This window comes from Sandaracinobacteroides hominis (assembly GCF_016464365.1).
GTDB classification, from domain to species: domain Bacteria; phylum Pseudomonadota; class Alphaproteobacteria; order Sphingomonadales; family Sphingomonadaceae; genus Sandaracinobacteroides; species Sandaracinobacteroides hominis.
This window is the reverse complement of sequence record NZ_JADCUC010000002.1, coordinates 462,391-516,904: the sequence shown is the minus strand read 5'-3', so window position 1 is coordinate 516,904 and position 54,514 is coordinate 462,391. Positions and strand designations below refer to the sequence as shown.

The window sequence follows — 54,514 nt, the reverse complement described above, 5'->3', positions numbered from 1 at the left end:
AGGCGAGGGTGGTAACCAGCGCCCCGGGCCAGCCCGCCGCCCGGCGATAGTCGCCGGGGGCCAGCAGCTTGTAGAGAGCCCAGAGCGACAGGAAAATGGCGACAGGCGTAAGCGCGCGGGAAAGATCGATCCAGCCCGGAAGATAGATTTCCTCGCGAAACAAATGCGTTACCGTTTTCACGATCACCGCGAACACCACCTGCGAGACGAAGGCGACGACCACCAGGATCATCGCGACAAGGGTGCCGACCAGCGACTGCAGCCGATGCTCCAGAAACTTGCGGGTATAGCGCACCTCATAGGCGCGGTGGATGATGTCGCGCAGCGTCTCGATGAAGGTCGTCACCGTCCACAGCGCCACGATCGCCCCCATCCACAGCAGGTTGCCGGTGCGGGCTTCCAGCACTTCGTCGATCACCGGCTGGAAAAGCAGGGCGACATCGGCCGGCAGCGCGCGCAGCACGCCGTGGATCGCCGCCTGCCCGGCATCCGTCTCCCCAAAGGCCACGGTGACGGCCGTGATGAGGATGATCAGCGGCAACAGCGTGACAAGGCTGAGATAGGCGATGTTGCCCGCGTGGATATAGCCATCCCGCAGCGTGCGGGTGATGACGGTGAGGCCGATGCGATAGGTGCCGCGCAGCCGAAGGCCCAGGCGGTAGCCGATACGTTCAGCTTTTTCAGGGGCGGCCTTCTCCGGGCCGGCGGAGGGGGCCGGCACCTCCATCGTCAGGCTGCGGTCTGCTTCGCCGCCTGCCGGGCGCGCAGGAATTCCGCCAGTCCCGGATCGGCGGGCACCTCCACCAGCACCCGCGCCAGCAGGTCGCCGCGGCTGCCGTCGCGCCGGGTCCAGCCCTTGCCCTTCAGGCGCATCACCTTGCCCGAGCTGGTGCCGGCGGCGATGTTCAGGTTCACTTCGCCCTCCGGCGTCGGCACCCGTTGCTGCCCGCCCAGCACGGCGGTTTCCAGCGGCACGCTCACATCGGCGCGCACATCGGTGCCCTCCAGCGTAAAGCGGGCGTCGGGCTGGATGTGGACGGTGACGATGGCGTCGCCCGGCCCGGCCGGCCCGGCGTCGCCCTGCCCGCCCAGCCGCACCTGCCGCCCCTCTTCCACGCCCTTGGGGATGTTGAGCTCGATGGTCTTGCCGTTGCGCAGCGACAGGCGGACGCTGCGCGCCAGCGCCGCGTCGGCAAAGGGAACGGTCAGCCGATAGGCGACATCGGAACCGCGCTGCGGTGGCGGGCTGAAGCCGCCGCCCATCCCGCTGTGGCGGCCGGAAGCGCGGCCGAACAGCTCGGAGAACAGGTCGCTCGGATCGCCGCCGCCGAAATCAAAGTCGAAATCGCGCGTGCTGTGCCGGGCGCCGGCGCCGGGGCGCGCACCCGCCCCGGGGCGGAAGCCGGCAAATTTGGGGTTGCCCTGCTCGTCGATCTCGCCGGCGTCATACTGCGCCTTCTTCTTCGCGTCGGAAAGGATGTCGTAGGCGCCCGTCACCAGCTTGAAGCGCTCGGCGGATTTCGGATCGTCCTTGTTCTGGTCGGGGTGCAGCTGCTTGGCTAGCTTGCGGTAGGCACGCTTAATCGCCGCAGCATCCGCCGTGCGCTCCACGCCCAGAACCGAATAGAGATCTGCCATCAGTGTCTTGTCATCCGTCTGGTTAACTGTTGCATAAAAGTCACACCCAGATATAGGCGGCAAGCGCCCCGCCCACAAGTCCGACATTGCAACAGCCGCCGCCTCAGCCTAGCGGTGCCGCATGACCGACCCTTTCCAGCAGTTTGCGGTGTGGTTTGCCCAGGCGCAAGCCGCTGAATTGAACGATCCGGGCGCCTGCGCGCTGGCGACGGTGGAGGAAGGCGCCGATGGCATCCCCCAGCCCGACGTGCGGATCGTGCTGATGCGCTCGTTCGACGCGCGCGGTTTCGTCTTTCACACCAACTACCTCAGCGAAAAGGGCCAGCAGATCGGCGGGATCCCGCGCGCGGCGATGGCCTTCCACTGGAAGTCCCTGCGCAAGCAGGTGCGGCTGGGCGGCCCTGTGGAGCGGATTTCCGCCGCCGAAAGCGACGCCTATTTCGCCAGGCGCCCGCGCGCCAACCAGATTTCCGCCTGGGCCTCGCTGCAGTCGCAGCCGCTGCCGGCCCGCGCCGACTATGAAGCGCGCCTTGGGGAAATGGAGGCGCGATTCCCCGGCGAGGTGCCGCGCCCGGAAAACTGGGGCGGGTTCAGGCTGGTGCCGCACTGGATCGAATATTGGGAAGACCGCGAGGGGCGGCAGCACCACCGCATGCGCTGGGATTTCACCGGCAACGATTGGGTTTCCGGCCTGCTCTACCCGTAAGACCGGCTCAGCCGCCGAAAAAGCGGGCGACCCGCGCCCTGCCCTTCTCGTCCATATGCAGCCCCATCTTCGTCCGGCGCCACAGCACATCCTCGGCCGTCCGCGCCCATTCCCGGTCGCGCATATGCTGCAGCTCCGCCTCGAACAGGCCGCCCATATTCTCGCCAAGCCCTGCATCCAGCATCGGCTCGGCCCCGGTGCCATACAGCCGCGCCATCCGCTCCAGGATGCGCGGGTCATAGTCCGGGTGGCGGCCCTCGGCATGGGCAAGCCAGCGGGCGAAATCGGCCTGCGCGGTACCGCCCAGCCGGGGCACGTCGCCGCCGGGCAGCGGCACATCCTTCGTCCAGCGCTTGGTGTCCGGAAACAGCTGCTTCAGCACCGCCTCGGCGAGCAGCCGATAGGTGGTGATCTTGCCGCCCACCACGGTCATCGCCGCCATCCCGCCCGAGTTCGGATCGACGTGCGGCACCAGCTTCCAGTCGCGCGTCGTCTCGCGGGCGCTCTTGCCCTCCTCCAGCACCAGCGGGCGGACGCCGGCAAAGCGGTGGACGATGTCGGCAGCCCCGATCGGCCGCGCCAGGCTGCGGTTCACCGCCGCCAGCAGATAGGCCTCCTCGTCGCCGGTCAGCGCCTTGGCCGCCGGATCGGTCACCGGTGTCTCCGTCGTGCCGATCAGGCTGAATTCGCCCTCCCACGGGATCACGAAGACGATGCGCCCGTCCGGCTGCTGCAGCATCCAGGCATCCTTGCCGCGGTTGATCCGGCGGGTGACGATATGGCCGCCCTGCACCAGGCTCAGGCGCGGCGCGTCGGGGGCAGCGATCAGCTCGCGCGCCACGGTTTCCGCCCACGGCCCGGCGCAGTTCAGCAGGTGGCGCGTGCCGAAACGCCTGCCGGAAGCGCTTTCCACTTCCCAGCCGAACTCGGTCCGCTGCGCCCGCACGGCCCCGTCGCGCGTCCGGATCTCGGCGCCGCGTGCGGCGGCATCCTGCGCGTTCAGCACCACCAGCCGGCTGTCGTCCACCCAGCCGTCCCAGAACCGAAACGCCCGGGTGAGATCGGCGTTGAAGGCCGGGCCGGCCGCGTCCTGCCGCAGCTTCACCGACGAGGAGCCGGGAATCTCCCGCCGGCGGGCCAGATGATCGTAAAGAAACAGGCCCGCGCCGATCACCCATCCGGGCCTCAGGTGCGGCTCCAGCGGCAGCAGGAAGGATTGCGGCCGGCTGATATGCGGCGCCGCACGCAGGATCACCTCGCGCTCGGCCAGTGCCTTGCGGACAAGGGCGAATTCATGGAATTCCAGATAGCGCAGGCCGCCATGCACCAGCTTGGTCGACGCCGACGAGGTGCCGCCGGCCAGATCGCCCGCCTCCAGCAGCGCCACCTTCAATCCGCGCCCGGCGGCATCGCGGGCGACCCCGGCGCCGTTCACGCCACCACCGATGATGAGAAGGTCGAGGATATCGTCTGCAGCCATGGAGGCGTCGCCCTAGCCGGATTCCGCCGCACAAGGAAAGCGCAGATCCACGGCCGAATCGGAATGGACTCGGTGCAAAAGCTGCCGCAGCATGGTTAATGCCGGCGGAAGCAAGGGAGGCGGGCAATGGCGATCCAGCGGAACAACCCCTACGCAGCGTTCAACTTCCTGGTGGAACTGGATGGCATGGCGATCGGCGGCTTCTCGGAAGTCTCCGGCCTGTCGCACGAAATCGGGGTGATCGAATATCGGGAAGGCGGCGACCGGCGCAACGCCGTGCGCAAGCTGCCGGGGCTGCACAAGGTGGGCAACATCACGCTGAAGCGTGGCATCACCGGCACGCTGGAACTGTATCAGTGGCTGAAGGACGTGCGCGACGGCAATGTCTCGCGCCGCAACCTGTCCATCCAGCTGCTGCCCGAGGACAAGTCCGGCGCAGCGATGCGCTGGCTGCTGCGCGACTGTTTCCCGGTGAAGCTGGTGCACGGGCCGCTGAACGCGAAATCCAATGAAGTGGCGGTGGAGGAGCTGGTTCTTGCTGTCGAAGCGTTTGAAATCGAATAGCGCCGGCAAGGTTGCGGCCGCAGGGGCGACAGCAGCACGAAGCGGCGCCGAAAAGCTCGCCTCTGCCGCGCATTTCCGCGTGCAATGGGGCGGGCCGGATGGCTCGGAAGGCTTTGCCCGCGCCGAATTCTCCGGGATCGGCGTGGATGGGCGCGGCGAGCTGCTGCTCAGCCGTGCCTTCACCGGCGATCCGGCGCTGCGCGACTGGCTGGGCAGCGTGCGCGCCGGCAAGGGGAAGTCGCGGACGCTTTCCCTGCACCTCCTCGATGCACTGGGCGAAACCGTGGGCCGGGTGGTGCTGAACGAGGCGCTCCCGGTTCGCTGGAGCTTCTCGCCGCTGGATGCGATGGGCGAAGGGGTGGTGCTGGAAAGCATCGCCGTCGGCTTCGGCTCGGTATCGGTGTGGAAAGGCGGCTGACATGGCGATCCTGCGGTCCGAGGCGGAACAGGCCGTGCTGGAACGGCTGGCAAAGAATCACGACGAGATCGTGCGGGCGATGCTGGCGGCCAAGGAGGGCAACCCCTTCGCCGCAGAGACTGACCCGGCGCGGCGGCAACGGCGGCTGCAGGCCAAGGCCGGGCTGACCCCGAACGAGGCTGCGGGTGTCGACAACGCCATCCAGGTGACCGCCGCGCAACAGGGCGTCGCAGCCGGACAGCATGTGGATATCGCCGCCGCCATTCGCACGGTGAAGGGGCTGGCGCCCGAGCTGGAGGCGCGCAAGGAAGTCGTCTGGGGCGACAGCGCCGATTTCGTCAACGTCAGCTTCCTCACCATCGGCGCAACGGCCGCCCGCGCCGTCGGTCGCGTCGCCTATCGTAACGGCCGGGCGCAGGGTTCCGGCTTCCTGATCGGCGACGGCCTGTTCCTGACCAACCATCATGTGATCGGCGAGGCGGACGCGGCAAAACAGTTCGTGCTGGAATTCGACTATGAGCGCGACCTCGCCGGCAACATCCGCACCGCCTCGCGCTTTGCCATCGACGCCACGCTGTTCCTGACCGACGGCGACGGGCGCGACGGGCTGGACTATTCCATCTTCGCCGTCGGCAAGCGTCTTTCCGGGCCGCACACGATCGCGGATTTCGGCTTCACCGGCATCTCCGACGCCGGCGACAAGCATATGCTGGGCGAATATGTGAACATCGTGCAGCACCCCAGCGGCCGCTTCAAGGAAGTGGTGCTGCGCGAAAACCGGCTGGTCGGCCGCTATGACAATGCGCTGCACTATGTGGCCGATACCGAGCCCGGCAGTTCGGGAAGCCCGGTGTTCAATTCCGAATGGCAGGTGGTGGCGCTGCACCATTGGGGCAGCCCCTGGCGCGAAGCCTTCGGGCCAGACTCCGCGCCGCTGCCGGTGGACGTGAACGAAGGCATCCGCATCAGCTCCATCGTGAAGCAGCTGCGCGAGCGGCTGCCGACGATGGACGCGGCGGCCCGCAAGCGCGTGGAAAAGGTGCTGGCGCTGGGTGCCGAAAGCGCCGCCTTCACCGAGGCGAGCGCGTCGGAAGACACCGGCTCGCCCGCCCTCCCCGCCCCGCGCATGGAGCCGGATGGGCGGATCACCCTGACCATCCCGGTGGAAATCTCGATCCGCGTACCGGGGGTGGGTGCGCCTGCTCCGGCCCCCGCCCCCGATCCGCCGCCTCCCCCGCCGCCGCCCGCCGGCCCGGCGCTGGACCGGATGCGCGGGCGGGTGGGCTACAAGCCCGGCTTCATCGAGGGGTTCCAGGTGCCGTTGCCAAAGCTCACCGCCGCGATGGAGGCGGATGCGGCGCGCAACAGCCTGGCAGAGGCCGGTGACTATCCGTTTGAACTCAAATACCATCATTTCAGCGTGGTGATGAATGCCAGGCGGCGGATGGCCTACTTCACCGCCTGCAATATCGATGGTGCAACGGCGAAAAGCGCCGACCACAGCACCGGCAAGGTGACGCCGCTGACGGAAGACAGCCCCGGGCTGGAATCCGCCGAAGCCGACGACTGGCAGGACGATCCCCGCATCGGCGCCGACCAGCAGACGGGGGAAAAAATCTACTCCGGACAAAAGGTTCCCGGCTTTCCCACCGGCGGCGGGCGTACCGCGCGCATGTTCCAGAAGGGGCATCTGGTGCGCCGCCTCGATCCGGCCTGGGGCGACGACGCCACGGCGCTGGCCGCCGAGGAAGACACCTTCACCTACACGAATGCCGCGCTGCAGGTGGGCTTCTTCAACATGGGATCCGCCAGCGCCGACCTGCCCAATTCCGGCGGCGGCAAGCTGTGGCGGACGGTGGAGAATTATGTGCTGCGCAACGCCGTTGCGACCGATGCGCGCATCAGCAGCTTCACCGGCTGCATCTTCGAGCCCGGCGACCGCCAGTTTCGCGGCGTCGGCGTGCCCGGGCGCTTCTTCAAGATCGCCGTCTGGGCAGAGGCCGGAAAGCTGAAGTCGCTGGCCATGATCGCCGACCAGCGACCGGTGATAGAGGTGTGGCCCGAAGCCCTGTTCGCCGGCGAAAGCCTTGCCGAAGCAGAGAAATTCGGCGACGCCGACGAGCTGGGGAAAGTCGGTGACTTCCTCACCACCATCGTCGAGGTGGAGCGGCTGACCGGCCTCGATTTCGGCAGGACGGTACGAAACGGCGACATCAACGCCGGCGAATCCATCCGCCGGCTGGAGCGGGCCGAGGACATCCCCCTGCATCGCTGATAGCGGTACCATCTGCTCAAACCGACAGGATTTTGCTGCGGCTATGCTGCGCTAAGACAGTGTATCATGCTTCAGGAGACTCCCACGATGACGCGCAGCTTCGGTTCCTTTGCCGGTGAGGAGTCCTGAGACGATGGGAACGCCGCTGATCATCCCGCAAGACCTCTGGGACGAGGACGATGCCACCGGATCGACGCTGATCTGGCTGGTCGAGGACGGCTCGCAGGTCGCAAAGGGCGACCTCATCGCCGAAGTGCTGGTGGAAAAGCTGACGATGGAACTGGAAGCCCCGGCCTCCGGTACCATCCGCATCCACGTCGAGCCAGAGGGCGTGGTCAACCGCGGCGACCTTGTGGCGAGTATCGAGTAGCCCCCCGGGGTGGACAGCAGCGACGGGAACCATGCTAGGAGTTTGCCGTTAACGCTTGAACCCTGAGGAGACGCATGTGCCCAAGCCTGCCCTGCTGCTGAAATCCGTCCTGTTGCTGGCCGCTGCCACCGTGCCGCAGATGGCGATGGCGCAAGCCGCAGCCGCCCCCGCTGCAACGCCTGTCGCCGGACCGTTCAAGCTGGCACCGCTTCCCTATGCCTTCGATGCGCTGGCGCCGGTGATCGATAAGGAAACCATGGAAATCCACTGGGGCAAGCATCACCAGGCCTATGTCGACAATCTGAACAAGGCCGTTTCCGCCGATCCGGCGCTGCAGGGCAAGTCGCTGGAAGCGCTGCTGGCGCAGGTCTCCACCGCTCCCAAGGCCGTCCGCGACAATGCCGGCGGCCACTGGAACCACAGCTTCTTCTGGACGCTGATGGCCCCCGAAGGCCAGCGCGGCGCGCCGTCTGCCCGGCTGACCAGGGCGATCGAGGCACAGTGGGGCAGCGTCGACAAGTTCAAGGCCGCCTTCCAGCAGGCCGGCACCTCGCAGTTCGGTTCCGGCTGGGCCTGGCTGGTGGTGACCCCCGACGGCAAGCTAGCCGTCACCTCGACCCCCAATCAGGACAATCCGCTGATGGATCTGGCCCCGGTGAAGGGCAGGCCGGTGCTGGCGAACGACGTGTGGGAGCACGCCTACTATCTCAGCTATCGCAATCGCCGCGGCGAATATCTCGCCAAATGGTGGGACGTCGTGAACTGGGGCCGCGTCAACGAGCTCTATGATGAAGCGGTGGCGCTGAAGCGCTAGACTTCGCCCCGACAGTTGCGCATCCTGCCGTCCGCATCGGGGGGCAGGATGGCAACAATGCAAGCGCCGACCAACCGGGGCCGCATCGCGGTCCGCGCCATACAGGAAGCCGGCTGGACCTGGCGGCCGGCCATCACCTTCGTGCGGGCCTTCGGCGGATGAAGCGTGCCCTCGTGCCCCTCGTGCCCCTCTTGGCGCTCGCCATCGCCCCCATCGGCGACTTCGAATATTTCTACGGCAATTTCGCGCGAGCCGTCGTGCTGGGCGAGGCCGCAAGAATCGCCGACCTCACCCGCACGCCCTTCCTGTTCGAAGGCAGATCGCTGGACCGCCCGTCGTTCGAGGGCGCAGTCCCCCGCCTGTTCGACGCCCCCACGCGCGCCTGTTTCCGCACTGCAAAGGTGGTGACGCAAGGCACGCAGAAGATGGTCTTCTGCAACGGCAGCATCTACGTGTTCGCCGAGATATCGAAGGGCGAATGGCGCTTCACCGAAATCGGAGTGGACGATTGAAGCCGATACGTATCCTGAACTTCATCAGCCTGGCGCTGATGCTTCTGCCCATAATCTGGTTCACCAAATATGCGCTCGATTTCGTCCCCGGCGCCGGGCCGCAGGGCTTCGAGGCACTGGCCCTGCTGGCGCTGTTCTACTGGCTGATGTGGCAACTGGTCGCCATCGGCCACGCCATCGCCCTTGGAATCTATCGCCTTGGCGAAACATGGCAGCGCTGGGCCGTGGGGCTGGCCCCCACTGCGGCGCTGATGCTCATCTTCGTCTGGAACAACGCAGAGCTGAACCCGATCCCCTGCGGGCTGGCGGTGGCGCTCATCCTCGGCATCAGCCAGCTATGGCCGCAGTGGCAGTTCCACCTGCGGGAGCAGAACCGCTAAACCCCGATCTTCGCCCGGCTTTCCGCCGTCGACCAGTCCCGATCGCCGGCATAGCGCCACACCTCCTTGCCGTCCGCGTCATAGAGGATCGTCAGCGGCAGCCCCTTCGCCTTCAGCTCGAAACCAAACTGCATGCCGCTTTCCACCCGCGTGGCAAGGTTGGGGTATTTCGCCGCCGTGAATTCGCCGGAAACCTTGCGCCACCCCTCCATGTCCTGGCTCAGCGGCACCACCACCAGCTTGCCCTTCGTATCCGCGGCCAGCCTGTCCAGCGTCGGCAGCTCCTTCAGGCAGGGCGCGCACCAGGTCGCCCACAGGTTCACCAGCACCGGCTTTCCCGGATTGGCGGCACGGATATCGGCCAGTGTCTCGGTCTTGCCCTCCGCCGACGTCTCCAGCGCAATCGCCGGCGCCGGCGTTCCGGCGAACTGCGTATCGAAGTGGCCATGCTCCGCCTTTGCTGCCGGCGCTTCTTGCGATGCAGGCGTTTCCTGCTTAGGGGCTTGCGCCTGCCCTCCGCCATTCTGACCGCAGGCGGCGAGCGGTATTGCAAGAGCAAGGGGAATAAGGCGCTTCATGGACGGCTCCGGCAACGGCTCTGACTCCGATTCTGGCGCAGGCGACGGCAACTCCGGCGCAAACGCCCTGTGGGGTGGGCGCTTCGAAGGCGGCCCGGCGGCAGTGATGGCTGAGATAAATGCCTCGATCCCGTTCGACAAGCGGATGTGGCGGCAGGACATCCGCGGCAGCCGCGCCCATGTGGCGATGCTCGGCGCCCGGAAGATCATCGACGCAGACGCCGCGAACCGCATCGGCGACGGCCTCGCCACCATAGAGGCCGACTTTGCCGCCAACGGCGTTCCCGTCGATGTCGCCCTCGAAGACATCCACATGACGGTCGAAACCCGGCTCGCCGCCCTGCTGGGGCCGGATGCCGGGCGCCTGCATACCGCCCGCAGCCGCAACGACCAGGTGGCGACCGATTTCAGGCTGTGGGTGCGCGATGCGATAGACGGCCACCTGAACGCCATCCGCGCGCTCGCCGCCGTGCTGGCGATGCGCGCCCTGCAGCACAACGAAACCGTGCTGCCCGGCTTCACCCACCTGCAGGTGGCGCAGCCGGTCACGCTCGGCCATCATCTCCTCGCCTATGTGGAGATGCTGAAGCGCGATTTCGGCCGCTTTGCCGATGCCCGCGCCCGGCTGAACGAATGCCCGCTGGGCGCCGCAGCGCTGGCGGGAACCGGCTTCCCGATCGACCGCGCGGCGACTGCGCAGGCACTCGGCTTCGACCGCCCCACCGCCAATTCGCTGGACAGCGTCTCCGACCGCGATTTCGCGCTGGAATATCTGACCAGCGCCACCCAGACCGCGCTGCACCTGTCGCGGCTGGCCGAGGAAATCATCCTCTGGGCCAGCCAGCCCTTCGGCTGGGTGAAACTGCCGGATCAGTGGTCGACCGGCTCCTCCATCATGCCGCAAAAGCGCAACCCCGATGCCGCCGAGCTTGTGCGCGGCCACAGCGGGCGTATCCTCGGCCTCATGACCGGGCTGATGGTAACGATGAAGGGCCTGCCGCTGGCCTATTCGAAGGACATGCAGGACGACAAGGAGCCCGTGTTCGAGGCGCACGACCTGCTGGAGCTCAGCCTGGCGGCGATGGCCGGCATGCTGGAAACGCTGACCTTCGTGCCGGCGCGGATGCGCGCCGCCGCCGCCAGCGGCTATTCCACCGCCACCGATCTTGCCGACTGGCTGGTGCGCGAGGCAGGCGTTCCCTTCCGCGAGGCGCACCACATCACCGGCCGCGCCGTCAAGGCGGCCGAAGAGGCCGGCACCCAGCTGGACGAACTGTCGCTGGAAACCCTGCAAGCCATAGACAGCCGCATAAACGCCGGCATCTTCGACGTGCTCAGCGTCGAGGCGAGCGTCTCCAGCCGCACAAGCCCCGGCGGCACCGCCCCCGTGCGCGTCAGGGCGGCTGCCGAAGCGGCGCTGAAGGAAATCCAGACATGGGGCTGAGGCTTGCACTTCTCGCCGGAACACTGCTTCTGGCTGGCTGCGGCTACAAGGGCCCGGTCACCCGGCTGGAGCCACCGGATCCGGCGCTGACCAAAGAGCAGCAGAAGGGCGCCCGTGCCGTCGAAAAGGAAAGGGTCGCCGCCGGCCTGACGGTGCCGGCCGAAGCCCGGCCGATCCGCGTGGACGACCTCACCGTGCGGCTGGAAGTGCGCCGCGACGATCCCTTCAGCCTGCCGCCCGAAGGCACCGAAACCGTGCGGCCGGTTCCCTTCCCCGGAGACAAGGCCCCGCCGGCGGAAAAATGGACGCAGCAGCGCGACGAAGAGCAGCCGAACTGATGGATCATTTCGCGCTGAAAGGCGGCGAGATGCACGCCGAGGAGGTGGCGCTGTCCGCCATCGCCGCCAGGGTGGGCACGCCCTTCTACTGCTATTCCGAAGCAACGCTGCGCCGCCATGCGCGGGTGGTGCTGGATTCGCTCGCCTCGGTCGGCGATCCGCTGGTCGCCTTCGCGGTAAAGGCCAATCCGAACGTCGCCGTGCTGCGAATCCTCGCACAGGAGGGGATGGGCGCCGACGTCGTTTCCGAAGGCGAAATGGTGCGCGCGCTGTCGGCAGGCGTGCCGGCAAACCGCATCGTCTTTTCCGGAGTCGGCAAGACCGACGCGGAAATGAAGGCCGCGCTGGAGGCCGCTATCCTGCAGCTCAATGTCGAAAGCGAAAGCGAGCTGAGGCGGCTTTCCCGCGTCGCCAGCGACATGGGCGTCACCGCGCATGTCGCCATTCGCGTGAACCCCGATGTCGATGCCGGCACGCTGGCGAAGATCTCCACCGGCAAGGCGGAAAACAAGTTCGGCGTCCCGCTCGACCGCGTCGAGGCGCTCTATGCCGAGGCCGCGAGCCTGCCCGGCATCCGCCCGGTGGGTATCGCCGCGCACATCGGCAGCCAGCTGTTCGATCTCGCGCCGCTGGAGGCGGCCTATACCAAGCTCGGCGCGCTGGCGCAGCGCCTGCGGCAGGCGGGCTATCCGGTGGAGCGGGTCGATCTCGGCGGCGGCCTTGGCATCCCCTATGATCCGAAACTTCCGCTGCCGCCCTCTCCGGCCGACTATGCGGCGATGGTCGGGCGGGTGACGGCCGGCTGGGGGTTGCAGCTGATGTTCGAACCCGGCCGGCTGATCGCCGGCAATGCGGGGGTGCTGGTGGCAAAGGTCATCACGCTGAAATCCGGCGCGGCCAGGCGCTTCGCCGTGCTGGATGCTGCGATGAATGACCTCATCCGCCCGACGCTGTACGGCGTCTATCACGATATCCGGGCAGTCAGGCCGGAAGCAGGCGAGATGGTGGCGACAATCGTGGGGCCGGTGTGCGAGACGGGCGACATGTTCGCCGAGGACCGCAGCATCACCCCGCTGGCAGAAGGCGACCTTGTCGCGCTGATGACGGCGGGCGCCTATGGGGCGACGATGGCCGGAACTTACAACTCGCGGCCGCTGGTGCCCGAGGTGCTGGTTTCGGGCGATCGCTTTGCTGTCATACGAAAGCGGCAGACGCTGGAGGAACTTGTGGGACTCGACCGGGTTCCTGACTGGCTCGGCTGATCAGTTTGTTAGGATGGGGGTTTTTGCATGAAGCCTGTTCGTAAAGCGGTGTTTCCTGTGGGCGGCATGGGCACGCGCTTCCTGCCGGCCACCAAGGCAGTCCCGAAAGAGATGCTTCCAGTCGTCGACAAGCCGCTGCTGCAATATGCCGTGGACGAGGCGCTGGCCGCCGGCATCGAGCAGATGATCTTCGTGACGGCGCGGGGCAAGAATGCGCTGGAGGATTATTTCGATATCGCCGGCGAGCTGGTCGCCACGCTGAAGGAGCGCGGAAAGCAGGCCGAACTGGCGGTTCTGGACGATACCCAGCTGGCGCCCGGGCAGATCGCCTATGTCCGCCAGCAGGAGCCCGCGGGCCTCGGCCATGCCGTCTGGTGCGCGCGCCATATCACCGGGGACGAACCCTTCGCCGTGCTGCTCGCCGACGAGCTGCTGTGGAACCCGGCAGACCCCTGCCTCGCGCAGATGGTGCGGGCGCGCGAAACCGTCGGCGGCACGGTGATCGCGGTGATGGAAGTGCCCGAGAATGAAACCCATCGCTACGGCATCGTCGATCCCGGCGTCACCGGCGGTGCACTGACCGAGGTAAAGGGTTTCGTCGAGAAGCCGAAGCCCGGAACCGCGCCTTCCCGGCTGGCGGCGGTCGGCCGCTACCTGATCGAGCCGGAGTGCATGGACATCCTGTCCGAAGGCAAGCGCGGCGCCGGCGGCGAGATCCAGCTGACCGACGCACTGGCGCAGCTGATCGGCAAGCAGCCGTTCCACGCCTATACCTACGCCGGCGCCCGCTTCGATTGCGGCGACAAGGCCGGGCACATCACCGCCAACATCGCGCTGGCACTGGAGCGGCCCGACATCGGCCCGGCCGTCAGTGCATGGCTGAAGGCGCATGTGAAGTAGGATGGACATGCTTCCCCTGTTCCACCGGCTGGACGGCCAACCCGTGCTGGTGGTGGGCGTGGGGGAAGCAGCAGATGCCAAGGCGCGGCTGGTGACCGAGGCCGGCGGCACCGTCGTGCTGGACCCGTCGCCGGGCGTGCGGCTGGCCTTCGTGGCGATGGACGCGCCCGAGGAAAAGGCAGCAGAGCTGAAGGCAGCCGGGTTGCTGGTGAACGTGGTCGACCGGCCGGAACTGTCCGATTTCTTCGTGCCTGCCATCGTCGATCGCTCGCCGGTGGTGGCAGCGATCGGCACCGGCGGCGCTTCGGCCAGCCTCTCCAAGGCGCTGAAGGAACGGCTGGAGGTCTGGCTTCCGGCGACACTGGGACCGCTGGCGACGGCGATCCGGCAGGCGCGGCAGGCGGTGGGGGCGGTACACAGGGATGTCCCGGCCCGGCGCGAATTCTGGGCACGGGTTCTGGCCCCCGGCGCCGCGCTGGATCCACTTGTCCCGCAATCCGATCCGGCCGCCGCCATCGTCGAGGCGCTGGCCGGAGGCGGAGCCCCGGCAGACAGTCTCGACGAAATCGTCATCGGCCCGGATGGCGCAGATGCCCTCACCCTGCGCCAACTGCGGCTGCTGGCGCAGGCCGATCTGGTGGTGCATTCGGGCGGCGTTCCGGCCGAAGTGCTGGCGCTGGTCCGGCGCGACGCGGCGCGGCAGGTGGGCACCGAAGTGCCCGAAGGCTCAACCGGCCGGGTCGTGCTGCTCCGCACCTGACGCCACCTTCAGGATCGGCCCTTCCGAGCCGGTCACCCTGACCGCCGTGCCGACCGGCGCATCCGGACCTTCGGCGATCCACTCGCTGTCGCCCAGCCGCACCTTGCCGCGCCCGCCGCTGATCGCCTGCGTCACCACCGCCCCCTTTCCCAGCAAGCGCAGGGAAAGCCTGTTCAGACCCGGATCGTCGCTGCCGATCGGCCGCAGCCGCTTCAGCTGCCGCGACGCCAGCAGCGAAATCGCGATCCAGCCGGCAAACGCGGCAAGCTGCCCCTCCATCGTCACGTTCAGCACGCTGACGGTCAGCCCGGTCGCGGCAGCGGCCGCCGCCAGCCAGATCATGTAGGCGCCGGGCAAAAGCATCTCGAGCCCGGCCAGCACCGCCGCCGCCGACAGCCAGCCCCAGGGCGAAAACAGGAAGCCCAGTATCGCGTCCGTCATTCCGGCTGCTTCAGCGCGCTGCGCGGCCGCGCCGGCGCCTGCTCGGCCTTCACCGATTTCATCAGCTCGGCAATCCCGCCCACCGAACCGATGATGTTGGAGGCCTCCAGCGGCATGAAGATGGTCTTGGCATTCGGCGAGCTGGCGAACTGGCTCAGCGCATCGACATATTTCTGCGCGATGAAATAGTTCACCGCCTGCAGATCGCCCTTGGAGATCGCTTCCGAAACCATGCGGGTGGCGGCAGCTTCCGCTTCGGCGGCGCGCTCGCGCGCCTCGGCATCGCGGAACGCCGCCTCGCGCCGGCCTTCGGATTCCAGGATCTGCGCCTGCTTCTCGCCCTCGGCCCGCAGGATGGCGGCGGCGCGCTGGCCCTCAGCCTCCAGCGTCACGGCGCGCTTCTCCCGCTCGGCCTTCATCTGCCGGCCCATGGATTCCTGGATGTCGCGCGGCGGCTGGATATCCTTCACCTCCACCCGCGTCACCTTGATGCCCCAGGGGGCGGTCGCATGATCGATCACCGTCAGCAGCCGGGCATTGATCTCGTCGCGCTTCGAAAGGCTCTCGTCCAGGTCCAGGCTGCCCATCACCGTGCGCAGGTTGGTCTGCGTAAGGGCGGTGACCGCGGCGGTGAGGTTGGAGACCTCATAGGCCGCCTTGGCCGCCTCCAGCACCTGATAGAATACGACGCCGTCCACCGAGACCACGGCATTGTCCCGCGTGATGATCTCCTGCGTCGGGATCGGCAGCACCTGCTCCATCATGTTCATCTTCTGGCCGACGCGGTCGACAAACGGGATGATCAGCGAAAAGCCCGGCTGCAGCGTGGTCGTGTACTTGCCCAGCCGCTCCAGCGTATATTCATAGCCCTGGCGGACGATGGTGACGGAGGCGAACAGCGCCAGCACCGCCAGCACCACCAGAATCAGGGCGAAAATGAGAGTTCCCAACGCGACAGCCTTTCGGGTGTTGATTATCCGGGGATAGTGTTCGGAAATCGCCCGAAAGGGCAAGCAAAGAAGGATTCGGCATGGAATTTCGGCCAAGGCGGACGGTTCTGTATCTCCCCGCCGCCAATGCGCGCGCCATCGAAAAGGCACGCACCCTGCCTGCCGACACCGTGATTCTCGATCTGGAAGACGCAGTTGCCCCCGATGCGAAAGACGATGCCCGCACCGCCGCCGTCGCCGCCGTCGCCGGCGGCTGGGACGGGCGCGAAGTCGCCATCCGCGTCAACGGGCTGGGCACCGAATGGGCGGCCGCCGATTTCGCCGCGGCAGCTGCGTCGTCCGCAAACCTGCTGGTGGTGCCCAAGGTGAACAGCGCCGCCGAAGCGCTGGAAGCGGTGAAGCTGGCCGGCGGCAAGCCGGTCTGGGCGATGATCGAAACCCCGCGCGGCATCCAGCAGGTCGACGCCATCGCCGACGTGCCGGGCGTCGAGGCACTGGTGGCGGGCTTCGCAGACCTTACGAAAGAACTACGCGCCAAGCCCGGCCCCGATCGCCTGCCGCTGCTCTATGCCGCCAGCCGCATCCTCAACGCCGCCCGCGCCGCAGGCAAGATGGCCTTCGACGGCGTCTATACCGACATCCGCGACGTCGCAGGGCTGGAGCGCGAAGCGAAACAGGCGGTCGAATTGGGCTATGACGGCAAGACCTGCGTCCACCCCGACCAGCTGGAAATCGTCAACCGCCTGTTTTCGCCGTCAGCCGCCGAAATCGAAACCGCTGAGGGCATGATCGCCGCCTATGAAGCAGCGCTGGCCGACGGCAAGGGCATCGCCACCTACAAGGGCAGGATGGTGGAAGTGCTGCACGTCGCCGAAGCCCGGCGGCTGCTGGCGATCGCCGAGGCTACAGCCAGGGCGGGCTGACAAGCTCCGCCGGCCGGCCGGCCACCGTCAGCACCTGCTCGGCATAGTCCATCCGGAAGATCGCCATCTGCACATCGCCGTGGCGCTCTCCGCGCAACTCGCCCGCCACCTTGTCGCCCGCCATCACCGGGCCGTCACCCGTCACCCGCAGCGGCAGCAGCCGCTTCCGCAATTTATCGCGGTGATGCATCCGCGCGGTGTTTTCCTGCCCGGTATAACAACCCTTGGTAAAGCTCACCCCGTTCAGCTCACGCGCGTTCGTCTCCAGCCACAGCAGCTCATCGGAGCCGATCTCGTCCGCCTCGGGCAGCCCCAGCGGCAGCCGATGCGCGTGCCAATCCTCCAGCGTCGAATCCACGGCCGCGTCCGCCGCAACAAACCGGCTCCCCGCCAGCGCCGTCCTCGGATCGTTCCCCGGCTCGCCCCATTGCTGAAACAGCTTCAGCCCCGGCTCCGGCACAATGCCCACTTGCCTGCGCAGGCGGAACATCGTCAGCCGCTTCACCAGCGCTTCCAGCTGGCTCGCCTCCACGTCGATCAGCACGTCCGCGCCATCCGCAAACAGGAACAGCTGGAACAGCGCCTTCCCCTGCGGACTCAGCAGCCCGGCATAGAGCGGAGCGTCCGGAGCGAGCGCCAAGACATCCTGCGTCAGCAGCCCCTGCAGGAAAGGCCGTGCATCCGCACCCGAAAGCCGCAGCACGGCGCGATTGTTCATGTGACAGAGAGGCATCACCGTCCTAGATAGCGGGGATGGCAAGCGCTTCAACCTTCGATAGCATCTGGCGCAACGGAACGGTCTGGCTCCCCGCCGGCCCCACCGAATGCGACATCGGCGTTTCGGGCGGCAAGATCGCCGCCATTCTCAACCGCGGCGAAGGCGCGGCGGCCATGGTGCAGGATTGCACCGGCCTCACCATCCTCCCCGGCCTGATCGACACGCAGGTGCATTTCCGCGAGCCGGGGCTGGAGCATAAGGAAGACCTGGAATCGGGCAGCCGCGCCGCCGTGCTGGGCGGCGTCACCGCGCTGTTCGAAATGCCCAACACCAAGCCGCTCACCGACACCGTCGAGGCGATGGCCGACAAGGTCGCCCGCGCCAAAGGCCGCATGTGGACCGACCACGCCTTCTATATCGGCGCCACCGCCCACAACGCCGACCATATGGCGGAACTCGAGAAACTGCCCGGCTGCTGCGGCGTGAAGATCTTCATGGGCGCCTCCACCGGCGACCTGCTGGTCGCAGACGATGCCAACCTGCTGCGCGTTCTGAAATCCGGCACCCGCCGCGTCGCCATCCACGCCGAGGATGAGTTCCGCATGCAGGAACGCATGGGCGAGCGCATCGCCGGCGACCCGTCCAGCCACCCGGTCTGGCGCGACGATCGAAGCGCGATGGAGGCGACCGTGCGCGCAGTGAAGGCCGCCCGCGCCGCCCGCCGCCGCATTCATGTGCTGCACGTGACGACACCGCAGGAACTGGAATTTCTGAAAGACCACAAGGACATCGCCTCGGTAGAAGTGACGCCCCAGCACCTGACGCTGGCCGCCGAAGAAGCCTATCCCCGCCTCGGCACGCTGGCGCAGATGAACCCGCCGATCCGCTCCGGCTGGCATCGCGATGGCCTCTGGCACTGGCTGGGCCAGGGCGTGCCCGACGTGCTCGGTTCCGATCACGCCCCGCATACGCTGGCGGAAAAGGGCGGCGACTATCCCGACACGCCCTCGGGCATGCCCGGTGTGCAGACCATCGTGCCGCTGATGCTGAACCATGTCGCCGAAGGCCGGCTGTCGCTGGCGCGGCTGGTGGACCTGATGGCCAGCGGCCCGCAGCGGCTGTTCGGGCTGGTGGGCAAGGGGCGGATCGTCGCCGGCTATGACGCGGACTTCACCATCGTCGACCTGAAGGCGCGCTGGACCATCGAGGACAGCTGGCTCGCCAGCCGCTGCGGCTGGTCGCCCTTCACCGGCATGCAGCTCACGGGGAAGCCGGTCGGCACCGTGCTGCGCGGCATGGCTGCGATGTGGGAAAATCAACTGGCAGCGGCCCCCTTCGGCGTGCCATTGACCTTTGAAGAAACTTTGCGGGCCTGAGGGCCTGTGGCGGGGAGATTGAAATGACAAGCGTGAAATTTGCCGACAACCGCGACGCGGCAAGCCCGGCAGCCCTGCTGCTGTTCGTCGGCGACGGTGGCCAGCTTTCGGCCGGCGCGCAGGCGCTGGAAACCGCCGGCAGCGGCCAGCTGGGCCGCGCCATGAAGGCGGCGAATTTCACCGGCAAGAAGGGCAAGCTGCTGGAACTGCTCGCCCCCGCCGGCTCGCAGGCCAGCCGCGTGCTGCTGGCCGGGCTGGGCGACGCCGCCAAGGCCGACGCCCGGACCTTCGAGGATCTGGGCGGCGAAGCCGCAGCCAGGCTGCAGACGCTGGAAGCCGAGCTGGTGGCGGATTTCACCGGCATCGGTGACCTCGGCGTCGGCGCCGATGTCGCCGCCGCCCACTTCGCCCATGGCGCCGAACTCCGCAGCTGGCGGCTGGACACCTACCGCACCAGGCTGAAGGAAGAGCAGAAGCCGAAGCTGAAGACCATCACCCTCGTCGGCGCGCCGAAAAGCACCGCGGCCATCGCCGACCGCCTGCAAAAGGTCGCAGAGGGAGTCGCCTTCGCCAAGGAGCTGATCACCGAGCCGGGCAATGTGATCTATCCGCAAAGCTTCGTGGACCGGGTGAAGGCCAAGGTCGAACCGCTCGGCATCCAGGTAACGGTGCTCGACGAAAAGGATCTGGCAAAGCTCGGCGCAGGCTCGATGCTGGGCGTCGGCCAGGGTTCGGTGAAGCCGCCGCGCCTGCTGGCGATGGAATGGAACGGCACCGGCAATCCGGAGGCAACGCCGCTGGCGCTGGTGGGCAAGGGCGTCACCTTCGATACGGGTGGCATTTCGATCAAGCCCGCCGCCGGCATGGAAGACATGAAGTGGGACATGGGCGGCGCCGGCGCCGTCGCCGGCACCATGGTGGCGCTTGCCGGCCGCAAGGCAAAGGCCCGCGTCGTCGGCATCTGCGGCCTCGTCGAAAACATGCCCGACGGCAACGCCCAACGCCCCGGCGACATCGTCACCAGCATGAGCGGCCAGACCGTCGAAGTGCTGAACACCGACGCCGAAGGCCGCCTCGTCCTGAACGACTGCCTCACCTGGACGCAGCGCACCTACAAGCCGAAGGTGATCGTCGATTTCGCCACGCTGACGGGCGCGATCATCATCAGCCTCGCGCACTATTATGCCGGCGTCTTCTCCAACTCCGACGCGCTCTGGGGCAAGCTCGACGCCGCCGGCAAGAAAGTGAACGACCTCGTCTGGCGGCAGCCGCTGTCGGAGCCGGGCGGCCACTATGACCAGCTGATCGATTCGACCATCGCCGACATGAAGAATCTCGGCACCCGCGAAGGCGGCTCGATCACGGCGGCGCAGTTCCTGCAGCGCTACATCGACGAGGGCGTCGAATGGGCGCACATCGACATCGCCGGCGCCGTCTGGCGGCCCAAGGGCGCGCCCCTGCACGACAAGGGCGCAACCGGCTTCGGCGTGCGGCTGATCGACCAGCTCGTCAGCGACAATTTCGAGGGCTGATTTCTGTCACTGGCCGGAACCCTCGACGTCGGCTTCTATCACTGCACGCGCGCACCCGCCGCCGAGGTGGCGGTGCGGCTCGCAGCGAAGGCCCATGAAACGGGCAAGCGCCTGCTGATCGTGAGCGACCCGGCACGGCTGCAGGCGCTGGACAAGGCCTTGTGGACGGCAGACCCGGACAGCTTCCTGCCGCACGCGCAGGCCGGCGGCGCCGACGACGCGGAACAGCCGATCCTGCTGGCTGAAGCCGTGACAGCCGCAAACGGGGCGCGGATCCTGCTGCTGGTGGAACACGGCCTGCCGCAAGCGCTCGACGGCTTCGAACGGGTGCTCAACCTGTTCGAGGAAGGCGGCGAAGGCCAGGTGCAGGCGCGCAGCGACTGGAAGGCGCTGCTCGACCGCGAAGGCCTCACCCGCAGCTATTGGCAGCAGAAGGAAGGCGGCGGGTGGGAAAAGCGCGGCTGATCGCGATCGCCGCGCTGCTGGCGGCGCCCGTCGCTGCACAGGTTCCGCCGGCACCCATCGCCGACACCCGCATCATCGCCGCCAACCCGCGCGACATCGCCGAACTGATGCGGGAAAAGGGCTTCCTCGCCGAACTGGCAACCGACCAGTCCGGCGACCCGCAGATCAGGACCGGCTTCGGCGGCACCAGGGGCAATGTCTGGTTCCACGAATGCGACGAAAAGGGCGAGGATTGCCGCGGCATCGAGCTGCAGATCGGCGTCATCATGGACCACAAGCTCAGCATGGACGAAGTGAACGCCTTCAACGCCGAAGCCCGCTTCGCCTTCCTCACGCTCGACAGCGAGAAGGACGCCATCCTGCGCTATGAACTGTCGCTCGCCCCGCCAGGCGTTTCCGCCGCCGTCCTCACCGACACGCTGCAGGCCTTCGAAGAACAGGCCCGCAGGCTGATGCAGATCGTGGTGAAGCACGACAGCGTCTCCCGCACGGAACGCGTCCCCCGCTAGCGCGCGTCCAGCGCCTGCAGCACGGCGTTGTGAATGGCCGGGCGCGCCGCGCGGATGCGGTTATTCTCGCGCGTCGGGTTCACCCGGTTCGACAGCAGGATCACATAGGCCCGCCGATCCGGATCGATATAGATGGAAGTGCCGGTAAAGCCCGTGTGCAGGATGGCGCGCGGGCTGGCGAGGTCGCCGGCAAAGCCGCCCGGCAGTGTCGGCGTATCCCACCCCAGCGCCCGGGTGCTGCCCTCTGGCCGGTTCTGCCGCGCCCGGAACTGCGCGACCGTCCCCGCCTGCATCAGCCGGCGGCCGCGAAACCGCCCCTCGCCCAGCCACAGCTGCGCCAGCCGGGAGAGGTCTGCCGCAGTCGAGAACAGCCCGGCATGGCCCGCAATGCCGCCCATCACCCAGGCATTCTCGTCATGCACCTCGCCCTGCACCAGCCGGTTGCGCAGCCGGTTGTCGATCTCGGTCGGCGGAATGCGCGGCAGCTCCGCCCGGCCGGGATTGAAGCCGGTGTCCTTCATTCCCAGCGGCCGGAAGATGTTCGCCTGCACAAAGCGCTCGAACGGCTGGCCCGAAACGCGGCTGACGATTTCCGCCACCAGCATCAGATTCTCGTCGCGATAGACCGATTTCGTCCCCGGCGGCGCTTCCACCGGCATGCGGTCGATGGCGGCAAGAATATCGGCTGCGTTCTTCGCCGTCCGCCAATGCTCGCCCTCCGGCGCCAGCCCGGAACTGTGCGCCAGCAAATCGCGCACGGTGATCGCATCGTGCCCGGCAGCGCCGCCAAACTCCGGCAGATAGCGCGAAACCGGCGCATCCAGCTCGAGCTGGCCCCGATCCACCAGCAACGCCGCCGCCGTAGTCGTCGCCACAACCTTCGTCAGCGAAGCCAGATCGAACAGGGCATCGACCGGCATCGGCGCCGCATCCGGCGCACTGCTCAGGCGCCCGAACGCCCGCACCACCAGCGCCCGGCCATCCTGCCCCACCGCCAGCACGGCCCCCGGAAAGGCGTCGCCCACCCATTTGCCAGCCTCGTCAAAGGCCGGCTGCAGCCACGCCGCTTCAACCGCCTGCGCAGGCGCGCGGGCAACCGCCTGGCCGTGCGCCGCCAGCCCCAGCAGGCCAGCGACCAGCGCCGCCCGAAAGAGGTCAGGCCAGCGCGGCAATATTGACCGTGTCGGTCGGCTTCACCGTCACCTTGCGGCCCACCACCGGCACATCGATCAGCGCGCCGGGGTCTTCGTGGATCTGGGCGAGAAAGCGGCTGCCGTCCGCATCCAGACGTCCGATCACGATGGCAAACGCCGGCACGCCCTTGTCGTGGATCACGGTGAACGTCTCGATCGTGCCGGCGCCCTCCGGCTTCTCGGTCAGCGGCGGGCTTTGCATCGCGTCGATCTCCGCCTGATAGACGGCGGGGTCGGCGCGCTCGAACGCCTTCGGCGTCGTGCTCCACACGCCAAAGCTGTGCTTCGTCAGAAAGCCGCCATTCGCAAAAACGAACCCGGTCGCCCCCGGCGCAGCGCGGCAACGCGCAATCACTTCGGCGATCCCGTGCATCGAATAATTATTGCCCGGCCCACCGAAATAGGGGAGCCCGCCGGTCAGCGTCAGCCCGCGCGGGTCGTCGTGCCTGAGCCCGATTTCGTCCGCCGCCACTTCGACCGCGCTCGAAAAGCAGCTGTAGATATCCATGTGCGCAATCGCGTCAACGCCGATACCGGCCTGCTTCAAGGCCTCCCGCGCGCCGATCCGCACCGCGGGCGAGCTGTGATAGTTCACCCGCTCGCTCACCAGGATCTTCTCCTGCGTATCGGCCGAGCCATGCAGGTAGACGCGCTTTTCCTGCGGCACGCCCAGCCGGTCGGCGGCTTCGGTCGACATCAGCAGCAGGGCCGCCGCCTGATCGACAAACATGTTGGCGTTCAGATACTTGGTATAGGGATAGCCGATATAGCGGTTCTCTTCGTCCGGCGTGATGATCTCCTCTGCGGTGCGCGCCACCGGCAGCTGCGCATAGGGGTTGCCGGCCGCCACCGCGGCAAACCGCTCCATCAGCCGCCCGATCGCCTGCCTGTGCGCAAAGGGCTCTCGCCCATAATGCGCCCCCAGCGCATTCTCGAACAGCGGATAGATGTTCACCGGCATGGCAATGCCGTGCTGGATCTCCTGCTTGCTGGCATAGCGGGTTTCCTTGCCGAAAACCTCGGCCGGCTCCGGCGCATCCTCGCCCCAGTCCAGCTTGATCCCCGCCTTCAGCGCCCGCGACTGGCTGCGGATCGGCTCGCAGCCGGTCAGCAGCACCACCTCATGCTTGCCCTCGGCGATTTCCTGCGCGTGGATGTTCACCAGCATCTGCGGCGAGTTCCCGCCCACCGGGCCATAGAGATGCCGCTTCGCCTTCGCCCCGATCCGCTCGCCTACCGACCAGGGCAGGTTGTTCTGCCCGCCAAACGGCGCACCGAAACCCGAATCCTGGAACAGCCGCACCACGGTGATGCAGTCGATCGCCGCCTCCACACCGCTGCCGCCGCTGTCGGCGATGGCGGCGCGCGCAACGGCGGCCATCATTTCCTGCGGCGAAAGCCCGGCGCCGGGGGCAGATGTGCGATCAACGGACTGGGCGACGCCGACGAGAACGGGGGTGCGGGGATCGATCATGCCCATCGGGGTAACGCGCCCGGCCCCGCTTCGCAGCCTGTCGAAACTCAGAACTGCCCCACCTTCAGAACTGCCCCGCCTTCAGAATTGATTATCGGCCGTGTTCAGCAGCCACCCCCCGAACCGCGTGCCATTGGGCGCCATCATCGGCACCGTGAAGGTCGTGCCCGTGAAATTCCACACCCCCACGCCCCACGGGCTCTCCACGAAGATATTCGCCCGCCCGCCGCCGGTGATGTCCTGAAAGTTGCGGAACTGGTTGTCGGCCGTATTCAGCAGCCAGCCCCCAAAGCGCGTGCCATTGGGCGCCAGCATCGGGCAGGCAAGCCCGGTGCCGTTCCATTCCAGCACCCCCACGCCCCAGGGCGAGGAAAGGAACAGCTCCGCCCGCCCATCGCCATCCAGATCGGCCGCCGCATGGATACGGTTGTCAAAGCTGTTCAACAACCAGCCGCCAAAGCGCGTGCCGTTGGGCGCCATCATCAACGGCGTCAGCGTGCCGCCCGACAGTTTCTGTATGCCAAGCCCCCACGGACTTTCGATCACGAACTCGTCGCGTCCGTCGCCATCGATGTCGCCCGCCGGCCCCAGCCAGTTGTCCGCCGTGTTCAGCAGCCAGCCGCCAAAGCGGGTACCGTTGGGCGCCATCATCACCGCGTTCAGCGTCCCCCCCACCAGCTTCAACATGCCGATGCCCCAGGGCGAGGTAATCAGCATCTCGTCCCGCCCATCGCCATCGAAATCGCCCACCGGGCCAAACACATTATCCGCCGTGTTCAGCAACCAGCCGCCGAAACGGGTGCCATTGGGCGCCATCATCAACGGCTGAAAGGTAAAGCCGGCGCCGGATGGAACCAGCTTCAGGATGCCGATCCCCCATGGGCTGCGGATCAGCATCTCCGGCCGGCGATCCCCGTCGAAATCCCCCACCGGCCCAAAGCTGTTGTCCGCCGTGTTCAGCAGCCAGCCACCAAAGCGCGTGCCGTTGGGCGCCAGCATCAGCCCGCGATAGCCGGCGCGAAACCGCTGCAGCACGCCCACGCCCCAGGGGCTGCGCACGAAGATCTCGGATCGCCCGTCGCCGTCGAAATCCCCCATCGGCCCAAAGCGGTTGTCTGCCGTATTCAGCAGCCAGCCGTTGAAGCGGCTGCCGTTGGGCGCCATCGCCAGGCTGGTCAGCGCCCCGCCGCCGAACTTCAGCGTCCCCAGCCCCCACGGGCTTGAAACCGGAATTTCCGCCCGGCGATCCGCGTCCTGATCGCTGTTCTCCACGCCATCGGTGGCGATGCTCTGCATCGCCCGCATCACGGCGCGAAAGGCATTCACCCGCCCATGGCCATAGTCCACATGATGGCCGATGCCGTTATAGGTAACGCCGCCGATCTTGTCGCAGGTATCGCGCAGGATCTGGCAGACCTCGCCCGCCGTCAGGTCGGGGTTCACCGCCAGCACCAGCGCCCCCACCCCCGCCGACAGCGGGGCGGCAAAGCTGGTGCCGGTATCCGTTCGCGTGCCGCCGCCCTGCGCGGTCGACACCACCTGCACGCCCGGCGCCAGAAAATCCAGCTGCGCCCCACGCGCGCTATTGTCCTCCAGATCGGTCCGCCGCGACCGCCCCACCGCGATCACCGTGCGATGGCTCACCACCTGATCCCGCGCGATATCGACATTATTGCCGTTGCTCGACGCCCAGAAGACAGGCGTTCCCCGGTTCCGCCGGCCGCGCTGGCTGGCAAAGATCAGCGCATTCTCCAGCACCGTCGTCAGCGCCCAGTCCGCCCCGTTCGGCCCCAGGCTGGAAACGATCACGTCGGCCCCGGAATCCGCCCGCGCCGTCGCCACCTCCTGCCGCGGATCGGTGGCATAGGCGACCGCCCGCGCCAGCGTCGCCTGCGTCCCCACCTGATCCCCGCGCGAGGCGATCAGCATCAGCTCGCATTCGGGCGCCGATCCGCAGCCGTCGCGGCCATTGTTGTGGCGGGCAGCAACCATCCCCGCACAGAAGGTGCCATGGTCGTTGCCGGGAAAACCGGTCAGCGTCTGACGGAAATTGCCGCTGCCGTCAAAGAAGCCGGATTCGGCAACGATGGCCGGCGCCAGATCCTGATGCGCGACATCGAAGCCATTATCGATGACGGCGACGCGAACGCCGCGCCCGCGGGTGAAATCCCACGCCCGCTCGGCCCTGATGTCCGCCCCCGCCACGCTGCCGGCGCCGCCGACATTGTTCAAATGCCACTGCCGGGCATAGGTCGGGTCGGTCGGCGTCAGGCGATGGCCGATGAACTCGGTGAATTCGGGCTCTGCGGCCACCGCCACGCCACTCTCCTGCAGCTCGTTGGCAACCTTCAGCGGGTCCTCCCCGGCTAACACTTCCACCTGGAACTGGTTCGGCGCAAAGCCCAGCTTGCGCACGATCTTCAGCCCGCGCCGGGTCAGCCGCCGCAGCGCCGCCGCCTCGGTCAGCGTGGGCAGCAGCTGCACGATCAGCGTGCCACCGGCGATCAGCACATGGCCGCCGGATTCCTGAAAGACCTTGCCCGATTCCTCCACCGCCATATCGACGGCGGGCGCGGCCATCGCCTCCGCACCGCCTTCCGGTCGCACAAAGGCCCAGCCGGCTGCCGCCAGCGCCGCCTTTTCGGCGTCCGGCAGGTCGGCGGAAAATCCGGCCGCGGCGGTCGCCTCCATCGCCGGCCCCAGTGCCATCGATTCGGCCCCCGGCCGAACCTTCACGGCCACAACGCCAGAGACCTCCGTCACCGGAACCTTTTCGCCACGACGATAGAAATAGCGCGCCATCTGACTGCCCCTCTCCCAAGGTTCGAATGCGGCCCGGCTTTGGCGAAAAGGTTAACAGGAACCCGGCAAAGGAACAATCAGGCGGCGAACACCCGGTCGTAAAGGCCGGCCAGTTCCCCGGCATCCGGCACCCGCGGATTGTTCGCCGGCGATCCCGAGGAAATCGCCTGCTCGCACATCACCGGCACCAGATCGCGCCAGCGCTGCGCGGAAATCCCATAGTCCGCCGGCCCCGGCACCTTCAGGTCGCGGTTCAACGCCTCCAGCTCCGCCACCAGCCGGGCGACGGCGGATTGATCGCCCTCCCCTTCTGCCGCGATCCCCATCGCCCGGGCACAATCGGCATAGCGATGCACGGCCGCCGGCGCCGACCAGGCGGTCACCGTCGGCAGCAGCATCGCATTGGAAAGCCCGTGCGGCACATGGAAATGCGCGCCGATGGGCCGGCTCATCCCATGCACCAGCGCGACGCTGCTGTTGGAAAAGGCAATCCCCCCCTGCAGCGCCCCCAGCATCATCGCCTCCCGCGCGACGGCATCGGTCGGCTCGGCGCATACCCGGCGAAGATTGGGCGCGATCAACCGCATCGAGCTCAGTGCAAACCCATCCGAAAACGGATTCGCCCGCCGCGACACATAGGCCTCGATCGCATGCGTCAGGCTGTCGATTCCGGTGTCCGCCGTCAGCCGCCAGGGCTTTTCGTGCGTCAGCTCATGGTCGACCAGCGCCGCCACCGGCAGATAGGCAAGCCCGCCGCACAGCATCTTCTCGTCGGTCTCGCTGTCGGTAATCACGCACACCCGCGTCGCTTCCGAGCCGGTGCCCGCCGTCGTCGGAATGGCGATGATCGGCAGCCCCGGCGCATCCTGCACATGCGGCACCTTATAGTCCGCCATCCCCCCGCCGTGCACCGCCAGCATGGCGATGGCCTTGGCGCTGTCCAGCGGCGAGCCGCCGCCGAAGCCGACCACGCAATCATGCTCGCCCCCGCGCAACGCCTCCAGCCCGGCGTCGATGGAGGCGCTCGTCGGATCGGGCACCGTGCCGGTAAACACACGCGCCGCAATTCCCGCCGCCGCCAGACCGGACAGGATCGGCTCCAGCATCCCGCTCTGCTCCAGAAAGGCATCCGAAACTAGGAACGGCCGCGACAGGCCAAGCGTGGCCAGCAGCTCCGGCAGCTGACGCGAGGCACCGCCGCCAATGCGCAGAATCCGCGGCAGGGCAATCGTCGAGATACTCGGGGCAACCATCAGCTCACCATCTCCTCCCGGATCGAGCTCCGCGCCATCCAGAACAGGATCGAGGCGACGATACCGAACAGGCTGAACAGGGCAAGCGACCAGCGCACGCCCTGCGCCGCGCCCATGCCCAGCGGCCCGGCGAACAGGTCGCTGACAGCACCCACAATCAGCGGGCCAAGACCAAGGCCAATGAGGTTGACGGCGAACAGCATGATGGCGACCGCCGTGGCGCGCGTATGCGGCTCCACCAGCCCCTGCACGGCGGCATAGGCAGGGCCATACCAGAGCGCGTTGAGAAGCGGCGGAACAGCCATCAGGACAATCGCGAGAAGAGCGGAATCGACCGCCAGCGCGGTCAGGTAAAAAGGGATCGCCATCACCGTGGAAACGGCCGGAATGCCCATATAGTATCTGAGGTCACGCTTGCCGTAATGATCGGCCAGCTGCCCGCCCAGCCAGGTGCCGAACGCGCCGGTCAGGCCCACGGTCACGCCCAGCGCAAGGCCCAGAAATCCGGCAAGGCCCAGCCCGAAACCGGCGGCGATATCGGTCAGCTCCGCCCCATGGTTGCGAAAGAAGAAGGGCGCCGCGAACACTGCCGCGCCATAACCGATGAAGGCCTTGATCGAGACGCCGAAGGTAATCAGCCAGAAGGTGCGCTTGGAGCGGATTTCCACCATCGCTTCCCTGAAGCTCGGGCCTTCGTGCCTGGCCGGCAACGCGCGCCCGCCGGCCCGGCGCGGCTCGACCAGCGTGGTGGCCGCGATAATCGCCATCAACACACCGGGCGCGCCCGCCACCAGAAAGGCCGCGCGCCAGCCCCATTCATCGGCGATCAGGCCACCCATGGCCATGCCCAGCAGCGAGCCGATGGGCGTTCCCAGCGAATAGAAAGCCATGGCCGACGCCCTCTTCTCGCGCGGGGTATAGTCGGTGATCAGCGAATGCGCCGGCGGCGTGCAACCCGCCTCGCCGATGCCCACACCGACCCGGGCCAGCACCAGCTGCACGAAGTTCTGGGCAAAGCCGCAGAGGATCGTGAAAAAGCTCCAGGCGGCAACCGCGCCCGATATGATGTAGGGGCGATGACCCCGCTCGGCATAGCGGGCGATGGGCAGGCCCATGATCGTGTAGAACAGCGCAAAGGCAAGCCCGGACATCATGCCGATCTGCCAGTCCTGCAAGCCCAGCTCCTGCTTGATCGGCTCGGCCAGAATGGTGACGATCTGCCGGTCGAGGAAGTTCAGGATATAGATGGCGAGCAGCACCCACAGCGCATAGCGGCGATAGCCGGGCTTCACGGCTGCCTCGACAGGCTTCATCGCCTCGTTCATCCGCACCTCCCCAGATGCCGCGTTACACGCGCGCAACATGGGCAATGTGCATGGAAGCGGCGGCCAGCGCCACCCATCAGGAATGGGCGGTCAATATTCCAGGTCGAGCCCGGCGGCACCGAATATCCGGTCGCCGTTCGGATACTCCAGCGCAAACACGAAACCCGCCCCGAGACTACCCTTGTAAAAGCCGCCCCGGATGCTGCCCGTGGCGCCGTCCGGCCCGCTCAGCGGGACCGTTCCCAGCGCTGACCGGCTATAGGGGAAGCGCGCGCTGACCTGCCCCACCGAGGTCGCCGGCCGGTCCAGGAATTCGCCAAAGGCCTGATCCCGCGCGACGAGATCGATCGTCACCAGCAGCGTCTTTCCGTTCGCATCCAGAACCGCCTTTGCAGTGCTTCCGAACAGCCGCCTGTTGACCCCGGATGCCACCAGCAGCCCGTCCGCCATCCCTGCAAACGCATAGCTGCCGTCCGCCAGAATCGACGTATCGGAAACCGCGCCGGCGCTGAAGAAGCACAGCGTGCCGGGATTGCTGGTACGGCCAAAGGTCGCGAAGCGAAGCCGGCGCTCGGAGTTGCGATACAGCTCGAACTCGTCCGTCTGATCGGCACCCACCCCATACACCGCGAAATAGGAGCCGGCATAGGCGCGCGAGGGCGCCGTGCGGCGATCGCCGGGTGCATAGCTGGATCCGCCAAAGCCGTTGAAGTCCGTGCCGAAGCTGTTGTCGTTCACATAGTCGATGGCAAAGGCCGGGCTGGCAAGTTCGGCGAGGATCGCCGGGCCCAGCATCTCGATCCCCACCAGCCGGCCTTCGGCAAATGTGTCGCGCGTACCCGCGCAGACATGCGCTCCCTCCAGCCGGCCGCCGGGTGCAACCTCGGCGATCAGCGGCCCGGTGGGAACAGGCGCGGGATCGGGCGGCGTCACCACCGGCGGCGGCACGGGCGGCGCAGGCGTCGGCGGCGTCGCAACCTGCGTCGGGGCAGCAGGCGCCCTCCCATCGGAGCCACAGCCCGCGATCAGCAGGCCCAGCACAAGGTTGGCGGCTGCCAGCAACGAATTTTCCTGTCGCGCAGGTGCCGTTGGAATGATCCTTGCGGGAACAGGCATGTCGCCTCCTCTGCTGCATCCCCCGATGGGGAAGACCGTTCATCTGCTCCGATACTGCGGGCATCGGGCAGGAAACGGAATGATGCATTCCTGATGATTTCCCGATGTTTCGGGAAAGCCGCCGGAACCGAGGATCAGCAAAGCCTGGTCAGCACCTCACCCGACGGCGGGCAAAGACGCCGCCCAGCGCGCTGCACGCTGCAGCGTCCGGGTGGCCGTGTCGATCATCCCGCCCATCGAGAAGAAGCCGTGGTTCACGCCCTCCACATGGTCGTGCGCTGCCAGCGCGCCCGCCTCCGCCAGCCGCGCCGAATAGGCCTTGCCCTCGTCGCGCAGCACATCGTGGCTGGCGGTGATGACCAGGGCCGGCGGCAGGCCCGACAGATCGGGGTGGCGCAGCGGCGCCGTGGTTTCGTCCGGCGCCGCCCCCTCCTGCAGCCAATGCCCCCAGAACCATTCCATCGCTTCCCGGTTGAGCCCATATTCCGCATTCTCGGCATAGCTTGCATGGCCGTCGGCGGGAAAATCGGTGACGGGATAGACCAGCAATTGCCCGGCCAGCTTCGGGCCGGTCTTGCGCGCTTCCAGCGCCGCCAGCGCCGCCAGATTGCCGCCGGCGCTGTCACCGCCGACGATCAGCCGGTGCGGATCGCCGCCATGCTGCGAAATCTCCGCCGCCGCCCACTTCAGCGCCGCCATCGCATCCTGCTGCTGTGCCGGGGATTTTGATTCCGGCGCCAGCCGGTAGTCGACGCTCGCCACCAGCAGCGGCCCTTCCTGCGCCAGAAAGCGGCAGACATTATCGTGCGTCTCGATCGAACCCAGCGCCCAGCCGCCGCCGTGCAGGAAGACGATCACCGGCAGGCCGGCCGTTACCAGCGTTCCCGGCGGACGATAAAGCCGGATCGGCAGTGCGCCGCCGGGCCCGGGAATGACCACATCGACGATGTCGATGTCGGCCGGTGCAAAGGCCCGCACCATCTCCACCCGCTGCGCCATTCCCTCGCGCACCTGCTCCACCGTCAACGACGAAATCGGCGGCTGTCCCTTGGCCAGTTCCAGGCTGGCCAGAATGATCGGATCCAGTTCCATGCGTTCCTCCCCTTGAGGCTTCAGAATAGGGCGTGCGGGTACGTCCTGCAGCTAGTGAATTGCGCTGCGGCCGCCGGCCTGAACGGAAGCAAGCGTTCGCTCGGGAAGCTGCTGCAGCCGGTCGATCAGGGCCGATGCGCCGGCCTCCGTCCCCTCAGCCAATTCACCCCGGCGATATGTCGGGAGCATCTTCGTCTCGATGATGTCGCGCGCGTCGGCGTCGGTAAGGCTTGTCTCCAGCCCATGGCCGGTGGCGATACGCACCCGCCTGTCATGGGGTGCAACCAGCAGTATCACGCCATCGTCGAACCCCTTGCGGCCGATACCCCAGGCATTTCCAAGATCGCGCGTGAAGTCGGCGATATCGGCGCCCCCCAGATCGGGAACCGTCACCACAACGAACTGGATCCTGTTGCGGCGCTCCAACGCCGCAAGCCGGGCAGTCAGGCGCGCCTCCAGATCTGCATCCAGGATTCCGGCTGCGTCGGTCACCCGGCCGGCCAGCGCCAGCTTCGGCGCCGGCTTCTGCAGCAGCGTCTGCGCCTTCTCCGGCTCGGCGGGGCTGCAGGCACTGGCCGAAAACGCAAGCAGGGCGAGAAACGCCGTTCCCGCCCCGCCACACTTCATTTGCTGCGTCAGGCCTGCGGTGCCGCGTCGCCCAACCCACCGGAGCTGCGGCGCTTGCCGGCTTTGGGCAGTCCGGAAACACCGCCCGCGCCCAGCGGCGGCAGCTTGTCCGCCGCGTCCGGACGGACAATCGCCCGGCCTTCGATAGCCGCCTTGATCTCGTCGCCGGTCAGCGTCTCATACTCCAGCAGCGCCTGCGCCACGGCTTCCAGCTCGTCGGCATGGTCGGTCAGCAATTGCTTGGCGCGGTCATAGCCGCCCACGACCAGCCGCTTCACTTCCGCGTCGATCAGTTCGGCGGTCTTCTCGCTCACATTCTGCTGCCGGCTCACCGAATGGCCCAGGAAAACTTCTTCCTGATTCTCGGTATATTGCAGCGGCCCCAGCAGATCCGACATGCCCCACTGCGTCACCATCGCCTTGGCAAGGTTGGTCGCCATCTGAATGTCCGAGCTGGCACCCGACGTCACCTTGTCGTGTCCGAAGATCAGCTCCTCGGCCACGCGGCCTCCCATGGCGACCGAAAGGTTCGCATACATCTTGTCGCGGTGGAAGGAATAGCTGTCCCGCTCCGGCAGGCGCATCACCATGCCCAGCGCGCGGCCGCGCGGGATGATCGTCGCCTTGTGAATCGGGTCAGAGGCCTGCTCGTGCAGCGAAACCACCGCATGGCCCGCCTCGTGATAGGCGGTAAGCTTCTTCTCGTCCTCGGTCATCACCATGGATTTCCGCTCGACGCCCATCATCACCTTGTCCTTGGCGTCCTCGAACTCCTGCATCGCCACCAGCCGCTTGCCGCGGCGGGCAGCCAGCAGCGCCGCCTCGTTCACCAGGTTCGCCAGATCGGCGCCGGAGAATCCGGGCGTTCCGCGCGCAATGGTGCGGGCCTCCACGTCGGGCGCCAGCGGAACCTTCCGCATATGCACCTGCAGGATGCGGATGCGGCCTTCCACGTCGGGACGGCCGACAGTGATCTGCCGGTCGAAACGGCCCGGACGCAGCAGCGCCGGGTCCAGCACGTCCGGCCGGTTGGTGGCGGCGACGATGATGATGCCCTCGTTGGCGTCAAAGCCGTCCATTTCCACCAGCAGCTGGTTCAGCGTCTGCTCGCGCTCGTCGTTACCGCCGCCAAGCCCGGCGCCACGATGGCGGCCCACGGCGTCGATTTCGTCGATGAAGATGATGCAGGGCGCGTTCTTCTTCGCCTGCTCGAACATGTCGCGCACGCGGCTGGCGCCGACGCCCACGAACATCTCGACAAAGTCGGAACCGGAAATGGTGAAGAAGGGCACATTCGCCTCGCCCGCGATGGCGCGTGCCAGCAGCGTCTTGCCGGTGCCGGGGGGGCCAACCAGCAGCGCCCCCTTCGGGATCTTGCCGCCCAGCCGGTGGAACTTCGACGGATCCTTCAGGAAGTCGACGATTTCCTGCAGCTCCTCGCGCGCCTCGTCGATGCCGGCGACATCATCGAATGTCACCCGGCCATGCTTTTCCGTCAGCATCTTCGCCCGGCTCTTGCCGAAACCCATGGCGCCACGGCCCTGGCCGTTCTGCATCTGGCGCATGAAAAAGATCCAGATGCCGATCATGATCAGGAACGGCAGCGCCCCCACGATCACCTGCTGCAGGATGCCGGGGCGCTCCTCGGGAACCGCGTCGAACTTCACATTCTTGTCGCGCAGCCGCTCGATCAGCTGCATGTCACCCGGGTTATAGGTGCGGAATTCCTTGCCGTTGGAAAGCTTGCCGGTGATGACCCGGCCGGCAATCGCAGCTTCCTGCACCTGCCCCTCGTCCACCTTGCGAAGAAACTCGGAATAGGCGACGTCCTCGCCCGAACCACGGTCGCTTGAAGGCCCCTGGAACAACTGCACCATGAGCACGAGAGCAAGCAAAATGCCTGCCCACATCAGGATATTCCTGACCAGCGGAGACGGCGGCTTGCGGTTACCTTCGGACATCGAGACCCTTTCCTGGAACACGCAATGTAGGGTTTCGATTGCGCCACTGCAATTCGGATGAATCCCTTTGTCTCAATCAGTCACTCGATCAATGCCGGCTGGACTCTCTCCTGTCAAGAACATACAGTGAACAAATGCCCGTTCCAGACCTCAAGGCCAAGCTGGCGATCCTCGCCGACGCCGCCAAATACGATGCCTCCTGTGCCTCCTCCGGCACGGCAAAGCGCAATTCCGCAGATGGAAAAGGCCTCGGCTCCACCGAGGGCATGGGCATCTGCCACGCCTATGCGCCCGACGGCCGCTGCATCTCCCTCCTCAAGATCCTCCTCACCAACAGCTGCATCTTCGACTGCGCCTATTGCATCAACCGCCGCAGCTCCAACGTCCGCCGCGCCCGCTTCACCGTCGACGAGGTGGTACGGCTCACCATCGGCTTCTACCGCCGCAACTATATCGAGGGGCTGTTCCTTTCGTCCGGCATCATCCGCTCCAGCAACTACACGATGGAGCAGCTGGTAGAGGTCGCCCGCCGCCTGCGCGAGGAAGAGCATTTTCGCGGCTACATCCATCTGAAAACCATCCCCGACGCCGCCCCCGAACTGCTGGAGGCGGCCGGCCGCCACGCGGATCGCCTCTCCATCAACGTCGAGCTGCCCACCGAATCGGGCCTCGCCCGCCTCGCGCCAGATAAGGACGCCGGCTCCATCCGCGGCTCCATGGCAACGCTGAGGCACCATATCCTCGACGCCAAGGACGCCACCGGCCGCTACCCTTCGGCGCCGAAGTTCGCCCCCGCCGGGCAATCCACGCAGATGATCGTCGGTGCAGATGGCGCAGACGATCACGCGATCCTCTCGCGCGCCAACGCGCTCTACACCGGCTTCGGCATGCGCCGGGTCTATTATTCCGGCTTCAGCCCCATCCCCGACGGCAGTGCCATCCTGCCGCCCGCGCGCCCGCCGCTGCTGCGCGAACACAGGCTCTACCAGGCCGACTGGATGCTCCGCTTCTACGGCTTCAACCTCGATGAAATCCGCGCCGCCTCGCCGGGCGGCCACCTGCCGCTGGAGATGGACCCCAAGGCCGCCTGGGCCCTCGCCAACCGCCACCTCTTCCCGCTCGATGTGAACCGCGCCCCGCGCGAACTCCTGCTGCGCGTCCCCGGCCTCGGCCCGAAAGTGGTGGATCGGCTGCTGGCCGCCCGGCGCTGGCGCCAGCTACGCCTCGCCGACGTGGAGCGTCTGGTCCGCAGCGCCCGGCGCGTGAAGCCGTTCCTCACCATGCCCGACTGGCTGCCCCGCAACGGCCCCGATTCGCTCCGCCTCGCCGAACGCCTCGTGCAGCCGAAGCAGCTCAGCCTGCTGTGATACCGGCCCCGGCAACCCGCGCCGCCAGCTACCGGGCAGAGCTGGCGCACCCGGCCGATTTCGAGGGCCTGCGCCGCATCCTGCGGACCGCACTTGCGCTCGGCATCCCGCCGCAGCTGCTGGACTGGACGATAACCGGCGACGAGAGTCTCCCCGTCCGCCACCCGCCGCTTCCGCCAGTGCCCGATGCGCCCACCCCGCGCGTGCCCAAACAGTTTCTGGAACTGGCGCAGCTTGCCATCTCTCACACGAGCCCGCGCCGCTTCCGCCTGCTGCACAGCCTGCTGATCCGCCTGCAGGTGCAACCGCGCCTGCTGGAGGACCGCTCGGATCCGGAGGTGGACGACGCCGAACAGATGGCAAAGGCGGTCAGCCGCGATCGGCACAAGATGCGCGCGTTCGTCCGCTTCCGCGAAACCTCCGACGAGGCCGGCCCCCACTATATCGCCTGGTTCGAGCCCTCGCACCATGTCCTCCGGCTCGATGCCGGCTTCTTTGTCCGCCGCTTCGCCAGCCAGCGCTGGACCATCCTGACGCCGCAGGTTTCCGCCCACTGGAACAGACAGGAACTGGAATGGCTGCCCGGCGCCAGCCGCAACGATGCCCCTGGCGAAGACCCGGTCGAGGAGATCTGGAAGACCTATTACGCCTCCACGTTCAATCCGGCGCGGCTGAAGGTGAAGGCGATGGAATCCGAAATGCCGCGCAAATACTGGAAGAACCTGCCCGAGGCAGCGCTGATTCCCCAGCTGATCGCGCAGGCAGAAACACGCTCCAGCGGGATGATCGCCGTCGGCACGCTGGCAAACGTCCGCGACGAAGCACAGGCCTGCCGCCGCTGCCCGCTATGGCAGCCGGCAACGCAGACCGTTTTCGGCGAGGGGCCGGAAGGCGCGCGGCTGATGATCGTCGGCGAACAGCCGGGCGATCAGGAGGATCTGCAGGGCCGCCCCTTCGTCGGCCCGGCGGGGCAGTTGCTGGATCAGGCGCTGGCAGAGGCCGGGATCGACCGCAGCAGCGCCTATGTCACCAACGCGGTGAAGCATTTCAAGTTCCAGCTTCGGGGCAAACGCCGCCTCCACGAAGCGCCGAACGCCGGCGAGATAGAGGCCTGCCGCTGGTGGCTCGACCGCGAACGCGCGCTGGTGAAACCTGGACTGGTGCTGATGCTGGGCGCCAGTGCCGGTCGCGCGCTCATGGGCCGCGCGGTGGCAGTCGGCAAGGAGCGCGGGCGACCGATCCCCCTCCCCGATGGCTCCGCCGGCTTCCTCACCGTCCACCCCAGCTACCTTCTGCGCCTGCCCGATGAAGCCGCGAAACAGGCCGAATATGCCCGCTTCGTCGACGACCTCCGGGCCGCGAAGGCTCAGGCCGGCGCGTAATGCCCGGCGATCTCCGCAATCTCCGCTTCGCGCTGGGCCAGCCTGCTCGCCATCTGCCCGCGCACCCGCTCCACGATCTCCGGCCGCGCCGTCCGCGGCGTACCTCCGGCAATCGGCTGCGGATCATATTCAATCGAAAGCTGCACCGCCTCCGCCACATCGCGACCGAATTTGTGCTCGATCACCCGAAAGGCAAAATCGATCCCGCTCGTCACCCCGCCGGCGGTGATGCGGTTGCGGTCGAACACCACCCGCTCCTCCACGAACTCGGCGCCGAACAGCGGCAGCTGATGCCCGGAAGCCCAGTAACAGCCGGCCCGATAGCCCTCCAGCAATCCGGCCGCCGCCAGGATCAGCGATCCGGTGCAGACGCTGGTCACCAGCTCGGCCCCCGCCGCCTGCATCCGCAGCCAGTCCAGCACCTCGGCGTCGCGCATCACCGGCGCCACCGGCGCCCCGCCCGGCACGCACAGCATGTCCAGCTTCGGGCAATCCGCCAGCGTCACCGTGGGCAGCAGCGGCAGCCCGCAATCGCTGGGAATGGGCATGATCGTCTTCCAGGCGAAATGCAGTTCAGCGCCCGGCATGCGCGAAAGCACTTGCGCCGGGCCGGTCATGTCCAGCTGGGTAAGGCCCGGCCACAGCAGGAATCCGATTCGATATGGCGCCGTCATTGATGCCTCCCCTTACCAGCGTCGATGTCTGTCGCGGTACCTCCCGGCTGCTCTGGCTGCAAGGCTGGTCGCCCCTTGCGGAAGTGACGCTGGCCGATGGCCACCGCGCCGACATCATGGCGATCTCCCGCACCGGCGAAATCCTGATCGTCGAGGTAAAGGTCTCCGCCGCCGACCTGAAGGGCGATCGCAAATGGCACCACTACCGCGACTATTGCGACCGCTTTGCCTGGGCCGTCACCCCCGATCTCGCCGATCGTCTGGCCGAGGAACGCTATGCCCCCGACGCCTGCGGACTTCTGGTGGCAGACCGGCACGAAGCCGTCTGGGTTCGCGAAGCCTGCGAGGCGAAACTGCCCCCGGCCCGGCGCAAGGCAGTGACGCTGGCCTTCGCACGCACAGGGGCAGAGCGGGCGCTGCGGGGGCTCGACCCGGGTTTCGAAGGTTTCGCCGCCTGGTGATGGACGCGGCCGTATGTTCCTGTTATGTTCCGATCCTCAACAGGGGAGACTCGACATGATCGGCTACGTAACGCTCGGCACCAACGACATCGAGCGCGGGGCGAAATTCTACGACGCCATCGCCGCCGAAATGGGCGTGCCACGGATGATGGAGTTCGAGACGTTCATCGCCTGGGGCAAGCCCGAAGGTGCCGCCGGAATCGCCATCACCAGGCCCTTCGACGGCAACACCGCCACCGTCGGCAACGGCGTGATGGTGGCGCTGGAGGCAAAGGACAAGGAACAGGTCCACCGGCTGCACGAAATCGCGCTGGCAAACGGCGGGACGTGCGAGGGGCCTCCCGGGCCGCGCGGGGAGGGGTTTTATGCTGGGTATTTCCGCGATCTGGATGGGAACAAGCTGAACGCGTTCGTGATGGGGTGAGAGCGCGCAGCCGGCGGCTGAGCCGCCGAGTCTGCTTTGGATCAGGAAGAAAAGGAAGAAGCGCAGGCAAAGCCTGCGTCGGACGAGTTCGGGCGATTGAAACCGCCCGCCCCGCCGGCCGGGATTATGGCGAGTCTGCGAGTTTGCGCTGCGCGCAAATCGCAGCCGCCATTAATCCTCCGGAGCAATCTCCACCTTCAACCCATCCAGCTCGTCCGAAAACTGGATCTGGCACGAAAGCCGCGATTCGGCCTTCCGATGGTCGGAGCTGTCCAGCAGGTCCGCTTCGTCTTCATGCGGGCCGCCCACCTTCGCCGTCCAGCCGGCATCGACATACACATGGCAGGTCGCGCACGAGCAGGAACCGCCGCACAGCGCCAGCAGCTCGTCAAAGCCATTGTCGCGGATCACTTCCATCACCGACAGGCCGGATTCCCCGTTGACGGCCTTTTCCTGGCCCTTGCGATCGACGACGATAAGCGTTGGCATTGCTGGCTCCGAACTTGTTCCGTGACCCAAACGGGCCGAGTGCCTATTAGCGGTAGGCGAGCGCGGCGCAAGACATGCCAAAAGCGACAGGGTGCGAGGAATAGCGAATGGGCCTGAACGCAGACAGGATCGCAGCCGGGCTGGAACGGCTGAAACAGTCGGACGCGCGCTTCGCCGAAGCCGCCGCGCTCCACGGCCTTCCCGAACCACGCATCCGCGCCCCCGGCTATGAAACCCTGCTGCGCGCCATCGTCAGCCAGCAGGTCTCCACCGCCGCCGCCGCCAGCATCTGGCGCAAGCTCGAAACGCAGGTCGGCGACTTGCACGACCCGCTTAAAATGCTCGCGGTCGACGCCGATGCCCTTCGCGCCGCCGGCCTCTCCCGCATGAAGGCCAGCTACGCCCTCAGCCTCGCCGGCCATGTGACAGACGGCTCCCTCCCGCTCCACGCGCTACCCGAAGACGACGAGGAAGCCATCCGCCTCATCTCCTCCGTGCGCGGCATCGGCCGCTGGTCCGCCGAAATCTACCTGCTCTTCGCCGAAGGCCGCGGCGACGTCTTCCCCGCCGGAGACCTCGCCGTCCAGGTGCAGGCCGGCAAGATGTTCGGCGACGGCAGCCGTCCTTCCGAAAAAACGCTCCGCGAAATGGCCGAAGCCTGGCGCCCCGAGCGGGGCGTAGCCGCCCTATTTCTCTGGCATTGCTATAACGCGCCTCCGCTGTAGTTGAAGCGGGCTTCGCCGGTTCCGCGCATTGGCGCGGGCGCGCTGTGCGCTTGCGGCCGCTTCGCAGCCGGTGCAGGGACTAAATCGTGACCATCCAGCTCGTAACATCAGCCTCCAACACAACGCTCAAACGCCTGCGTTCGCTGAAGGAAAAGAAATACCGCCGCGCCGAGGGCCTGTTCCTCGCCGAAGGCCTGCGCATCTGCACCGAGGCGCTCGACTCCGGCTGGGTGCCGCGCGTGCTGCTCTTCGCCGAGGGCAAGGCCAGCCACCCGCTCGTCTCCCGCCTCACCCACGCGACCCTCTCCGCCGGCGGCACCGTCATCGAAACCGCGCCCGATCTCCTTTCCGGCGTCACCGGCAAGGACAATCCGCAGGCCGTCGCCGCCGCCTACGAACCGCGCACCCGATCGCTGGGCGACCTCACCCCCGGCCCCCGCACCCTCGTCGCCGAACGCCTGCGCGATCCCGGCAATCTCGGCACCCTGCTCCGCGCCTGCGACGCCACCGGCACCGGCGCCCTGATCCTGCTCGACGAAAGCACCGATCCCACCAGCCTCGAGGCTGTCCGCGCTTCGATGGGCGCCTTCTTCACGGTAACCTGCGTACAGGCGACAACCACCGAATTCCTCGATTGGAAGGCAAGGCACAACGCCACGCTAACAGGTGCAGCCCTCGACCCGCGCTCGGTCAACTACCGCGCAGCCAGCTACGCCACCCCGCAACTCCTGCTGGTTGGCAACGAAGCCCAGGGCCTTCCCGAAGCCCTGATGGCCGCCTGCGACCAACTCGTCATCATGCCGATGCGCGGCCGCGCCGACAGCCTGAACGTGGCAATGGCGGGAACGCTGCTGCTCTACGAGGCGCTCTACGCCCAGGATCGCAGGTGAAGGTCAGCCGTCTTGGACCTGCCGATGTGGACCTGATCGCGCGTGCTGTTCCGGCGTCCCTGATGCAACTCGGGGGTGCATATATGCTGCACTGCAGCTAGCACACGGCATGACCTGGATCGACCTGAAGCCCGCCGGCGACACCGCCTTTGATCTTGCCATCACGCCGCCCGTCTCGGTCGGTCCACCCGATCGCCTGTTCATGTTCGGCGGAGTCGGCCTCGGCGCCAGCCTGATGGCGCTGGAAAAGGTCACCGGCCGCCCCGTCGTCTGGGCCACCGCCCAATATGAAAGCTACGCCCGTCCGGGAGAAACCGTCCGCTTCACCGTCGACGAGCGGGTGCGCGGCAACCAGGTCAGCCAGGCCCGCGTCTCCGCCTCCACTCAGGGCCGCGAAGTGCTCAGCGTCTCCGCAGCGCTGGGACAGCGCGACCTCCCCGAGCGCGGCCAGTGGACATTGGCGCCCCGCGTCGCCCCACCCGAGGACTGCCGCCCCCGCCAGCTGTGGCAGGGTCGCCACCCGGACGACATCCACAACAGCATCGATTTCCGCATCGCCAAGGGCTACATGCACGGCCCCCGCATCGGCGGCGGCGTTTCGCCAGACGGCAATGTGGTGATGTGGGCGCGCCCCAACCCGGCGCTGCTCGGCGAAGACCATCCCATCGATACCGCCTTCGTCGCAGTCGTCGCAGACTATGTGCCCAGCGGCGTCGGCCCCGCCCTCGGCCGCGACGCCGGCGGCAACAGCCTCGACAACTCCATCCGCTTCCACCGCATGGTGCCCACCCGCTGGCTGCTGTGCGACGTACAGATCCACGGCGTCGCCAACGGCTTCGCCCACGGCCGCATGCACATCTTCGCGGAAACCGGCGAGCTCATCGCCACCGCATCCCAGAGCCTGATCCTCAGGCTCTGGGGCTGATCCCGGATCTCCGGCATCGGCTTCCGGGTCTGCCGTTCCGGCAGCATCGGAACATGCTGCAGGGCCTCAGCTCTTCCGGCCCAGCAGCTCCAGCACGGAAACCGTCATCGTCTGCGCCCCGGTCTTCACCGCCTGCTCGCCATCCACCTTGAACAGCGGCGAATGGTGCCCGGCCACCGCCGGACCGCCTTTCCTCTCGGCGTCGATATCGGCCTGCGGCGTCCCGCCCACGCCATAATAGACCGATTTCACCCCATCCCCGACCAGAAACGGGAAGTCCTCCGAGCCCATGCCCTGGCGCGGCGCGTCAAACAGGATCTCCGGCCCGAACGCCTCCGACAGCGCCGTGCGCAGCCGCTTCGTCAGCTCCGGATCGTTGACGTTGGGAATGGCGCGCTCATCCTCGCGCACCTTCACTTCCGGCGCCTGGGCCCCGCTCATCCCCCACTCCTCGCCCACGCCGGCGGCCACCCGCCGGATGCCGGCGATCACCGCGTCGCGCGTCTCCAGGTCATCGGCCCGCGCCGTCACCGACAGCTCGGCCCGCTCAGAGATGATGTTGTGCTTGGTCCCGGCATGAAAGGCGCCGACGGTGATCACAGCCGGGCGCAGCGGCGCGATCGAGCGGCCCAGCATCGTCTGCATCCCCAGAACGATCTGCGACCCCATCACCACCGGGTCCTTGCCCATGTGCGGGCTGGCGCCATGCGCACCCACGCCATGCACGACGATGTCGATGGTGTCCGCCGCCGAATAGGTAACGCCTTCCTGCACCGCCACCCGCCCGGTCGGCATGCCGGCGGCCACATGGAAGCCCAGCGCATAGTCCGGCTTGCCAAACCGCTGATAGAGATTGTCGTTCATCATCGCCTTGGCGCCGACCAGGATTTCCTCTGCCGGCTGCACCACGAAGATCACCGTGCCCGACCAGTCGGTCTTCAGCGCCGCCAGCCGCCGCGCTGTCCCCAGCAACGCCGTGATATGCGTGTCATGGCCACAGGCGTGCATCACCGGCTGTTCCACGCCGTTCCGGTCCTTCTGCCGAACGGTCGAGGCATTGGCGAGCCCGGAGCGTTCCTGCACCGGCAGCCCGTCCATGTCGGCGCGCACCAGCACCGTCGGCCCGGCGCCATTCTTCAGCACGCCGACAACACCGGTGCCGCCCACCTTCTCGGTCACCACCATGCCGGGCACCGTGCGCAGCTCCTTCGCCATGCGCGCGGCGGTCCTGGTCTCCACAAAGCTCAGCTCGGGGTTGCGGTGAAAATAGTCGAACAGCGGCCCCAGATAGCCATTCCAGTCCTCCGCAACCGCCTTCTGCACGGCCTTCACGTCGGTGGCCATTGCCGGCGCGCCCGCGCCTGCCCAACCTGCGCACAGCGCCGCCGCAACCAGAAACACAGACCTGTTCCGCATCAAACTCTCCCTGACCATTCTTATGCTGCGGGTTTTCCCGCCTTACCCTGCGGCATCCTCGATAGCGTGCATATCGTCGTCGGACAGCCCGAAATGATGGCCCACCTCGTGAATCAGCACATGGGCGACAAGATGTTCCAGGCTGTCTCCGCCCTCGGCCCACTCGTCCAGCAGCGGCCGGCGATAGAGGAAGATGGTGGGCGGCATCGCCCCGGTCTGTCCGGCGCCGGCATCGCCGACAGGATGCCCCCAATACAGCCCCAATATGTCGAAGGGCGTTTCCAGCCCCATCGCCTCCATCACCTCCTCGTCGGGAAAATCCTCCACTTTCAGGATCACGGAACCCAGATGGTCGCGAAACAGTTCCGGTAGTTGCTCGACGGCGGCTTGCGCCAGCCGTTCGATATCGGCGAGGGAGGGGGCATGTAGGGCCATGGCCCCCGGATAGGCGAAGGAAGCGAAATGGTCGAGAAGCTGGGAAAAGACGCGCGCGCGGCGCTGCAGGACAAGCTGCCCGACTGGCGGCTGGATGGCGAACATCTGAAGCGGGATTTCACATTCGCCGATTTCGTGGAGGCCTTCGGCTTCATGGCGCGCGTCGCCTTGCTGGCCGAACGCGCCGACCATCACCCGGAATGGTCCAACGTCTACAACAAGGTGGAAATCGCCCTCACGACGCACGATGCAAAGGGCCTTTCCGCCCGCGATGTGAAGCTGGCGACAGAGATCGACGCGCTCCTCGCCTGACCTTCAGCTCATCGGACGAACCGCCCCGTTCGTCTTTCGATGCTGAAACAATTGGCCCGTCCGCGCCCTTCCTGTTCCGAACGCCCCATTCCGGGCGCTCCGAACATGGAAGGGAGACTTGCGATGAAGACCATTTTGCTGGCGGCAACCGCCGCCTTTGCCCTCGCGGCCGGCCCTGCGCTTGCCGCCACGGAAGCCAAGACCGCCGCGGCCCCCGCCGCGACCCAGGCCGGCACGGCGAACATCGTCGCCACCGCCAGGGCAGACGGCGAATTCTCGACGCTGACCAAGGCGATCGAGGCCGCCGGCCTCACCCAGGAACTGTCGGCTGCCGGCCCCTACACCTTCTTCGCGCCGACTGACGCGGCCTTCGCCAAGCTGCCGCCCGAGCAGCTCGCCTCGCTGATGCAGCCGGCCAACAAGGAGCAGCTGCGCACGCTGCTGCAGAACCACGTCGTCGATGGCCAGGCCAAGGCGGACTATTTCGCCGGCAAGGCCGGAGAAATGACGGCTCTGGGCGGCGGCAAGCTCGCGCTCGACGGGGCAAGTGGGGTCAAGGTTAACGGCGCGACCGTGGTCAAGGCCGACATCGCTGCGTCGAACGGCGTCATCCACGCCATCGATACGGTGATGCTGCCCACCTCCGCGGCGCAAGCCGCCGTGCAGGCCCCCGCTGAAGTTGAGGAAGGCAGCAGCGACGAGAAGTAACGCTGCCTGAAAACAGACAGCGCCGGCCGGACAGGATCCGGCCGGCGCCCGTTTCCCAATCGGGTTGGGAGGGAGGCGCGGTCGAAAGGCCGCGCCTCTTCCCATGGATCAGCGCGGCGCCATGCGGATGCCGCCGTCCAGACGCACATCCTCGCCGTTGAAGTAGGAGTTGCGCACCATCTCCAGCGCCAGTCCGGCATATTCTTCCGGATTGCCCAGGCGCTTGGGATACAGCACCGAAGCGCCAAGCGCGGCCTTCACATTGTCCGGCGCGCCCTGCAGCAGCGGCGTGTTGAAGATTCCCGGCAGGATCGTGTTCACGCGAATGCCCTCGGCGGAAAGGTCGCGCGCGATCGGCAGCGTCATCCCGACAACCCCGCCCTTCGAGGCGGAATAGGCAGCCTGGCCGATCTGGCCGTCTTCAGCCGCGACAGAGGCGGTGTTCACGATCGCCCCGCGCTCGCCCAGCTCGTTGAGCGGCGGCAGCGTCATCATGCCCGCAGCAGACTTCGCGATGCAGCGGAAGGTGCCGACCAGGTTGATCTGGATGATCAGGTTGAAGGCGTCCAGCGGGAAATGCTTGATTTCCCCGGTTTCCTTGGCCCGGCTGGCAGTCTTGATGGCGTTGCCGGTGCCGGCGCAGTTGATCAGGATACGCTCCTGCCCGATGGCGGCGCGCGCCTTGGCAAAGCCGGCGTCGACGCTGGCATCGTCGGTCACGTTCACATTGCAGAACACGCCGCCCAGCTCGGCCGCCATCGCCTCGCCCTTCTCGGCGTTCATGTCGAAAATGGCGATCTTCACGCCATTCGCGGCCAGCAGCCGCGCCGTCGCAGCGCCCAGCCCCGATGCACCGCCGGTAACCACCGCCGACAAACCCTGAAGTTCCATGTCTATCTCCCGATAAGAATTGCGGCCCCTGCCTTACGCCGCCGCACAGCCACGCCAAACCGCCCCTAAGTATCAGGTATCGGGCGAACCGGCCTGCCCCTGCGCCCGGTTCAGCGCCCGTTCGCGCAGCGCCAGCGTGATCGAGGCCGCCAGGATGATCGAGCCGCCGACGATGGTCAGGAAATCATAGCGCTCGCCAAAGATGGTGATCCCCGCCAGCGTGATGAGGCCAAAGCGCACGAAATCGAACGGCATCACCGCACTGGCATCGGCCAGCGCAAACGCCTTCGACAGCGACAGCTGCCCCAGGGCGGCACAGCCGCCGATGCCGATCAGGATCGGCCACAGCTGCGCCGTCGGCCACGACCAGAAGGGGATCGCCAGAACCATCGAAACCGGAGTCGTCAGGATGAAGCTCCACGCGGCCACCGCACGGGCATCGTCGATCCCGGTCAATGCCTTGATGGCGATCAGCGACAGCGCCGTCGCCAGCGCCGAAACAATCGCTGCCCACAGGCCCGGCGTCATCTCCGTGCTGCCCGGCCGCAGCACCAGCAGCATCCCCAGAAAGCCGACCGCCAGCGCCAGCCCGCGCACCCAGCGCACCTTCTCCCCCAGAAAGAGCATGGCGCCGATGGTCGCAAACAGCGGCGCCGTATAGTTGATGGCCAGCACATTCGCCATCGGCGCATTCGAAACCGCATAGAAGGTGGCAAAGGTGGCGATCACCCCCGAAGCCGCCCGGCGCATATGCCCGCGCAACCGGTCCAGCCTGATGAGGCCGGGGTTCATCAGCAGCATCGGCGTCAGCCACAACAGCCCGATGAAGTTCCGCCACACCACCACGGCAAAGGGGTGCAGCTCCTGCGACGCAAGCCGGATCAGCACCCACAGCCCCGCGAACGAGGCACAGCTCAACACCATCCAGAATACGGCCCGGTAGCTGGCGGGCAGGTTCAGCACGCCTTCTCCAGGGCTCGATGGGGAAGACCCATCGAGTTCGGCCTGACCGCCGGCGCGCAGTCGCGCTCGCGGCGTTCCGCCGGGACCATCAGTGGTTGAAATGCCGAAGGCCGGTAAAGGCCATCGCCAGTCCGCGCTCGTCGGCGGCAGCAATCACCTCGGCGTCCCGCATCGAACCGCCCGGCTGGATTACGGCGGTGGCACCGGCCTCGGCGGCCGCAATCAGCCCATCGGCAAACGGGAAGAATGCATCGGAAGCAACAGCGCTGCCCAACGTCTTCGGCTCGGCCCAACCGGCCGCCTCCGCCGCATCGCGCGCCTTCCACGCGGCAATGCGCGCGCTGTCCAGCCGGCTCATCTGCCCGGCGCCGATGCCGGCCGTCGCCCCATCCTTCGCATAGACGATCGCGTTCGATTTCACATGCTTCGCCACCGTCCAGGCAAAGGCCATGTCGGCCAGCTCCTGCGCCGTCGGCTGGCGCTTCGTCACCACGGTCAGCTCCCCCATCAGCAGATTGTCGCGGCTCTGCACCAGCAGTCCGCCCGACACCGTCTTCAGCACCAGCCCCGGCCGCGCCGGATTCGCCAGCGGCGCAATCAGCAGCCGCAGATTCGGCTTCTTCGCGACAATCGCCTTCGCCGCTTCGTCGGCCCCCGGCGCAATGATCACCTCGGTGAACAGCTCGGTGATGACGGCAGCCGTTTCCGCATCCAGCACCCGGTTCAGCGCGATGATCCCGCCAAAGGCCGAAACCGGATCGCAGGCCTTCGCCTCGCGATAGGCCGCCGCCAGCGTATCGGCCGTCGCCACCCCGCACGGATTGGCGTGCTTGATGATCGCCACCGTCGGCGCCTGGTCGTGAAACTCGGAAATCAGCGACAGCGCCCCATCCGCATCGCCGATATTGTTATAGGAGAGCGCCTTGCCCTGCACCAGCTCTGCCCCGGCAATCCCCATCGGCACCGCAGAGGCGGCATAGAGCGCCGCCATCTGGTGCGGGTTCTCGCCATAGCGCAGCTCCTGCACCCGCCGTACCGCCAGCGGCAGCACCGCGGGAAACATCTCGCCCTGATCGGCAAAGGCAAACCAGCTGGCAATCGCCGCATCATAGGCCGCCGTCGCCTGAAACGCCTTCGCCGCCAGACGCTTGCGCGTAGCAAGGCTCAGCCCGCCACCCGCCAGCTCGTCGGCCAGTGCCCCATAGTCCGCCGCATCCGTCACGCACGCCACAAACCCATGGTTCTTCGCCGCCGACCGCACCATCGAAGGCCCGCCGATGTCGATATTCTCGATCACGTCCTGGCGCGGCGCGCCCTTCGCCACCGTCGCCTCGAACGGATAGAGGTTGATCACCACCATATCGATCGGTGCAATGCCATGCTCGGCGGCAGAGGCCTGGTGCCCCGCATCGTCGCGCAGCGCCAGCAGCCCGCCATGCACCTTCGGGTGCAGCGTCTTCACCCGCCCGTCCATCATCTCGGGGAAGCCGGTATGGTCGGAAACGTCGATCACCGTCAGCCCCGCGCCGCGCAGCGCCTTTGCCGTGCCGCCTGTGGAAAGCAGCTCGGCGCCATGCGCGGCCAGCGCCTGCGCAAACGCGACGAGCCCGGTCTTGTCGGAAACGGACAGCAGCGCCCGGCGAATGGGGAGGGTTGTGGTCATCGGTACTCTTCCAAGGAAAATTTTCCCTGCCGGTGCCCTAGCTGGCCCCGAATCGCAAGTTCGGGGCTGCCATGCAGCCCCTCAGCCCGCCTTCACCTGCCGCTTGAAGCTCCAGCTGACATCGCCCGTCGCCCCCGGCTCCAGCAAGGTCGTCAGCAGGATCTGCTGGATCTCGTGGATGACGCCCTCGGAATCGAGGAACAGGCTCGGCTCGATGCTCAGCTTCCCCGGCGCATGGTTGAAGCTCGTCCGAAACGCCCAGGCAATGTCCTGCCCCGCCCGCGCCCCGGGAAGCACCACCAGCGCCCCGCGCCCGTCCTGCGTCGGCGTCGCCGTGGCGCCCGGCCCCAGATGAAAGCGGATGGCAACCGGCAGCGGCCCCTTCGGGCGGTTCAGCGCCAGCCCCCGCCCGGACGGGATCAGCTGGTCCTCGCCCCGCAGGTCGGTCCCGTCCGGCGACATCCACAGCCGGCGCAGATGATCCACCCCAAAGCGCCGGCGCCACCCATCGTGCCGACCCTCCAGCCAATGCCCCTCCAGCGAGGATCGGGCATCGACCAGCACTTCCTCCACCCCGCCCAGCTTGCGCGGCCCGCCATCGGGCAGCCGGCTGCTGTTCGTGTCGGCCAGCACCAGCGTGCTGTGCCCGGCGGTGGAGCGCAGCCCCATCGCCAGCTCGGCCGGCAACTGCCGCACCCCGCCTTCGCCCTGCCCGCCGCCGCAGCTCACGATCAGCGAACGCTTGCCGTCGGTCAGCGTGAACGCCAGCGTAGAGGCATGCGCCTGCGTCGACACCCGCGTCGGCGGCGGAGGCCCGGCGTCCATCATCAGCGTCAAGGTGCCGGCCGAAAGCCGCTGGAAACCCGAACCCTTGCCCGGCGGTTGTGGAATCGGCTGCACCCCCAGCCGCCGCAGCTGCGCCCGGCTGGGCTGGCCGCCATGCCAGGGCGAAGGCTGGTCATCGCCCATCGACAGCATGCCCAAGCCGGTCCGCACCTGCTCCAGCGTGCGGGCAATCAGCGGCGAAGGCCGGTGCGCCCGCGCCGCATGAAAGGCCGACAGCGTCAGCATCAGGTCGCCGATCCGCGCCAGCTCCAGAGGCGAGCGGGCCAGCGCCGACCCATCTTCCGCCAGCAGCGCCGCCAGCGCCTCCCCCAGCAACGCCTCGGCCCGGCCATGCCGCTCGTCGCCGCCCGGCAGGATCAGCGCGCTGCCCACCAGCCCCGCCAGCGCCTCCAGCTTGCCAATCCCCGGCTGCATGCGCGGCGCAGCCCGCTCCAGATGCCGCGCCCAGCGGGCAATGCCGTTCAGCACCGCCGAGCGATGGATATGGTCGTGCCCCGGCATCACCAGCGGCGCATGGAGGCAGGCCATCAGCACCCGCCGGCCAGTGGCAGAGGGCTCCCAGCCCTCCTCGTCATACTCGTGGTAATGCGCCAGCCAGCGCTTCGCCAGCGCCTCGGCGCGACGGATCTCGCTGGCGTTCAGCTCCTCAACCGCGGCCAGATCGCGCAGCCAGCCCCAGCCATGCACCCACTGCCGCCAGCTCGCCGGCGCATCGGGCGCATCCAGCCGCGCCTCCAGCATTCCCTGCCCATAGCCATCCCGAAAAAGCCGGCCGCCCTTCAGCCGCTGGCCGATGGCCGGATCTCCGGGAATGGGGTCTTCCGGCACCGCGACCAGCTTCAGCGGATAGCGCCCCTTCAGCCGCATCCGGTGAAAGGGCGAGGCAAAGGACAAGCGATCCAGCCGATCCGACAAGCGCTGGCTCAGCGAGGGGCCGCGATCCCCCAGATCCCGTGTCAAACGAAGCTGGGAGTTGGCTTCCTCGGTCATCAATTGCCCTTCAGCGCCCTTATGTTGTCGGCATATTTCGCTTCGCCCCCGCGGAAGGTGGCGGTGCCGGCGACCACCACCGTCGCCCCGGCCGCAGCAAGCCGCCCGACATTGCCCGCATCGACCCCGCCGTCCACCTCGATCTCGATGGCCTTGCCGCTGGCATCCACCAGCCGCCGCAACGTCTCGATCTTGGGCAGCGCCGATTCAATGAAGCTCTGCCCGCCGAAACCGGGGTTCACGCTCATCACCAGCACCAGGTCGAGAAGGTCCACCACATGGTCCAGGGCGCTCACCGGCGTCGACGGGTTCAGCACCACCCCCGCCTGCTTCCCCAGCGCCTTGATCCGCATCAGCGTGCGGTGCAGGTGCGGCCCGGATTCCGGATGCACGGAAAGAATATCGGCGCCTGCTTCCGCAAAACTCTCCACCAGCGCGTCCACCGGCGTCACCATCAGGTGCACGTCAAAGGGCTTGGCGGAATGCGGCCGCAGCGCCTTCACCACCATCGGCCCGATCGTCAGATTGGGGACGAAATGATTGTCCATCACGTCCACATGGATCCAGTCGGCGCCGGCCGCATCGATGGCGCGCACCTCCTCGCCCAGACGGGCGAAATCGGCGGACAGCAGCGAGGGCGCGATCTTCAGGGGCGACATGGTCAAGTCCTAGCGAGTGTCGGCATTTGCGCCAAGAGTCGATCCGCCGCTCAGCGCGGATTCCGGCTGTTTGCGCGCTGAATTATCGCCCTTCGCTCCGGATCGGATGCAGTCGGCCAGGCTGCGATCTCGTCCAGCGTCCGCCAGCACCCCGTGCACAGCCCGCGCTTCACCACGCAGATGTTGCGGCAGGGCGAAGGAACGGCGCTGGCGACGGGTTCGGGCATGTCGCCGATCTGGCGGTTTCCGGCAGCCCTGAACAGGGGCGCCGCCGCCCGAAGCCCGAAAATTGGCTGGACGTCATCCTTCTGTCAGGAATACCGCAAGCCTGCCGCCGAACCCCGGCCGCCCGGCCGCAACCAGGGAAAAGACCTCGCATGATCCGCCTGCCCGGCCTCGCCTTCGCCCTGGCGCTCGCCGCCACGATCGCCGCCCGGCCGGCGCTGGCAGACGACGACGCCCAGCTATGGCTGTCCTACGCCGCCAGCGGCCAGCTGAAGGGAGAGCTGGCCGGCTATTTCGATACCAACGCCCGCTTCTACGACAACGCCGGCCACCTCGGGCATTTCCAGCTGCGCGGCGGCCTCGGCTGGCGCTTTGCCCCCGGCGCAATCGTCGGCGCCGGCTACAGCTATGTCCGCACCGAAAGCCTTTCGGGCGCCGTCGCACACGAACATCGCATCTTCGAACAGGCGAGCTATCCGATCGCAGGCATCGGCAAGGCACGGCTGGTCGGCCGCACCCGGCTGGAGCACCGCATGTTCGAGGGCAGCGACCCTGTCGCCCACCGCCTGCGCCAGCAGGTCCGGCTGAATATCCCGCTGCACGGGCCGAAGGGCCTGCAGGGCATCGTCCACAGCGAAGTCTATTTCCTGCTGAACCGCCCGATCAACCGCGCCCCCACCGGCTTCAACCAGATCCGCACCTTTGCCGGCCTCGGCATTCCGCTCGCCGATACCCTCACGCTGGAGGCGGGCTATCTCAACCAGGCCATCGCCGTCGGCGACAAGCCGATGAACCACGCCTTCAGCCTCGGCCTCGTCACCCGCTTCTGACGCCGTCGGAACGCGCCTCGCTCCGGAAGCCCGTCCCTCAGGTCGTTACCACCACCTTTGCATCGGCATAGCCGGACGCCACCAGCGGCATGCGAAACAGCGTCTCCAGCGCCGCATCGGCCGCATCGTCGGCCTGCCGCAGCAGCTCCGGCGCCCGCGCCTGCGCCATGAACAGTCCCGGGGCCTTCTGCGCATTGTCCCGGCGCAGATTGTCGCTCACCGTCGTCAGCGCGGTGGCAAAATTGCCGTCCTCATAAACCTCCGCCCGCGCCCAATCGATCACCGGCTCGGCCACCTTCACCGCCGGCCGCTTCACCCGCAGCGTTTGCGACGCCTCGTCCCAACTGAGGTCGCCCTCCTGCATCGCCGACAGATCGAGCACATAGTCGACCCGCGCCGGGAGGATCGCCGTCTGCCGCGTCGTCGCAACGGTGATCGGCCCCAGCGTGGTATCCCGCGAAGAGGTAACCGGCGCCACCAGCCGCGCCGCCAGCACCGTCAGCTTCTGCTGCCGCTGCACGGAAATCAGCATCGCTCCCATCAGGCTGCTGTCGTCGCACAGCCCGATCCGCACGCAGAACTGCTGCCGCCGGTCATGCCCGGCGACGCCCAGCACGATGGCCGCGACCAGCGCCACCACGCCGACGAAGGTAAGGATCTTCCTCATGCCGCAGCTGCCTCCCAGCGGTCGCCAACGCGCTCCACCTGCCCGCGCGCCTGCAAATCGATCAGATGCGCCAGCACGCTGCGCCCGGCCGCCGGCCACAACCGCCTGTCGATCGTCGCATACATGCGCTCCACCATCTCCGAAATCTCGCGCGGGCCATGCTTCAGCAGCCCCACGATCTGCGCCTCCCGCTGGCGACGGTGCGCCACCAGCCCGCGCACGAAGCGTTGCGGCTCCTCCACGGGCGCCCCGTGGGTCGGATAATATCGCTTGTCGCTGCGATCCACGAGCAGCCGGAGCGACGCCATATAGGCCGCCATGTCGCCATCCGGCGGCGCGACGACCGTCGTCGACCAGCCCATCACATGGTCGCCGGAAAACAGCACCTCTTCCTCTTCCAGCGCAAAGCACAGATGGTTGGAGGTATGCCCGGGCGTGGCGACCGCCCGCAAGGTCCAGCCCGGTGCGGAAACCGCCTCGCCATCGGCCAGCACCAGATCGGGCGCATAGTCGGGATCGAAGCCCGCATCCGCGCGCGGCCCGTCATCCGAAAGCGCCAGCGGCGCACAGCCGGCTATCACCCCGCCCAGCTTCGCCTGCAGCGGCAGCGCCCCGGGCGAATGATCCATATGGGTATGGGTGATGAGGTAATGCGAAACCGTCTCCCCCGCGACGGCGGCAGCAACCGCCTCCAGATGCGCCGGGTCGGCCGGGCCGGGGTCGATGATCGCCACCGTCCCCGTGCCCACGATATAGGTGCCGGTTCCCAGAAAGGTGAAGGGCGAGGGGTTGTGCGCCAGCACCCGGCGAACCAGCGGCGACAGGCGTTCGGAATGGCCATAGGGGGCCTCGGCCACAAGGCGATCATATTCTGCGTTCACGGCCGCGAAGGTAGGGGCACGCCACGGCACCGGCAAGCTGGCCTTATAGAAAGAGGGCGGTCCCTTTCGGAACCGCCCCTCAGCGCCCTCTTGCACGAAGGCTTTCTTGGCTTTTGCGACCTCAGTTACGTTGGCGACGCATGAACGGCGGAATGCGCGTTTCGTCATCTTCCGCTTCAACCTCGGGCTCCGGCGCCAGCGTCTGCGGAGGGGTGGCTTCCTCCTTGGGGCGGCGGGCCATGTCCATCATCCGCTCGAACAGCGTCTGCCGGCGTTCCGGCACCTGCGGTGCGGGATCGGGCTGGGCAGCGGCGATCCGCTCGGGCTCGGGCAGCTCCAGCCGTGCCGGCGGCGCCAGCGGCAGCTCGGCGATCACCGGCTCGGCTTCGGGCAGGAAGTCCGGCTCGGCAACGGCTTCGGGCTCCACCGGGCTCGCCAGCGGCTCGTCCAGCTCCAGAATATCCTCGTCGGTAAAGCCGCCGTCTTCGGCCAGCGGTGCAGCGCTCGCTGCCGGGCGGAAGGTGTTGCCCGGCGTTCCGAAGATGCCGGCCGCCATCGGCCCGCTCGCCGGCGAGGTCTGGCGGAAACCGCCGCCGCCGCCGCCGCCATTGCCACCGCCATTCGGCGGCGTCGGCTCGGGGGCGATCTCACCGGCGCCGGGCGCTGCCGCCGGCACCACGCGCGGCCCGCCGAACATCGAACCCGTCGCCGTGGTCCGCGCCGCAGGCTGCAGACCGGGCAGAGCGCCCTGCGTCGATTCGATGCCGGTCGCGACAACGCTCACGCGCATCTTGCCGTTCAGATTGTCGTTGAAGGCCGATCCGACGATGATGTTGGCATCCGGGTCCACCATCTCGCGGATATGCTGGGCGGCTTCTTCCACTTCCATCAGCCCCAGGTCGTCGCCGCCGGTGATGTTGATGATCACCGCCTTGGCGCCGCGCAGGCTCACTTCATCCAGCAGCGGGTTGGAGATCGCCTTCTCCGCCGCCTCGATCGCCCGACGGTCGCCTTCGGCTTCGCCGGTGCCCATCATCGCCTTGCCCATTTCGCTCATCACGGTGCGCACGTCGGCGAAATCCAGGTTGATAAGGCCCGGCAGCATCATCAGGTCGGTGATGCCGCGCACGCCCTGGTTCAGCACCTGGTCGGCCATGGCAAAGGCCTGCTTGAAGGTGGTCTGCTGGTTGGCGATCAGGAACAGGTTCTGGTTCGGGATCACGATCAGCGTGTCCACATGGCGCTGCAGCTCGGCAATGCCCTCCTCGGCCGACCGCATCCGCTTCAGCCCTTCAAAGGCAAAGGGCTTGGTCACCACACCCACCGTCAGCACGCCCCGCTCGCGCGCAGCCCGCGCCACCACCGGGGCCGCACCCGTGCCGGTGCCGCCGCCCATGCCGGCGGTGATGAAGCACATGTGCACGCCTTCCAGGAACTGGTCGATCTCGGCCAGCGCTTCCTCGGCAGCCGCAGCACCGATCTCCGGCCGCGCCCC

Annotated in this window: 58 protein-coding genes (2 of these 58 running past the window's edge); 29 read left to right on the top strand and 29 right to left on the bottom strand. The window is 67.3% G+C overall.

The genetic code is table 11. From position 1 onward, the window contains the following. A protein-coding gene (locus IM784_RS07120; protein WP_199554586.1) for a YihY/virulence factor BrkB family protein crosses the window boundary here: on the bottom strand, positions 1 to 727 show its 5' portion. The gene continues 179 nt to the left of window position 1, outside the view; 727 of the gene's 906 nt are visible here — the first part of the coding sequence; the start codon lies at positions 725 to 727; the stop codon falls past the left edge of the window. 2 nt (positions 728 to 729) lie between these two features. After that, positions 730 to 1,638, bottom strand: a complete 909-nt coding sequence (locus tag IM784_RS07115) for a DnaJ C-terminal domain-containing protein (RefSeq protein WP_199554585.1) — start codon at positions 1,636 to 1,638, stop codon at positions 730 to 732. Between the two features lie 121 nt (positions 1,639 to 1,759). Between IM784_RS07115 and pdxH the strand changes: the two genes are divergently transcribed. Then, positions 1,760 to 2,344 carry a pyridoxamine 5'-phosphate oxidase gene (gene pdxH, locus IM784_RS07110; RefSeq protein ID WP_199554584.1) on the top strand — a complete coding sequence of 195 codons (585 nt, stop codon included), beginning with the start codon at positions 1,760 to 1,762 and terminating at the stop codon, positions 2,342 to 2,344. Between the two features lie 7 nt (positions 2,345 to 2,351). Here pdxH and glpD read toward each other — a convergent pair whose 3' ends face one another. Then, positions 2,352 to 3,824 carry a glycerol-3-phosphate dehydrogenase gene (glpD, locus tag IM784_RS07105; protein WP_199554583.1) on the bottom strand — a complete coding sequence of 491 codons (1,473 nt, stop codon included), beginning with the start codon at positions 3,822 to 3,824 and terminating at the stop codon, positions 2,352 to 2,354. Between the two features lie 126 nt (positions 3,825 to 3,950). Between glpD and IM784_RS07100 the strand changes: the two genes are divergently transcribed. The 7 genes from IM784_RS07100 (at position 3,951) to IM784_RS07070 (ending at position 9,157) form a co-directional block, all read left to right on the top strand. Beyond that, positions 3,951 to 4,388, top strand: a complete 438-nt coding sequence (locus tag IM784_RS07100) for a phage tail protein (RefSeq protein ID WP_199554582.1) — start codon at positions 3,951 to 3,953, stop codon at positions 4,386 to 4,388. Then, positions 4,360 to 4,806 (top strand): phage tail protein, encoded by a 447-nt coding sequence (locus IM784_RS07095; RefSeq protein WP_199554581.1) that lies wholly within the window; start codon positions 4,360 to 4,362, stop codon positions 4,804 to 4,806. The genes IM784_RS07100 and IM784_RS07095 overlap by 29 nt, the downstream gene beginning before the upstream one ends. Before the next feature lies 1 nt (position 4,807). Continuing rightward, complete coding sequence (locus tag IM784_RS07090) at positions 4,808 to 7,081, top strand: DNA/RNA non-specific endonuclease (RefSeq protein WP_199554580.1); 2,274 nt, start codon at positions 4,808 to 4,810, stop codon at positions 7,079 to 7,081. 133 nt (positions 7,082 to 7,214) lie between these two features. Further along, the gene (locus IM784_RS07085) at positions 7,215 to 7,451 is read left to right on the top strand and encodes a lipoyl domain-containing protein (RefSeq protein WP_199554579.1); all 237 of its coding nucleotides are present in this window, start codon (positions 7,215 to 7,217) and stop codon (positions 7,449 to 7,451) included. 139 nt (positions 7,452 to 7,590) lie between these two features. Next, positions 7,591 to 8,265, top strand: a complete 675-nt coding sequence (locus IM784_RS07080; RefSeq protein ID WP_456238902.1) for a superoxide dismutase — start codon at positions 7,591 to 7,593, stop codon at positions 8,263 to 8,265. Positions 8,266 to 8,423: 158 nt separating this feature from the next. After that, positions 8,424 to 8,777: a hypothetical protein gene (locus IM784_RS07075; RefSeq protein WP_199554578.1), complete on the top strand. Its 354-nt coding sequence runs from the start codon at positions 8,424 to 8,426 to the stop codon at positions 8,775 to 8,777. After that, on the top strand, positions 8,774 to 9,157 hold the full coding sequence (locus IM784_RS07070; protein WP_199554577.1) for a hypothetical protein: 384 nt from the start codon (positions 8,774 to 8,776) through the stop codon (positions 9,155 to 9,157). Before IM784_RS07075 ends, IM784_RS07070 begins: the two co-directional genes overlap by 4 nt. Here the strand turns inward: IM784_RS07070 and IM784_RS07065 are convergent. Then, positions 9,154 to 9,735 (bottom strand): TlpA family protein disulfide reductase, encoded by a 582-nt coding sequence (locus tag IM784_RS07065; protein WP_199554576.1) that lies wholly within the window; start codon positions 9,733 to 9,735, stop codon positions 9,154 to 9,156. The genes IM784_RS07070 and IM784_RS07065 overlap by 4 nt on opposite strands. Positions 9,736 to 9,802: 67 nt before the next feature. Here IM784_RS07065 and argH point away from each other — a divergent pair, with 67 nt between their 5' ends. The 5 genes from argH to IM784_RS07040 are packed head-to-tail and all read left to right on the top strand — an operon-like array spanning position 9,803 to position 14,439. Next, positions 9,803 to 11,179, top strand: a complete 1,377-nt coding sequence (gene argH / locus IM784_RS07060) for an argininosuccinate lyase (protein WP_199554658.1) — start codon at positions 9,803 to 9,805, stop codon at positions 11,177 to 11,179. Then, positions 11,170 to 11,517 carry a lipoprotein gene (locus tag IM784_RS07055; RefSeq protein ID WP_199554575.1) on the top strand — a complete coding sequence of 116 codons (348 nt, stop codon included), beginning with the start codon at positions 11,170 to 11,172 and terminating at the stop codon, positions 11,515 to 11,517. The genes argH and IM784_RS07055 overlap by 10 nt, the downstream gene beginning before the upstream one ends. After that, a complete protein-coding gene (lysA, locus tag IM784_RS07050; protein WP_199554574.1) occupies positions 11,517 to 12,779 on the top strand; it encodes a diaminopimelate decarboxylase in 1,263 nt (420 codons plus the stop codon). Before IM784_RS07055 ends, lysA begins: the two co-directional genes overlap by 1 nt. A 27-nt stretch (positions 12,780 to 12,806) precedes the next feature. After that, entirely contained in the window at positions 12,807 to 13,679 is an 873-nt protein-coding gene (locus IM784_RS07045) for a UTP--glucose-1-phosphate uridylyltransferase (RefSeq protein WP_199554573.1), read from the top strand. 1 nt (position 13,680) lies between these two features. Then, positions 13,681 to 14,439, top strand: coding sequence for a precorrin-2 dehydrogenase/sirohydrochlorin ferrochelatase family protein (locus tag IM784_RS07040; RefSeq protein ID WP_199554572.1), 759 nt, complete (start codon positions 13,681 to 13,683; stop codon positions 14,437 to 14,439). Here the strand turns inward: IM784_RS07040 and IM784_RS07035 are convergent. Both IM784_RS07035 and IM784_RS07030 read right to left on the bottom strand, forming a co-directional pair. Beyond that, positions 14,407 to 14,880, bottom strand: coding sequence for an NfeD family protein (locus IM784_RS07035; protein ID WP_199554571.1), 474 nt, complete (start codon positions 14,878 to 14,880; stop codon positions 14,407 to 14,409). The genes IM784_RS07040 and IM784_RS07035 overlap by 33 nt on opposite strands. Then, positions 14,877 to 15,830, bottom strand: coding sequence for an SPFH domain-containing protein (locus tag IM784_RS07030; protein ID WP_199554570.1), 954 nt, complete (start codon positions 15,828 to 15,830; stop codon positions 14,877 to 14,879). Before IM784_RS07030 ends, IM784_RS07035 begins: the two co-directional genes overlap by 4 nt. An 80-nt stretch (positions 15,831 to 15,910) precedes the next feature. On the opposite strand from IM784_RS07030, the gene IM784_RS07025 reads away from it, so the two are divergent. Beyond that, entirely contained in the window at positions 15,911 to 16,753 is an 843-nt protein-coding gene (locus IM784_RS07025) for an HpcH/HpaI aldolase/citrate lyase family protein (protein ID WP_199554569.1), read from the top strand. Here the strand turns inward: IM784_RS07025 and ygfZ are convergent. Next, complete coding sequence (gene ygfZ / locus IM784_RS07020; RefSeq protein WP_199554568.1) at positions 16,734 to 17,486, bottom strand: CAF17-like 4Fe-4S cluster assembly/insertion protein YgfZ; 753 nt, start codon at positions 17,484 to 17,486, stop codon at positions 16,734 to 16,736. The genes IM784_RS07025 and ygfZ overlap by 20 nt on opposite strands. A 20-nt stretch (positions 17,487 to 17,506) precedes the next feature. Between ygfZ and IM784_RS07015 the strand changes: the two genes are divergently transcribed. The 4 genes from IM784_RS07015 to IM784_RS07000 are packed head-to-tail and all read left to right on the top strand — an operon-like array spanning position 17,507 to position 21,353. Next, positions 17,507 to 18,847, top strand: coding sequence for a dihydroorotase (locus tag IM784_RS07015; RefSeq protein ID WP_199554567.1), 1,341 nt, complete (start codon positions 17,507 to 17,509; stop codon positions 18,845 to 18,847). Positions 18,848 to 18,870: 23 nt separating this feature from the next. Further along, on the top strand, positions 18,871 to 20,379 hold the full coding sequence (locus tag IM784_RS07010; protein ID WP_199554566.1) for a leucyl aminopeptidase: 1,509 nt from the start codon (positions 18,871 to 18,873) through the stop codon (positions 20,377 to 20,379). A gap of 3 nt (positions 20,380 to 20,382) precedes the next feature. Continuing rightward, a complete protein-coding gene (locus IM784_RS07005; protein ID WP_328799479.1) occupies positions 20,383 to 20,844 on the top strand; it encodes a DNA polymerase III subunit chi in 462 nt (153 codons plus the stop codon). Next, positions 20,826 to 21,353, top strand: coding sequence for a YbjN domain-containing protein (locus tag IM784_RS07000; protein WP_199554565.1), 528 nt, complete (start codon positions 20,826 to 20,828; stop codon positions 21,351 to 21,353). Before IM784_RS07005 ends, IM784_RS07000 begins: the two co-directional genes overlap by 19 nt. Here IM784_RS07000 and IM784_RS06995 read toward each other — a convergent pair. From IM784_RS06995 to ftsH, 9 genes are all read right to left on the bottom strand, one after another. Beyond that, complete coding sequence (locus IM784_RS06995) at positions 21,350 to 22,525, bottom strand: serine hydrolase domain-containing protein (protein ID WP_235976615.1); 1,176 nt, start codon at positions 22,523 to 22,525, stop codon at positions 21,350 to 21,352. The genes IM784_RS07000 and IM784_RS06995 overlap by 4 nt on opposite strands. After that, a complete protein-coding gene (locus IM784_RS06990; protein ID WP_199554564.1) occupies positions 22,509 to 24,020 on the bottom strand; it encodes an acetyl-CoA acetyltransferase in 1,512 nt (503 codons plus the stop codon). Before IM784_RS06990 ends, IM784_RS06995 begins: the two co-directional genes overlap by 17 nt. An 81-nt stretch (positions 24,021 to 24,101) precedes the next feature. Further along, positions 24,102 to 26,822: a S8 family serine peptidase gene (locus tag IM784_RS06985; protein ID WP_199554563.1), complete on the bottom strand. Its 2,721-nt coding sequence runs from the start codon at positions 26,820 to 26,822 to the stop codon at positions 24,102 to 24,104. 77 nt (positions 26,823 to 26,899) lie between these two features. Beyond that, complete coding sequence (locus tag IM784_RS06980; RefSeq protein ID WP_199554562.1) at positions 26,900 to 28,075, bottom strand: iron-containing alcohol dehydrogenase; 1,176 nt, start codon at positions 28,073 to 28,075, stop codon at positions 26,900 to 26,902. Beyond that, positions 28,075 to 29,400 carry a spinster family MFS transporter gene (locus IM784_RS06975; RefSeq protein WP_235976614.1) on the bottom strand — a complete coding sequence of 442 codons (1,326 nt, stop codon included), beginning with the start codon at positions 29,398 to 29,400 and terminating at the stop codon, positions 28,075 to 28,077. Before IM784_RS06975 ends, IM784_RS06980 begins: the two co-directional genes overlap by 1 nt. Positions 29,401 to 29,490: 90 nt before the next feature. Beyond that, a complete protein-coding gene (locus IM784_RS06970; protein ID WP_199554561.1) occupies positions 29,491 to 30,516 on the bottom strand; it encodes a hypothetical protein in 1,026 nt (341 codons plus the stop codon). 156 nt (positions 30,517 to 30,672) lie between these two features. Beyond that, entirely contained in the window at positions 30,673 to 31,608 is a 936-nt protein-coding gene (locus tag IM784_RS06965) for an alpha/beta hydrolase (protein ID WP_199554560.1), read from the bottom strand. Positions 31,609 to 31,659: 51 nt separating this feature from the next. Further along, entirely contained in the window at positions 31,660 to 32,235 is a 576-nt protein-coding gene (locus IM784_RS06960; protein ID WP_199554559.1) for a TPM domain-containing protein, read from the bottom strand. Positions 32,236 to 32,243: 8 nt separating this feature from the next. Continuing rightward, complete coding sequence (gene ftsH / locus IM784_RS06955) at positions 32,244 to 34,196, bottom strand: ATP-dependent zinc metalloprotease FtsH (RefSeq protein ID WP_199554558.1); 1,953 nt, start codon at positions 34,194 to 34,196, stop codon at positions 32,244 to 32,246. A gap of 134 nt (positions 34,197 to 34,330) precedes the next feature. Here ftsH and IM784_RS06950 point away from each other — a divergent pair, with 134 nt between their 5' ends. Both IM784_RS06950 and IM784_RS06945 read left to right on the top strand, forming a co-directional pair. Further along, positions 34,331 to 35,563 carry a putative DNA modification/repair radical SAM protein gene (locus IM784_RS06950; protein ID WP_199554557.1) on the top strand — a complete coding sequence of 411 codons (1,233 nt, stop codon included), beginning with the start codon at positions 34,331 to 34,333 and terminating at the stop codon, positions 35,561 to 35,563. Then, positions 35,560 to 36,945 carry a UdgX family uracil-DNA binding protein gene (locus IM784_RS06945; protein ID WP_328799474.1) on the top strand — a complete coding sequence of 462 codons (1,386 nt, stop codon included), beginning with the start codon at positions 35,560 to 35,562 and terminating at the stop codon, positions 36,943 to 36,945. The genes IM784_RS06950 and IM784_RS06945 overlap by 4 nt, the downstream gene beginning before the upstream one ends. On the opposite strand, the gene IM784_RS06940 is transcribed toward IM784_RS06945, so the two are convergent. Beyond that, a complete protein-coding gene (locus tag IM784_RS06940; protein WP_199554556.1) occupies positions 36,930 to 37,619 on the bottom strand; it encodes a DJ-1/PfpI family protein in 690 nt (229 codons plus the stop codon). The genes IM784_RS06945 and IM784_RS06940 overlap by 16 nt on opposite strands. Before the next feature lie 2 nt (positions 37,620 to 37,621). Here IM784_RS06940 and IM784_RS06935 point away from each other — a divergent pair, with 2 nt between their 5' ends. Together IM784_RS06935 and IM784_RS06930 are read left to right on the top strand one after the other, a co-directional pair. After that, the gene (locus IM784_RS06935; protein WP_235976613.1) at positions 37,622 to 38,080 is read left to right on the top strand and encodes an MmcB family DNA repair protein; all 459 of its coding nucleotides are present in this window, start codon (positions 37,622 to 37,624) and stop codon (positions 38,078 to 38,080) included. A 55-nt stretch (positions 38,081 to 38,135) separates the two neighbouring features. Then, entirely contained in the window at positions 38,136 to 38,504 is a 369-nt protein-coding gene (locus tag IM784_RS06930) for a VOC family protein (RefSeq protein ID WP_199554554.1), read from the top strand. A 171-nt stretch (positions 38,505 to 38,675) separates the two neighbouring features. Here the strand turns inward: IM784_RS06930 and IM784_RS06925 are convergent, their stop codons facing one another. Beyond that, positions 38,676 to 38,993 (bottom strand): 2Fe-2S iron-sulfur cluster-binding protein, encoded by a 318-nt coding sequence (locus IM784_RS06925; RefSeq protein WP_199554553.1) that lies wholly within the window; start codon positions 38,991 to 38,993, stop codon positions 38,676 to 38,678. A 107-nt stretch (positions 38,994 to 39,100) separates the two neighbouring features. Between IM784_RS06925 and IM784_RS06920 the strand changes: the two genes are divergently transcribed. The 3 genes from IM784_RS06920 to IM784_RS06910 all read left to right on the top strand — a co-directional run bounded on the left by IM784_RS06920 (position 39,101) and on the right by IM784_RS06910 (position 41,533). Continuing rightward, positions 39,101 to 39,718, top strand: a complete 618-nt coding sequence (locus tag IM784_RS06920; protein WP_199554552.1) for a DNA-3-methyladenine glycosylase family protein — start codon at positions 39,101 to 39,103, stop codon at positions 39,716 to 39,718. An 86-nt stretch (positions 39,719 to 39,804) separates the two neighbouring features. Then, positions 39,805 to 40,608 carry a TrmH family RNA methyltransferase gene (locus tag IM784_RS06915; RefSeq protein ID WP_199554551.1) on the top strand — a complete coding sequence of 268 codons (804 nt, stop codon included), beginning with the start codon at positions 39,805 to 39,807 and terminating at the stop codon, positions 40,606 to 40,608. A gap of 109 nt (positions 40,609 to 40,717) precedes the next feature. Further along, positions 40,718 to 41,533, top strand: a complete 816-nt coding sequence (locus tag IM784_RS06910) for an acyl-CoA thioesterase (protein ID WP_207791683.1) — start codon at positions 40,718 to 40,720, stop codon at positions 41,531 to 41,533. 66 nt (positions 41,534 to 41,599) lie between these two features. Here IM784_RS06910 and IM784_RS06905 read toward each other — a convergent pair whose 3' ends face one another. After that, complete coding sequence (locus tag IM784_RS06905) at positions 41,600 to 42,949, bottom strand: amidohydrolase (RefSeq protein WP_235976612.1); 1,350 nt, start codon at positions 42,947 to 42,949, stop codon at positions 41,600 to 41,602. 42 nt (positions 42,950 to 42,991) lie between these two features. After that, complete coding sequence (locus tag IM784_RS06900) at positions 42,992 to 43,384, bottom strand: metallopeptidase family protein (RefSeq protein ID WP_199554549.1); 393 nt, start codon at positions 43,382 to 43,384, stop codon at positions 42,992 to 42,994. A 27-nt stretch (positions 43,385 to 43,411) separates the two neighbouring features. Between IM784_RS06900 and IM784_RS06895 the strand changes: the two genes are divergently transcribed. Both IM784_RS06895 and IM784_RS06890 read left to right on the top strand, forming a co-directional pair. After that, positions 43,412 to 43,696 (top strand): 4a-hydroxytetrahydrobiopterin dehydratase, encoded by a 285-nt coding sequence (locus IM784_RS06895; protein WP_199554548.1) that lies wholly within the window; start codon positions 43,412 to 43,414, stop codon positions 43,694 to 43,696. 123 nt (positions 43,697 to 43,819) lie between these two features. Next, on the top strand, positions 43,820 to 44,404 hold the full coding sequence (locus tag IM784_RS06890) for a fasciclin domain-containing protein (protein ID WP_199554547.1): 585 nt from the start codon (positions 43,820 to 43,822) through the stop codon (positions 44,402 to 44,404). Positions 44,405 to 44,512: 108 nt separating this feature from the next. Here IM784_RS06890 and IM784_RS06885 read toward each other — a convergent pair whose 3' ends face one another. From IM784_RS06885 to IM784_RS06860, 6 genes are all read right to left on the bottom strand, one after another. Next, positions 44,513 to 45,295 carry an SDR family NAD(P)-dependent oxidoreductase gene (locus IM784_RS06885; RefSeq protein WP_199554546.1) on the bottom strand — a complete coding sequence of 261 codons (783 nt, stop codon included), beginning with the start codon at positions 45,293 to 45,295 and terminating at the stop codon, positions 44,513 to 44,515. A 72-nt stretch (positions 45,296 to 45,367) separates the two neighbouring features. Then, entirely contained in the window at positions 45,368 to 46,258 is an 891-nt protein-coding gene (locus IM784_RS06880) for a DMT family transporter (RefSeq protein ID WP_199554545.1), read from the bottom strand. An 88-nt stretch (positions 46,259 to 46,346) separates the two neighbouring features. Further along, the gene (purH, locus tag IM784_RS06875) at positions 46,347 to 47,921 is read right to left on the bottom strand and encodes a bifunctional phosphoribosylaminoimidazolecarboxamide formyltransferase/IMP cyclohydrolase (protein WP_199554544.1); all 1,575 of its coding nucleotides are present in this window, start codon (positions 47,919 to 47,921) and stop codon (positions 46,347 to 46,349) included. Between the two features lie 81 nt (positions 47,922 to 48,002). Further along, positions 48,003 to 49,757, bottom strand: coding sequence for a heparinase II/III family protein (locus IM784_RS06870; protein WP_199554543.1), 1,755 nt, complete (start codon positions 49,755 to 49,757; stop codon positions 48,003 to 48,005). After that, a complete protein-coding gene (rpe, locus tag IM784_RS06865) occupies positions 49,757 to 50,416 on the bottom strand; it encodes a ribulose-phosphate 3-epimerase (protein WP_199554542.1) in 660 nt (219 codons plus the stop codon). The genes IM784_RS06870 and rpe overlap by 1 nt, the downstream gene beginning before the upstream one ends. Positions 50,417 to 50,466: 50 nt before the next feature. Beyond that, a complete protein-coding gene (locus IM784_RS06860; RefSeq protein ID WP_199554541.1) occupies positions 50,467 to 50,643 on the bottom strand; it encodes a DUF1289 domain-containing protein in 177 nt (58 codons plus the stop codon). On the opposite strand from IM784_RS06860, the gene IM784_RS06855 reads away from it, so the two are divergent. Both IM784_RS06855 and IM784_RS06850 read left to right on the top strand, forming a co-directional pair. Further along, positions 50,570 to 50,797, top strand: coding sequence for a hypothetical protein (locus tag IM784_RS06855; RefSeq protein ID WP_199554668.1), 228 nt, complete (start codon positions 50,570 to 50,572; stop codon positions 50,795 to 50,797). The two genes, IM784_RS06860 and IM784_RS06855, sit on opposite strands and share 74 nt — an antisense overlap. Further along, on the top strand, positions 50,794 to 51,471 hold the full coding sequence (locus IM784_RS06850; RefSeq protein ID WP_199554540.1) for a DUF2490 domain-containing protein: 678 nt from the start codon (positions 50,794 to 50,796) through the stop codon (positions 51,469 to 51,471). The genes IM784_RS06855 and IM784_RS06850 overlap by 4 nt, the downstream gene beginning before the upstream one ends. 37 nt (positions 51,472 to 51,508) lie before the next feature. Here the strand turns inward: IM784_RS06850 and IM784_RS06845 are convergent, their stop codons facing one another. The 3 genes from IM784_RS06845 to ftsZ all read right to left on the bottom strand — a co-directional run. Next, positions 51,509 to 52,138, bottom strand: a complete 630-nt coding sequence (locus IM784_RS06845; RefSeq protein WP_199554539.1) for a DUF4230 domain-containing protein — start codon at positions 52,136 to 52,138, stop codon at positions 51,509 to 51,511. Then, positions 52,135 to 53,019, bottom strand: coding sequence for an MBL fold metallo-hydrolase (locus IM784_RS06840; RefSeq protein WP_328799473.1), 885 nt, complete (start codon positions 53,017 to 53,019; stop codon positions 52,135 to 52,137). The genes IM784_RS06845 and IM784_RS06840 overlap by 4 nt, the downstream gene beginning before the upstream one ends. A gap of 121 nt (positions 53,020 to 53,140) precedes the next feature. Further along, positions 53,141 to 54,514: the 3' portion of a cell division protein FtsZ gene (ftsZ, locus tag IM784_RS06835; RefSeq protein ID WP_199554537.1), read on the bottom strand. 222 nt of this gene lie beyond the right edge of the window; only the last 1,374 of its 1,596 coding nucleotides appear in the window; its start codon lies off the right edge, out of view; it ends in the stop codon at positions 53,141 to 53,143.

What these genes read in the sequence shown, in the direction of transcription:
- IM784_RS07115 (WP_199554585.1), bottom strand. Translation starts at nt 1,638, where the DNA reads ATGGCAGATCTCTATTCGGTTCTGGGCGTGGAGCGCACGGCGGATGCT.
- pdxH (WP_199554584.1), top strand. Translation starts at nt 1,760, where the DNA reads ATGACCGACCCTTTCCAGCAGTTTGCGGTGTGGTTTGCCCAGGCGCAA.
- glpD (WP_199554583.1), bottom strand. Translation starts at nt 3,824, where the DNA reads ATGGCTGCAGACGATATCCTCGACCTTCTCATCATCGGTGGTGGCGTG.
- IM784_RS07100 (WP_199554582.1), top strand. Translation starts at nt 3,951, where the DNA reads ATGGCGATCCAGCGGAACAACCCCTACGCAGCGTTCAACTTCCTGGTG.
- IM784_RS07090 (WP_199554580.1), top strand. Translation starts at nt 4,808, where the DNA reads ATGGCGATCCTGCGGTCCGAGGCGGAACAGGCCGTGCTGGAACGGCTG.
- IM784_RS07085 (WP_199554579.1), top strand. Translation starts at nt 7,215, where the DNA reads ATGGGAACGCCGCTGATCATCCCGCAAGACCTCTGGGACGAGGACGAT.
- IM784_RS07080 (WP_456238902.1), top strand. Translation starts at nt 7,591, where the DNA reads ATGGCGATGGCGCAAGCCGCAGCCGCCCCCGCTGCAACGCCTGTCGCC.
- IM784_RS07075 (WP_199554578.1), top strand. Translation starts at nt 8,424, where the DNA reads ATGAAGCGTGCCCTCGTGCCCCTCGTGCCCCTCTTGGCGCTCGCCATC.
- IM784_RS07065 (WP_199554576.1), bottom strand. Translation starts at nt 9,735, where the DNA reads ATGAAGCGCCTTATTCCCCTTGCTCTTGCAATACCGCTCGCCGCCTGC.
- IM784_RS07055 (WP_199554575.1), top strand. Translation starts at nt 11,170, where the DNA reads ATGGGGCTGAGGCTTGCACTTCTCGCCGGAACACTGCTTCTGGCTGGC.
- lysA (WP_199554574.1), top strand. Translation starts at nt 11,517, where the DNA reads ATGGATCATTTCGCGCTGAAAGGCGGCGAGATGCACGCCGAGGAGGTG.
- IM784_RS07045 (WP_199554573.1), top strand. Translation starts at nt 12,807, where the DNA reads ATGAAGCCTGTTCGTAAAGCGGTGTTTCCTGTGGGCGGCATGGGCACG.
- IM784_RS07040 (WP_199554572.1), top strand. Translation starts at nt 13,681, where the DNA reads ATGGACATGCTTCCCCTGTTCCACCGGCTGGACGGCCAACCCGTGCTG.
- IM784_RS07035 (WP_199554571.1), bottom strand. Translation starts at nt 14,880, where the DNA reads ATGACGGACGCGATACTGGGCTTCCTGTTTTCGCCCTGGGGCTGGCTG.
- IM784_RS07025 (WP_199554569.1), top strand. Translation starts at nt 15,911, where the DNA reads ATGGAATTTCGGCCAAGGCGGACGGTTCTGTATCTCCCCGCCGCCAAT.
- ygfZ (WP_199554568.1), bottom strand. Translation starts at nt 17,486, where the DNA reads ATGCCTCTCTGTCACATGAACAATCGCGCCGTGCTGCGGCTTTCGGGT.
- IM784_RS07015 (WP_199554567.1), top strand. Translation starts at nt 17,507, where the DNA reads ATGGCAAGCGCTTCAACCTTCGATAGCATCTGGCGCAACGGAACGGTC.
- IM784_RS07010 (WP_199554566.1), top strand. Translation starts at nt 18,871, where the DNA reads ATGACAAGCGTGAAATTTGCCGACAACCGCGACGCGGCAAGCCCGGCA.
- IM784_RS06990 (WP_199554564.1), bottom strand. Translation starts at nt 24,020, where the DNA reads ATGATCGATCCCCGCACCCCCGTTCTCGTCGGCGTCGCCCAGTCCGTT.
- IM784_RS06985 (WP_199554563.1), bottom strand. Translation starts at nt 26,822, where the DNA reads ATGGCGCGCTATTTCTATCGTCGTGGCGAAAAGGTTCCGGTGACGGAG.
- IM784_RS06980 (WP_199554562.1), bottom strand. Translation starts at nt 28,075, where the DNA reads ATGGTTGCCCCGAGTATCTCGACGATTGCCCTGCCGCGGATTCTGCGC.
- IM784_RS06975 (WP_235976614.1), bottom strand. Translation starts at nt 29,400, where the DNA reads ATGAACGAGGCGATGAAGCCTGTCGAGGCAGCCGTGAAGCCCGGCTAT.
- IM784_RS06970 (WP_199554561.1), bottom strand. Translation starts at nt 30,516, where the DNA reads ATGCCTGTTCCCGCAAGGATCATTCCAACGGCACCTGCGCGACAGGAA.
- IM784_RS06965 (WP_199554560.1), bottom strand. Translation starts at nt 31,608, where the DNA reads ATGGAACTGGATCCGATCATTCTGGCCAGCCTGGAACTGGCCAAGGGA.
- IM784_RS06960 (WP_199554559.1), bottom strand. Translation starts at nt 32,235, where the DNA reads ATGAAGTGTGGCGGGGCGGGAACGGCGTTTCTCGCCCTGCTTGCGTTT.
- ftsH (WP_199554558.1), bottom strand. Translation starts at nt 34,196, where the DNA reads ATGTCCGAAGGTAACCGCAAGCCGCCGTCTCCGCTGGTCAGGAATATC.
- IM784_RS06950 (WP_199554557.1), top strand. Translation starts at nt 34,331, where the DNA reads ATGCCCGTTCCAGACCTCAAGGCCAAGCTGGCGATCCTCGCCGACGCC.
- IM784_RS06940 (WP_199554556.1), bottom strand. Translation starts at nt 37,619, where the DNA reads ATGACGGCGCCATATCGAATCGGATTCCTGCTGTGGCCGGGCCTTACC.
- IM784_RS06935 (WP_235976613.1), top strand. Translation starts at nt 37,622, where the DNA reads ATGCCTCCCCTTACCAGCGTCGATGTCTGTCGCGGTACCTCCCGGCTG.
- IM784_RS06930 (WP_199554554.1), top strand. Translation starts at nt 38,136, where the DNA reads ATGATCGGCTACGTAACGCTCGGCACCAACGACATCGAGCGCGGGGCG.
- IM784_RS06925 (WP_199554553.1), bottom strand. Translation starts at nt 38,993, where the DNA reads ATGCCAACGCTTATCGTCGTCGATCGCAAGGGCCAGGAAAAGGCCGTC.
- IM784_RS06920 (WP_199554552.1), top strand. Translation starts at nt 39,101, where the DNA reads ATGGGCCTGAACGCAGACAGGATCGCAGCCGGGCTGGAACGGCTGAAA.
- IM784_RS06910 (WP_207791683.1), top strand. Translation starts at nt 40,718, where the DNA reads ATGACCTGGATCGACCTGAAGCCCGCCGGCGACACCGCCTTTGATCTT.
- IM784_RS06905 (WP_235976612.1), bottom strand. Translation starts at nt 42,949, where the DNA reads ATGCGGAACAGGTCTGTGTTTCTGGTTGCGGCGGCGCTGTGCGCAGGT.
- IM784_RS06900 (WP_199554549.1), bottom strand. Translation starts at nt 43,384, where the DNA reads ATGGCCCTACATGCCCCCTCCCTCGCCGATATCGAACGGCTGGCGCAA.
- IM784_RS06895 (WP_199554548.1), top strand. Translation starts at nt 43,412, where the DNA reads ATGGTCGAGAAGCTGGGAAAAGACGCGCGCGCGGCGCTGCAGGACAAG.
- IM784_RS06890 (WP_199554547.1), top strand. Translation starts at nt 43,820, where the DNA reads ATGAAGACCATTTTGCTGGCGGCAACCGCCGCCTTTGCCCTCGCGGCC.
- IM784_RS06885 (WP_199554546.1), bottom strand. Translation starts at nt 45,295, where the DNA reads ATGGAACTTCAGGGTTTGTCGGCGGTGGTTACCGGCGGTGCATCGGGG.
- purH (WP_199554544.1), bottom strand. Translation starts at nt 47,921, where the DNA reads ATGACCACAACCCTCCCCATTCGCCGGGCGCTGCTGTCCGTTTCCGAC.
- IM784_RS06870 (WP_199554543.1), bottom strand. Translation starts at nt 49,757, where the DNA reads ATGACCGAGGAAGCCAACTCCCAGCTTCGTTTGACACGGGATCTGGGG.
- rpe (WP_199554542.1), bottom strand. Translation starts at nt 50,416, where the DNA reads ATGTCGCCCCTGAAGATCGCGCCCTCGCTGCTGTCCGCCGATTTCGCC.
- IM784_RS06860 (WP_199554541.1), bottom strand. Translation starts at nt 50,643, where the DNA reads ATGCCCGAACCCGTCGCCAGCGCCGTTCCTTCGCCCTGCCGCAACATC.
- IM784_RS06850 (WP_199554540.1), top strand. Translation starts at nt 50,794, where the DNA reads ATGATCCGCCTGCCCGGCCTCGCCTTCGCCCTGGCGCTCGCCGCCACG.
- IM784_RS06845 (WP_199554539.1), bottom strand. Translation starts at nt 52,138, where the DNA reads ATGAGGAAGATCCTTACCTTCGTCGGCGTGGTGGCGCTGGTCGCGGCC.